At 64.5% G+C, this 55,081-nt stretch carries 58 protein-coding genes and 5 tRNA genes (1 of these 63 cut by a window edge); 57 read left to right on the top strand and 6 right to left on the bottom strand.

The genetic code is table 11. The features are described 5' to 3' along the window. A protein-coding gene (wrbA, locus tag N5D45_RS15920) for an NAD(P)H:quinone oxidoreductase (RefSeq protein WP_049453839.1) crosses the window boundary here: on the bottom strand, window positions 1-586 show its 5' portion. The gene continues 8 nt to the left of window position 1, outside the view; 586 of the gene's 594 nt are visible here — the first part of the coding sequence; its start codon is at window positions 584-586; its stop codon lies beyond the left edge, outside the window. A 77-nt stretch (window positions 587-663) separates the two neighbouring features. Here wrbA and N5D45_RS15915 point away from each other — a divergent pair, with 77 nt between their 5' ends. Continuing rightward, complete coding sequence (locus N5D45_RS15915; protein WP_032130426.1) at window positions 664-1,938, top strand: YihY family inner membrane protein; 1,275 nt, start codon at window positions 664-666, stop codon at window positions 1,936-1,938. Then, the gene (locus N5D45_RS15910) at window positions 1,935-2,504 is read left to right on the top strand and encodes a TlpA disulfide reductase family protein (RefSeq protein ID WP_010481760.1); all 570 of its coding nucleotides are present in this window, start codon (window positions 1,935-1,937) and stop codon (window positions 2,502-2,504) included. Before N5D45_RS15915 ends, N5D45_RS15910 begins: the two co-directional genes overlap by 4 nt. A 566-nt stretch (window positions 2,505-3,070) precedes the next feature. Here N5D45_RS15910 and ppk2 read toward each other — a convergent pair. Genes ppk2 through hemA form a run of 4 tightly spaced genes read right to left on the bottom strand, consistent with a single transcriptional unit; the run spans window position 3,071 to window position 7,955 of the window. Next, the gene (gene ppk2 / locus N5D45_RS15905; protein WP_019338137.1) at window positions 3,071-3,853 is read right to left on the bottom strand and encodes a polyphosphate kinase 2; all 783 of its coding nucleotides are present in this window, start codon (window positions 3,851-3,853) and stop codon (window positions 3,071-3,073) included. A 46-nt stretch (window positions 3,854-3,899) separates the two neighbouring features. Next, window positions 3,900-5,606, bottom strand: coding sequence for a tetratricopeptide repeat protein (locus tag N5D45_RS15900; RefSeq protein WP_279939269.1), 1,707 nt, complete (start codon window positions 5,604-5,606; stop codon window positions 3,900-3,902). A 5-nt stretch (window positions 5,607-5,611) separates the two neighbouring features. Continuing rightward, window positions 5,612-6,694, bottom strand: coding sequence for a peptide chain release factor 1 (gene prfA / locus N5D45_RS15895; protein ID WP_010481754.1), 1,083 nt, complete (start codon window positions 6,692-6,694; stop codon window positions 5,612-5,614). Then, window positions 6,672-7,955, bottom strand: a complete 1,284-nt coding sequence (gene hemA, locus N5D45_RS15890; protein WP_010481752.1) for a glutamyl-tRNA reductase — start codon at window positions 7,953-7,955, stop codon at window positions 6,672-6,674. The genes prfA and hemA overlap by 23 nt, the downstream gene beginning before the upstream one ends. Before the next feature lie 63 nt (window positions 7,956-8,018). Between hemA and N5D45_RS15885 the strand changes: the two genes are divergently transcribed. The 8 genes from N5D45_RS15885 (at window position 8,019) to ychF (ending at window position 15,003) form a co-directional block, all read left to right on the top strand. Beyond that, a complete protein-coding gene (locus N5D45_RS15885; RefSeq protein ID WP_279939267.1) occupies window positions 8,019-9,704 on the top strand; it encodes a tetratricopeptide repeat protein in 1,686 nt (561 codons plus the stop codon). After that, a complete protein-coding gene (lolB, locus tag N5D45_RS15880; protein ID WP_279939266.1) occupies window positions 9,701-10,360 on the top strand; it encodes a lipoprotein insertase outer membrane protein LolB in 660 nt (219 codons plus the stop codon). The genes N5D45_RS15885 and lolB overlap by 4 nt, the downstream gene beginning before the upstream one ends. Beyond that, window positions 10,357-11,226: a 4-(cytidine 5'-diphospho)-2-C-methyl-D-erythritol kinase gene (gene ispE, locus N5D45_RS15875; RefSeq protein ID WP_057502608.1), complete on the top strand. Its 870-nt coding sequence runs from the start codon at window positions 10,357-10,359 to the stop codon at window positions 11,224-11,226. The genes lolB and ispE overlap by 4 nt, the downstream gene beginning before the upstream one ends. Window positions 11,227-11,237: 11 nt before the next feature. Then, window positions 11,238-11,314 (top strand) — tRNA-Gln (locus N5D45_RS15870). 140 nt (window positions 11,315-11,454) lie between these two features. Continuing rightward, window positions 11,455-12,414, top strand: a complete 960-nt coding sequence (locus N5D45_RS15865) for a ribose-phosphate diphosphokinase (RefSeq protein ID WP_005415400.1) — start codon at window positions 11,455-11,457, stop codon at window positions 12,412-12,414. Between the two features lie 110 nt (window positions 12,415-12,524). Further along, complete coding sequence (locus N5D45_RS15860; RefSeq protein ID WP_010481743.1) at window positions 12,525-13,142, top strand: 50S ribosomal protein L25/general stress protein Ctc; 618 nt, start codon at window positions 12,525-12,527, stop codon at window positions 13,140-13,142. A gap of 48 nt (window positions 13,143-13,190) precedes the next feature. Then, window positions 13,191-13,769: an aminoacyl-tRNA hydrolase gene (gene pth, locus N5D45_RS15855; RefSeq protein WP_008268208.1), complete on the top strand. Its 579-nt coding sequence runs from the start codon at window positions 13,191-13,193 to the stop codon at window positions 13,767-13,769. 142 nt (window positions 13,770-13,911) lie between these two features. Next, window positions 13,912-15,003 (top strand): redox-regulated ATPase YchF, encoded by a 1,092-nt coding sequence (ychF, locus tag N5D45_RS15850; protein WP_043403185.1) that lies wholly within the window; start codon window positions 13,912-13,914, stop codon window positions 15,001-15,003. 630 nt (window positions 15,004-15,633) lie between these two features. Here ychF and N5D45_RS15845 read toward each other — a convergent pair. Further along, on the bottom strand, window positions 15,634-18,378 hold the full coding sequence (locus N5D45_RS15845) for a TonB-dependent receptor (protein WP_279939264.1): 2,745 nt from the start codon (window positions 18,376-18,378) through the stop codon (window positions 15,634-15,636). Between the two features lie 170 nt (window positions 18,379-18,548). Between N5D45_RS15845 and N5D45_RS15840 the strand changes: the two genes are divergently transcribed. From N5D45_RS15840 to N5D45_RS15610, 47 genes are all read left to right on the top strand, one after another. Beyond that, the gene (locus tag N5D45_RS15840) at window positions 18,549-19,568 is read left to right on the top strand and encodes a cyanophycinase (protein WP_100448534.1); all 1,020 of its coding nucleotides are present in this window, start codon (window positions 18,549-18,551) and stop codon (window positions 19,566-19,568) included. Window positions 19,569-19,706: 138 nt separating this feature from the next. After that, window positions 19,707-20,723 carry an isoaspartyl peptidase/L-asparaginase gene (locus tag N5D45_RS15835; RefSeq protein WP_279939262.1) on the top strand — a complete coding sequence of 339 codons (1,017 nt, stop codon included), beginning with the start codon at window positions 19,707-19,709 and terminating at the stop codon, window positions 20,721-20,723. A gap of 137 nt (window positions 20,724-20,860) precedes the next feature. Beyond that, window positions 20,861-20,946 (top strand) — tRNA-Tyr (locus N5D45_RS15830). A gap of 24 nt (window positions 20,947-20,970) precedes the next feature. Further along, a tRNA-Gly gene (locus N5D45_RS15825) sits at window positions 20,971-21,044 on the top strand. A gap of 49 nt (window positions 21,045-21,093) precedes the next feature. Next, window positions 21,094-21,169 (top strand) — tRNA-Thr (locus N5D45_RS15820). A gap of 41 nt (window positions 21,170-21,210) precedes the next feature. Beyond that, a complete protein-coding gene (gene tuf / locus N5D45_RS15815) occupies window positions 21,211-22,401 on the top strand; it encodes an elongation factor Tu (protein WP_014036096.1) in 1,191 nt (396 codons plus the stop codon). Between the two features lie 103 nt (window positions 22,402-22,504). Then, window positions 22,505-22,580: transfer RNA gene (locus tag N5D45_RS15810), tRNA-Trp, on the top strand. 49 nt (window positions 22,581-22,629) lie between these two features. After that, on the top strand, window positions 22,630-23,043 hold the full coding sequence (gene secE, locus N5D45_RS15805) for a preprotein translocase subunit SecE (RefSeq protein WP_010480389.1): 414 nt from the start codon (window positions 22,630-22,632) through the stop codon (window positions 23,041-23,043). Between the two features lie 10 nt (window positions 23,044-23,053). Beyond that, window positions 23,054-23,614 (top strand): transcription termination/antitermination protein NusG, encoded by a 561-nt coding sequence (nusG, locus tag N5D45_RS15800; RefSeq protein ID WP_004154362.1) that lies wholly within the window; start codon window positions 23,054-23,056, stop codon window positions 23,612-23,614. A 257-nt stretch (window positions 23,615-23,871) separates the two neighbouring features. Beyond that, complete coding sequence (rplK, locus tag N5D45_RS15795; protein ID WP_004145248.1) at window positions 23,872-24,300, top strand: 50S ribosomal protein L11; 429 nt, start codon at window positions 23,872-23,874, stop codon at window positions 24,298-24,300. Window positions 24,301-24,304: 4 nt separating this feature from the next. Further along, window positions 24,305-25,003 (top strand): 50S ribosomal protein L1, encoded by a 699-nt coding sequence (gene rplA, locus N5D45_RS15790; protein ID WP_004154350.1) that lies wholly within the window; start codon window positions 24,305-24,307, stop codon window positions 25,001-25,003. A 386-nt stretch (window positions 25,004-25,389) separates the two neighbouring features. Then, window positions 25,390-25,926: a 50S ribosomal protein L10 gene (rplJ, locus tag N5D45_RS15785; RefSeq protein WP_010480377.1), complete on the top strand. Its 537-nt coding sequence runs from the start codon at window positions 25,390-25,392 to the stop codon at window positions 25,924-25,926. 63 nt (window positions 25,927-25,989) lie between these two features. Next, complete coding sequence (rplL, locus tag N5D45_RS15780) at window positions 25,990-26,358, top strand: 50S ribosomal protein L7/L12 (RefSeq protein WP_010480374.1); 369 nt, start codon at window positions 25,990-25,992, stop codon at window positions 26,356-26,358. Window positions 26,359-26,684: 326 nt separating this feature from the next. Further along, window positions 26,685-30,839 (top strand): DNA-directed RNA polymerase subunit beta, encoded by a 4,155-nt coding sequence (gene rpoB / locus N5D45_RS15775; RefSeq protein ID WP_279939260.1) that lies wholly within the window; start codon window positions 26,685-26,687, stop codon window positions 30,837-30,839. An 87-nt stretch (window positions 30,840-30,926) separates the two neighbouring features. After that, window positions 30,927-35,150 (top strand): DNA-directed RNA polymerase subunit beta', encoded by a 4,224-nt coding sequence (gene rpoC, locus N5D45_RS15770; protein ID WP_010480372.1) that lies wholly within the window; start codon window positions 30,927-30,929, stop codon window positions 35,148-35,150. Window positions 35,151-35,433: 283 nt separating this feature from the next. Further along, on the top strand, window positions 35,434-35,808 hold the full coding sequence (gene rpsL / locus N5D45_RS15765; RefSeq protein WP_004145320.1) for a 30S ribosomal protein S12: 375 nt from the start codon (window positions 35,434-35,436) through the stop codon (window positions 35,806-35,808). Window positions 35,809-35,820: 12 nt separating this feature from the next. Further along, window positions 35,821-36,294 (top strand): 30S ribosomal protein S7, encoded by a 474-nt coding sequence (gene rpsG / locus N5D45_RS15760; protein WP_004145321.1) that lies wholly within the window; start codon window positions 35,821-35,823, stop codon window positions 36,292-36,294. A gap of 141 nt (window positions 36,295-36,435) precedes the next feature. Continuing rightward, window positions 36,436-38,577, top strand: coding sequence for an elongation factor G (fusA, locus tag N5D45_RS15755; RefSeq protein ID WP_010480354.1), 2,142 nt, complete (start codon window positions 36,436-36,438; stop codon window positions 38,575-38,577). A 52-nt stretch (window positions 38,578-38,629) separates the two neighbouring features. Further along, the gene (tuf, locus tag N5D45_RS15750; RefSeq protein ID WP_014036096.1) at window positions 38,630-39,820 is read left to right on the top strand and encodes an elongation factor Tu; all 1,191 of its coding nucleotides are present in this window, start codon (window positions 38,630-38,632) and stop codon (window positions 39,818-39,820) included. A 332-nt stretch (window positions 39,821-40,152) separates the two neighbouring features. Beyond that, window positions 40,153-40,464, top strand: coding sequence for a 30S ribosomal protein S10 (gene rpsJ / locus N5D45_RS15745; RefSeq protein ID WP_005408208.1), 312 nt, complete (start codon window positions 40,153-40,155; stop codon window positions 40,462-40,464). Window positions 40,465-40,475: 11 nt separating this feature from the next. Then, window positions 40,476-41,126: a 50S ribosomal protein L3 gene (gene rplC / locus N5D45_RS15740; protein ID WP_004145336.1), complete on the top strand. Its 651-nt coding sequence runs from the start codon at window positions 40,476-40,478 to the stop codon at window positions 41,124-41,126. Between the two features lie 12 nt (window positions 41,127-41,138). Further along, window positions 41,139-41,744 carry a 50S ribosomal protein L4 gene (gene rplD / locus N5D45_RS15735; protein WP_004145337.1) on the top strand — a complete coding sequence of 202 codons (606 nt, stop codon included), beginning with the start codon at window positions 41,139-41,141 and terminating at the stop codon, window positions 41,742-41,744. Beyond that, window positions 41,741-42,040, top strand: coding sequence for a 50S ribosomal protein L23 (rplW, locus tag N5D45_RS15730; RefSeq protein ID WP_004145338.1), 300 nt, complete (start codon window positions 41,741-41,743; stop codon window positions 42,038-42,040). The genes rplD and rplW overlap by 4 nt, the downstream gene beginning before the upstream one ends. A gap of 10 nt (window positions 42,041-42,050) precedes the next feature. Then, window positions 42,051-42,878, top strand: a complete 828-nt coding sequence (gene rplB, locus N5D45_RS15725; protein WP_004145339.1) for a 50S ribosomal protein L2 — start codon at window positions 42,051-42,053, stop codon at window positions 42,876-42,878. Window positions 42,879-42,884: 6 nt separating this feature from the next. Next, entirely contained in the window at window positions 42,885-43,154 is a 270-nt protein-coding gene (gene rpsS, locus N5D45_RS15720) for a 30S ribosomal protein S19 (protein ID WP_004154485.1), read from the top strand. A gap of 12 nt (window positions 43,155-43,166) precedes the next feature. Continuing rightward, window positions 43,167-43,502, top strand: a complete 336-nt coding sequence (gene rplV / locus N5D45_RS15715; RefSeq protein ID WP_004145348.1) for a 50S ribosomal protein L22 — start codon at window positions 43,167-43,169, stop codon at window positions 43,500-43,502. 18 nt (window positions 43,503-43,520) lie between these two features. Beyond that, window positions 43,521-44,255 (top strand): 30S ribosomal protein S3, encoded by a 735-nt coding sequence (gene rpsC / locus N5D45_RS15710; RefSeq protein ID WP_005415414.1) that lies wholly within the window; start codon window positions 43,521-43,523, stop codon window positions 44,253-44,255. A 5-nt stretch (window positions 44,256-44,260) separates the two neighbouring features. Beyond that, window positions 44,261-44,674 (top strand): 50S ribosomal protein L16, encoded by a 414-nt coding sequence (gene rplP, locus N5D45_RS15705; RefSeq protein WP_004154486.1) that lies wholly within the window; start codon window positions 44,261-44,263, stop codon window positions 44,672-44,674. Then, window positions 44,674-44,859, top strand: coding sequence for a 50S ribosomal protein L29 (gene rpmC, locus N5D45_RS15700; RefSeq protein ID WP_004154487.1), 186 nt, complete (start codon window positions 44,674-44,676; stop codon window positions 44,857-44,859). Before rplP ends, rpmC begins: the two co-directional genes overlap by 1 nt. Before the next feature lie 11 nt (window positions 44,860-44,870). Further along, window positions 44,871-45,140, top strand: a complete 270-nt coding sequence (gene rpsQ / locus N5D45_RS15695) for a 30S ribosomal protein S17 (RefSeq protein WP_004154489.1) — start codon at window positions 44,871-44,873, stop codon at window positions 45,138-45,140. 12 nt (window positions 45,141-45,152) lie between these two features. Continuing rightward, window positions 45,153-45,521 carry a 50S ribosomal protein L14 gene (gene rplN / locus N5D45_RS15690; protein WP_004145357.1) on the top strand — a complete coding sequence of 123 codons (369 nt, stop codon included), beginning with the start codon at window positions 45,153-45,155 and terminating at the stop codon, window positions 45,519-45,521. A gap of 16 nt (window positions 45,522-45,537) precedes the next feature. Continuing rightward, window positions 45,538-45,855: a 50S ribosomal protein L24 gene (rplX, locus tag N5D45_RS15685; protein WP_004154490.1), complete on the top strand. Its 318-nt coding sequence runs from the start codon at window positions 45,538-45,540 to the stop codon at window positions 45,853-45,855. 11 nt (window positions 45,856-45,866) lie between these two features. Then, entirely contained in the window at window positions 45,867-46,409 is a 543-nt protein-coding gene (rplE, locus tag N5D45_RS15680; protein WP_004154491.1) for a 50S ribosomal protein L5, read from the top strand. Between the two features lie 18 nt (window positions 46,410-46,427). Further along, window positions 46,428-46,733: a 30S ribosomal protein S14 gene (rpsN, locus tag N5D45_RS15675; RefSeq protein WP_005408209.1), complete on the top strand. Its 306-nt coding sequence runs from the start codon at window positions 46,428-46,430 to the stop codon at window positions 46,731-46,733. A 258-nt stretch (window positions 46,734-46,991) separates the two neighbouring features. After that, window positions 46,992-47,390, top strand: a complete 399-nt coding sequence (gene rpsH, locus N5D45_RS15670) for a 30S ribosomal protein S8 (protein WP_005408210.1) — start codon at window positions 46,992-46,994, stop codon at window positions 47,388-47,390. Between the two features lie 18 nt (window positions 47,391-47,408). Beyond that, the gene (gene rplF, locus N5D45_RS15665; protein ID WP_010483977.1) at window positions 47,409-47,933 is read left to right on the top strand and encodes a 50S ribosomal protein L6; all 525 of its coding nucleotides are present in this window, start codon (window positions 47,409-47,411) and stop codon (window positions 47,931-47,933) included. Window positions 47,934-47,965: 32 nt separating this feature from the next. Further along, window positions 47,966-48,319: a 50S ribosomal protein L18 gene (gene rplR, locus N5D45_RS15660; RefSeq protein WP_004154495.1), complete on the top strand. Its 354-nt coding sequence runs from the start codon at window positions 47,966-47,968 to the stop codon at window positions 48,317-48,319. A 161-nt stretch (window positions 48,320-48,480) separates the two neighbouring features. Further along, window positions 48,481-49,023 (top strand): 30S ribosomal protein S5, encoded by a 543-nt coding sequence (gene rpsE / locus N5D45_RS15655; protein ID WP_005408213.1) that lies wholly within the window; start codon window positions 48,481-48,483, stop codon window positions 49,021-49,023. Beyond that, entirely contained in the window at window positions 49,016-49,207 is a 192-nt protein-coding gene (gene rpmD / locus N5D45_RS15650) for a 50S ribosomal protein L30 (RefSeq protein WP_005408214.1), read from the top strand. The genes rpsE and rpmD overlap by 8 nt, the downstream gene beginning before the upstream one ends. A 6-nt stretch (window positions 49,208-49,213) precedes the next feature. Then, entirely contained in the window at window positions 49,214-49,657 is a 444-nt protein-coding gene (gene rplO / locus N5D45_RS15645) for a 50S ribosomal protein L15 (RefSeq protein WP_004154498.1), read from the top strand. Between the two features lie 7 nt (window positions 49,658-49,664). Further along, window positions 49,665-51,032 carry a preprotein translocase subunit SecY gene (gene secY, locus N5D45_RS15640; protein ID WP_005408215.1) on the top strand — a complete coding sequence of 456 codons (1,368 nt, stop codon included), beginning with the start codon at window positions 49,665-49,667 and terminating at the stop codon, window positions 51,030-51,032. 347 nt (window positions 51,033-51,379) lie between these two features. Further along, complete coding sequence (gene rpsM, locus N5D45_RS15635; RefSeq protein WP_004154500.1) at window positions 51,380-51,736, top strand: 30S ribosomal protein S13; 357 nt, start codon at window positions 51,380-51,382, stop codon at window positions 51,734-51,736. Window positions 51,737-51,747: 11 nt separating this feature from the next. Then, window positions 51,748-52,137 (top strand): 30S ribosomal protein S11, encoded by a 390-nt coding sequence (rpsK, locus tag N5D45_RS15630; protein ID WP_004145443.1) that lies wholly within the window; start codon window positions 51,748-51,750, stop codon window positions 52,135-52,137. A gap of 15 nt (window positions 52,138-52,152) precedes the next feature. After that, a complete protein-coding gene (rpsD, locus tag N5D45_RS15625) occupies window positions 52,153-52,782 on the top strand; it encodes a 30S ribosomal protein S4 (protein WP_004145446.1) in 630 nt (209 codons plus the stop codon). Between the two features lie 55 nt (window positions 52,783-52,837). Continuing rightward, window positions 52,838-53,836: a DNA-directed RNA polymerase subunit alpha gene (gene rpoA / locus N5D45_RS15620; protein WP_010483975.1), complete on the top strand. Its 999-nt coding sequence runs from the start codon at window positions 52,838-52,840 to the stop codon at window positions 53,834-53,836. Window positions 53,837-54,027: 191 nt separating this feature from the next. Beyond that, window positions 54,028-54,411 (top strand): 50S ribosomal protein L17, encoded by a 384-nt coding sequence (gene rplQ, locus N5D45_RS15615; protein ID WP_005408217.1) that lies wholly within the window; start codon window positions 54,028-54,030, stop codon window positions 54,409-54,411. A 186-nt stretch (window positions 54,412-54,597) separates the two neighbouring features. Beyond that, window positions 54,598-55,081, top strand: a 484-nt coding sequence (locus N5D45_RS15610; protein WP_279939257.1) for a disulfide bond formation protein B, incomplete at its 3' end; no start/stop codon positions are given.

Raw genomic sequence — 55,081 nt, 5'->3', positions numbered from 1 at the left:
CCAGCCGCTGCGCGATGTCGGCCACCCGGTGGCCCAGCGCGCGCGCCAGCACCGCCTCGTCGTCGGTCGGCTGCGGGTCGTCGGCGGCACCGGCGACGTGGCTGGCGCCATAGGGCGTGCCGCCACTGGTGGTGTGGCTCAGCGCCGGCTCGGTGAACGGGATGCCGACGATCACGCAGCCATGGTGCAGCAGCGGCACCTGCATCGACAGCAGGGTCGATTCCTGCCCGCCATGCATCGAGGCGGTGGAGGTGAACACGCCGGCTGGCTTGCCGGAGAGGGTGCCGTTGACCCATTCGGCGCCCAGCCCGTCGAGGAAGTGCTTCACCGGGGCTGCCATGTTGCCGAAGCGGGTCGGGCTGCCGAGCAGCAGGCCCTGGCACTCGATCAGGTCCTGCACGCTCACATAGGGGGCGCCATCGTCGGGTACCGGCGGCTGCGCGGTCTGGGTCACCGCGGCCACCGGCGGCACCGTGCGCAGGCGCGCGGTCATGCCCGGCACTTCGCCGATGCCCCGCGCGATCTGGCGCGCCAGCCGTGCCACCGAACCGCCCCGGCTGTAGTACAGCACCAGAATCTCGCCCATCGTGCCCGCTTCTCCTCGTCGTGTGGCCACCAGTATGGCTATCCTGCGAGCATTCCGCATCGGGTACCCTTTCGCCGATGGAACCTTTGGATACGCTCAACCTGTGGATGGAGCGCGCGCGGGATCGCGCACGGGCCATCAGTTTCGGCCGCTTCCTGTGGCATCGCTTCCTCGACGACCGCCTGTTCCAGGCAGCGGCGGCGCTGGCGTACACCACGGTGTTCGCGCTGGTGCCGCTGGCCATCGTGGTGTTCGGCGTGCTCTCGGCCTTCCCTGTCTTCGACCGCTGGAGCGACCAGCTCAGCGATTACGTCTTCTCCAACTTCGTGCCCAACGCCGCGCGTGCGGCGGAGGGCTACCTGCGGCAGTTCTCGGCCAGTGCCGGCCAGCTCACCGCCGCTGGCTTCATCGCGCTGGTGGTATCGCTGCTGATCACCCTCAACAGCGTTGAAGAGACCTTCAACCAGATCTGGCGGGTCGGTTCGACCCGGCCCAAGCTGACCCGCTTCCTGGTCTACTGGACCGTGCTGACGTTGGGCGCAATGCTCGCTGCCGCTTCGCTGGCGGTGTCGGCGCGTGTGTTCGCGATGCCATTGTTCGGGACCCAGGAAGGTCGTTGGCTGGCCGAGTTCGCGCTGCGGCTGGCGCCGATCCTGATCGAGTTCGTCTGCATCACGCTGATGTTCCGGGTGGTGCCGCACCACACGGTGAAATGGCGGCACGCGGTACCCGGCGCGATCCTGGCGGCGGTGATCCTGGAACTGGTGAAGTGGGGCATCGGCGCCTATCTGGGCAGCTTCCAGTCCTACCAGAAGCTCTACGGCACGGTGGCGTTCGTGCCGATCCTGCTGCTGTGGATCTACCTGTGCTGGGTGGCGGTGCTGCTGGGCGCGTCGCTGTCCTCGTCGATGGCGGCCTTCCGCTACCAGCCGGTGGAACTGCGCCTGCCGCAGGGCTACGAGTTCTATGGCCTGCTGCGCCTGCTCGGCCGCTTCCACCATGCACGTGCCAAGGGCAAGGGCCTGGCCGACGATGAAATCCTGCGTCTGGAGCCGATGCTGACCGACTCGCTGCTGCAGGACCTGGCCTGCAACCTGCAGGAAATCGGCCTGTTGCGCCGCGATGAACGCGGCGAATGGCTGCTCTCGCGCGACCTGGACCAGGTGAGCCTGGCCGATCTGTACGAATGCACCCAGCTGCGCATCCCGGTAGCCGAGCAGCATCTGCCCTACCGCGACGACACACTGGGCCGTGCTGCGCTGGCGGCACTGGACGATCTGCGGCTGCCCCTGCGCGAACGCCTCAAGCGCAAGGTCAGCGATATCTACACCGATTCCGGAGACATGCCATGACCCGCAAGACCCCGTTGCTGCTCCCGCTGGCCCTGCTGCTGGCGCTGTCGGCCTGCAAGCCGGCCCAGGAGCCGACCCCCGCCAGCAGCCAGCCACCGGCACAGACACCGACGCCGACCGCACCGGCGCCGGTCGAAGAGACCCCGGCCGAACGCACCACCGCCGAGTTCCCGACGCTGAAGATGAAGGCAGTGGATGGCAGCGACTACGACCTGGCTGCGCATCGCGGCAAGTGGGTGGTGGTGAATTTCTGGGCGACCTGGTGTGCACCGTGCCGCAAGGAGATGCCGGAGCTGTCGGCGCTGCACGCGATGCGCAGCAACATCGAGGTGGTCGGCCTGGCCTATGAAGACATCGAGGTGCCGGAGATGCAGTCGTTCCTGACCAAGCATCCGGTGACCTATCCGATCGTGATCGTGGACCCGTTCGACCCGCCGGCGGATTTCGCCACGCCGCGTGGTTTGCCGTTGACGCACCTGCTGGACCCGCAGGGCAAGCTGGCGCACAGCTTCCTCGGCCCGGTGACGGCCGCCGACATCGAAAAGCAGATCGCTGCTGCCAAGTAGTGGGTTGGTCGGCAGGGCCTGCGGCCCTGCACCCGCTACGAGCCAAGGCAACAGCAAGAGCAACAGCCGAAGCAACGGCGGGTCTCCTGAGGGATGGCGGGGTGGGTCCGGTGGCGGGGGCCGCTGCAAGTACGTCCATGTAAGCTCGGTCGCCGCATCCATGCGGCTCACGCCCCCGCCACCGGACCCACCCCGCCTTCGACAGTTCTCCGCGATCTGTCGGAATGCATGGCCTGCTCTTGGTGGGTGTCGACCCTGGTCGACACGTAGATCCACGCCATGCGTGGATGCTCTTCGTTCAATTGTCGAAATATTCGATTTCAATGGAGATTCATCCACGCATGGCGTGGATCTACCTCCGTCACCGGAAATCCGTCGGGGATGGGGTGGTGTGGGTTGGCAGGACCGTTGGCGCCATGGATGGCGCCATCGAGCCCCCATGGATGGGTTTACGGCGTGTCCTGCCAACCCACACCACCCCAGCCAACAAGCAAAACTCCCAGAGCCGGCTGTTGCCGTTGCTCTGGCTTCGGCAGGTGCAGGGCCGCAGGCCCTGCCGACCCCCCCTATTCCTCGACCGGGAAATCCTCGATCGGCTTCAGCACATCGTAGTGCTCGCGATGCAGCTTGCCCTTCAGCTTCGGCAGCTCCGGCAACGGCGCATCCACCCGCGTATCCGGCAGCCGGTCCAGCAGGTTGCGCACCAGGGTCAGCCGGCCCAGCCGCTGGTCGTTGAAATCCACCAGCGTCCACGGCGCCGCCTCACGATGCGTCGCGCGCAGCATTGCCTCGCGGGCCTCGGTGTAAGCGCTGTACTTGCTGCGCGATTTCAGGTCGACCGGGGAGAGCTTCCAGCCCTTCAGCGGATCGAGGTGGCGCTCGGCGAAGCGCTTTTCCTGCTGCTCCTGGTCCACGCACAGCCAGTACTTGAACAGCAGGATGCCGTCGTCCACCAGCAGCTGTTCGAACACCGGCGCCTGGTGCAGGAACTGCTGGTACTCGGTTTCGCTGCAATAGCCCATCACCCGCTCGACGCCTGCGCGGTTGTACCAGCTGCGGTCCATCAGCACGATCTCGCCGGCGGCCGGCAGGTGCGAGGCGTAGCGCTGGAAGTACCACTGCGTGGCTTCGCGGTCGGTGGGCTTGGGCAGCGCCACCACCCGGCATTGGCGCGGGTTGAGGTGCTGGCTGATGGCCTGGATCGCGCCGCCTTTGCCTGCGGTATCACGTCCCTCGAACAGCACCAGCAGGCGTTGCCCGCTGTGCTGCACCCAGCGCGCCATGGCGGTCAGTTCCAGCTGCAAAGGCAGCAGCAGTTCGTCGTAGTCCTTGCGCTTGAGCTTGGCCATCGTCACACCACGCGGGGAGGAATCCGGAGCGTAGCGCAGGGATCGCTCAAGCGATGTCGAGGCCCTGCCAGCCCTGTTCGCCCGCCAGATGCTGCAGCAGCGCCGAAAGGTCGTGGGCAAATCCGGCCATGTCGAACAGGCCGCTGTCTTCGTGTGCCTGTGCCAGTTCAGCGCGCAATGCCGCCAGTGCTGCCGGATCGTTGCCCAGCGCGCTGGCGGTGGCGATGAACCCGGCATCGTCGGCGACATTCATCCGTGCCAGCCCCAGATGGTGGTTGAGGCTGCCGGCCACGCGCGCGGCGAAGGTGTCGCCGGGGCAGGTCAGCACCGGGCAGCCGGCCCACAGTGCATCGGACGCGGTGGTGTGGGCGTTGTACGGATACGTGTCCAGGAACAGGTCGGCCAGCTGATATCGGGCCAGGTACAGCGGATGCGGCAGCTTGGCCATGAACACCAGGCGCGCCGGGTCCAGGCCTGCGGTCTGTGCGGCGGCACGCAGGCGCGCATCGGCCTGGCCGGGGCCGGACATCAGCCACAGCACGCTGCCGGGCACTGCCTGCAGAATGGCGAAGGCGCGGCCCATGCTGCGCGGGTTGAGCTTGTAGCTGTTGTTGAAGCAGCAGAACACCACGCCCTGTTCGGGCAGGCCGCAGTCGGCGCGGCTCGGCGCAGGCGCCAGCACGCGGGTGTTGTCCGACGGCTGGAAGGCGCGCGGCAGGCGCAGCACGCGTTCGCTGTAGTGCGGCTCCAGTGCGGGTGTCAGGGCGTAGGCATCGCCGATCACCGCATCCATCCACGGCGCGCCCGAGGTGCCCGGATAAGCCAGCCAGTTCAACTGCAGCGGGGCAGGGCGCATCGCCAGCACTTCCGGCGTGCCGCCGCCGCCCCAGCCGCGCAGGTCGAACAACAGGTCGATGCCCTGTGCGCGGATGCGTGCGGCAGTGTCTGCATGGCGCAGGCCAGCCACATCATGCAGCTGTGTGGCCGTCTGCAGGCGCTGGCGGATGCGGCTACCGTCGTCGCGGTTCAACGCGAACAGATGCAGCTGCAACGCCGGGTCATGACGCAGCTGCTCGAACAGGGCCACGGTCAGCAGCCCGGTGGGATGGGCGCCGAAACCATTGGAAAGGAAACCGACGCGCAGGGGGCCGTGCGCGCGCACCTTCACGGCAGGAAGGGGACGTACCCCCGAAGCAACCACTGCGGCGCGTGCACGCGCGCAGGCCAGCTGTTCGGCCGCGCTGGCATCCTCGCTGAGGAACGCGAACGGTTCGACCACGCCTTGCCCGGTGGCCAGGGCGCCACGCACCTGTGTGGCCAGCGCATCTACGTCCTGCCAGTCGCAGAGGCGACGCTGCCAGGCCAGGCGCTGCGCGGCGATATAGGGTTCGTCCGGCATCAGCGCATGTGCACGGCGATAGGCCGCCGCCGCGCCTTCTGCATCATCGGCATCTTCCAGCGCATGGCCCAGCCACAACGCGATGCCGGGGTGCTGCGGGGCCAGCGCCGAGGCCTGGCCGAGCAGCTTCGCCGCGTCGGCATGCGCGCCGGCCATCCAGGCCACGCGACCCAACCGTGCCAGTGCTTCAGGGTGATTCGGGCGCAGCTGCAGGGCACGTCGCGCGGCCTGTTCGCCGGCAGCGATGTCGCCGGCTTCCAGTTCCACATCGGCCAGCATGACCCAGGCGACGAAGTCGCCGGGCTGGCGTGCAATCGCCTGTTGCAGGTGCTGTCGCTGCTGCCAGGCCGTCATCGTGCTCAGCCCGCCGACAGCTGGGCCAGGGCGTCGACCTGGTGCTCGTGGCTGAGCCGCTGCAGCAGCGGATCGAGGTCGCCGGCCAGTACGTTGGGCAGGTCGTACAGCGTCAGGCCTTCCACACGGTGGTCGGTGATCCGGCCCTGCGGGAAGTTGTAGGTGCGGATGCGCTGGCTGCGGTCGCCGCTGCCGACCTGCAGGCGCCGCGATTCGGCCTGCGCCGCGTCCTGGCGCTGGCGCTCGGCGTCCAGTAGTTGTGCTTTCAGGCGTTTCATCGCCTTGTCGCGGTTGGCGTGCTGGCTGCGCTCGGTCTGGCATTCCACCACCACGCCGGTCGGCACGTGGGTAATGCGGATGGCCGATTCGGTCTTGTTCACGTGCTGGCCGCCGGCACCGGACGAGCGGAACGTATCCACCTTCAGGTCGGCCGGGTTGATGACGATGTCATCGACCTCATCGGCCTCGGGAATGATCGCTACGGTGGCCGCCGAGGTGTGGATGCGGCCCTGAGATTCGGTGGCTGGCACGCGCTGCACGCGATGCGTACCCGATTCGAACTTCAGGCGCGAGAACGCTCCACGGCCGACCACGCGCGCCACCACTTCCTTGTAGCCGCCGTGCTCGCCCGGACTGTCCGATTCGATCTCGACCTTCCAGCCCTGGCGTTCGGCGTAGCGGGCGTACATGCGGAACAGGTCGCCGGCAAAGATCGCTGCCTCGTCGCCGCCGGTACCCGCGCGCACTTCCAGGAACAGGTTGCCTTCGTCGCGCGGGTCGCGCGGCACCAGCAGCAGCGCCAGCTCCTGCTCCAGTTCCTGCAGGCGCGCCTGTGCAGCAGCGATTTCCTCGTCGGCCAGCTCGCGCAGGTCGGGGTCGGCGCGCATGCCTTCGGCGGCTGCCAGATCGGCCTTGGCACGGGCTTCATCAGCCAGGGCGATGGCGATCGGTTCAAGTTGGGCGAATTCGCGCGAAAGGTCGCGGAAACGAGTGTTGTCGGCGACCACATCGGGTTCGGCGAGCAGGCGTTCCAGTTCTTCGCGGCGCTCGGCCAGCGCTTCCAGCTTACGGCGCAGGGTCGGCGTCATCGGGTCTCACGGGTGGGTGGCGGTAACCCGGCGTGGCCGGGAACAGGCGCTCGGCGGCGCGGGTCAGGTCGGCATCGCCACTCAGCGCGGCCGCACGCAGGGCGGCGGTCGGCGGATGCAGCAGGCGGTTGGTCAGGCCGTGGGCAAGCAGCTCCAGCACTTCATCGGCCGGCTTGCCGTTGGCCAGTTGCTGGCGTGCGCGCTCCAGCAGCTCGGCGCGGGTGGCTTCGCCGAACGCGCGCAGCTGCCGCAGCGGCGCCTGGTGGGCGCTGGCCTGCTGGGTCTCGACGAAGCGCGACACCTGCAGGTCGATGATCGCCTCGGCTTCGGCGGCGGCCTCACGGCGGCCACGGCGGTTGTCTTCCACCGCACGCTCGAGATCGTCCACGGTGTAGAGGAAGGCATCGTTGAGCGTGCCGACCTCGGCCTCGATGTCGCGCGGTACGGCCAGGTCGAACAGCAGCATCGGCTTGTGCCGGCGCGCGCGCAGGGCCTTGGCCACCATCTCGCGATGGATCACCGGTTCGCGCGCAGCGGTGGCCGAGAACACCACGTCGGCCTCGCCCAGGTGGCGGTCCAGTTCGGTCAGCGGCAGGGCCACGCCGCCATGGCGGCTGGCAAGTTCCTGCGCGTGGGCGAGGGTGCGGTTGGCGATCAGCAGCCGGCGTACCTTGCCTTCGCTCAGGTGCCGTGCAGCCAGTTCGATGGTCTCGCCGGCACCGACCAGCAGCACGGTGGAATCGTCCAGCCGGGCGAACGCGTTCTGCGCCAGGCGCACTGCGGCCGACGCCACCGATACCGGGTTGGCGCCGACCTGGGTATCGGTGCGCGCACGCTTGGCCACCGAGAAGGTCTGCTGGAACAGGCGGTCCAGGCGCTGGCCGAGCAGGCCGTGGTCGCGCGCGGTCGACCAGGCATCCTTCACCTGGCCGAGGATCTGCGGTTCACCCAGCACCATCGAATCCAGGCCGGTGGCGACCCGGAACAGGTGGCGCACGGCTTCGGCATCGGCGTGCTGGTACAGGTAGCCCTGCAGGTCGCCGGCCTGGGTGTGCAGCCACTGGTCCAGCGCCTGTGCCGAATCGGCCACGGCATACAGCTCGGTGCGGTTGCAGGTGGACAGCAGCACCGCTTCGGCGATCTGCGGGGTATCGCGCAGCGAACCGAGCGCGCGCGGCAACGCCTCACCGGCGAAGGCCGCGCGCTCGCGCAGCTCCACCGGTGCGGTCTGGTGATTCAGTCCGAGCACCCACAGGGTCATTGTTCAGTTGCTTGCGATAAGCTGCTGGCCATTGGACGACATTTTAAGGCCCCGATGCCGACGATGCCCGCATTGATTCGCATCCCCAGTGTTCTGCTGCTGTCCCTGGCCTGCAGCCAGGCCCTGGCGGCGGTGCCGGCCAAGGCCCCTGTAAGGGCCCCGGCCACTGAGGAACTGGCGCTGGAGCCGGTGATGGCCGGTGAGTTCGCCCTGCAGGCCGGCAAGCTGGCTGAGGCCGCGCGCTGGTACCTGCAGGCGGCCCAGCAGACCGACGGCGACGCCGGCCTGGCCGAGCGTGCGACCCGCATTTCCATGCTCGCCAACGATGATGCCAGCGCCGCCAAGGGCCTGGCCCTGTGGCAACAGCGGGCCCCGCGCTCATTGACCATGCGCAGTGCGGCCGGTGCGCTGGCCATGCGCCAGGGCGATGTGAAGGCCGCCCGCACCGAACTGCAGGGCCTGCTGGCCGACTCCGACGAGCGCGGTTGGAAGTTTGCCCTGGCCGCCCTGATCGGTGGGGGTCGCGATCCGGCGGTGCCCGCGCAGGTGCTGGGTGAGCTGGTCGACGCCAACGCCATTCCACCGAAGATCGAAGCCTGGCAGGAGTTCGGCCGCCTCGCCCTGCGCATGGACAAGCCCGAACTGGCGCGGCGCATGATCGATGAAGTGGTCAAGCGCTTCCCTGAAGAACCGCGTGTGGCGTTGCTGCGTGCCAGCCAGCTGCAGCAGGCCGGGGAGACCGGCAAGGCGCTGTCGCTGCTGCACGATGTGGAGCCTAGGACCCGCCAGGACCCGGAACTGCGCAATGCGGTGGCCATTGCCTACGACAGCCTCGGCCAGCCGTCCGCGGCCGAGCGCGTGCTGGCCTTTGGCCCGCAGGACGTGCAGACCTGGGGCATGCGCGCTTCGCTGCTGGCCAAGCAGGGCGACAAGGCGGCGCTGTCCAACCTCTACAACGAACTGTCGCGGCAGGCGGCCAAGCCGGACCCGGCGCAGCGCCTGCTGCTGGGCAAGATCGCCGAGTACCTGAAGCGTTATCCCGAGGCGGTGCAGTGGTATCACAGCGTGCCCGGCGGCGATGAGCTGAGCGAAGCGCGCCTGCGTGCGGCCAACGCCCAGGCCCTGGCCGGGCGCCTGCCGCTGGCACTGGATGAGGTGCACGCGATCCAGTCCGATGCGGTGGTTGACGACGACGTGCGCCGCGACGCCTACCTGCTGGAAGCGGAACTGCGCCAGCGCGCCGACGACAGCGCCGGTGAACTGGATGCGCTGGCCCGCGGCCTGGCCGCTTACCCGGATGACAACGGCCTGCTGTACGCCCGTGCGCTCACCTGGGAACGCCGCGATGACATTCCGCGCGCCGAGGCCGATCTGCGCAAGATCCTGGTGACCGACCCGGAGAACGTGCCGGCTTTGAACGCGCTGGGCTACACCCTGGCCGATCGCACCGGCCGCCTGCAGGAAGCACTGGAGCTGATCGACCGCGCCCGTGTGGCCGAACCGGACAACGCCGCCATCGTCGACAGCTATGGCTGGGTGTTGTATCGCCTGGGCCGCAAGGAAGAAGCACTGGTGCAGCTGCGCCGGGCCTGGACCCTGGCCAAGGACCCCGAGATCGCCGCCCATGTCGGCGAAGTGTTGTGGGTGCTGGGCAAGCATGACGAGGCGCGCCACTTCTTCGAGGAAGCGGCCAAGCTCGATCCTGAAAACCGCGCGCTGCTGCGCGCCCGCGAGAAATTCAATCCATGAGTGTTTCCCTGATCCGGCCGCTGCTGTTGGCGGCCGCGACCCTGGCGGTGACCGCCTGCACCAGCGTGGGCACGCAGAAGACCCCGGCGCCGGCCGTGGTCGAGACCGTGTCTGCCGAAGCGGCACAGACCGAGGCCGCACGCGTGGCTGCGTTGCAGGCACAGTCGGACTGGGCCTTCCAGGGCCGGGTCGCGGTCAGCAAGGGCAAGGACGGCGGCAGCGGTCGCATCGACTGGAAGCAGGAGGGGCGCCGCTATGTGGTCGAGCTGAGCGCGCCGGTGACCCGGCAGAGCTGGAAGCTGACCGGCGATACCCATTCCGAAGCCGGTCGCCTTGAGGGACTGGCCGGCGGGCCGCGTGACGGCGAGGACGCCCAGCAGCTGCTGCTGGAGGCCACTGGCTGGGACATCCCGGTCAACCAGCTGCCGCAGTGGATCCGTGGCCTGGTGGCTGGCGATGCTGCCGGTCCGGAGAAGGTCGAGCGCGACGGTGAAGGCCGGCCGCGTCGTATGCAGCAGATGGGCTGGCAGGTGCAGTACCTGGACTGGTACCCGGCCGAGGCCGGGCGTCCGGCGCTGCCACGCCGGATAGAAGCCAGCCATGGTGACGCCAAGGTGCGCCTGCTGGTGGATCAGTGGGGGCAGGGCGCCCCATGAGTGCCGGGTGCGATGACGCGGGCTGGTCCTGGTGGCCGGCCCCGGCCAAGCTGAACCTGTTCCTGCATATCACCGGTCGCCGCGCCGATGGCTACCACGAGCTGCAGACCGTGTTCCGGCTGCTGGACTGGGGCGACCGCATTGGTCTGCGCCTGCGTGAAGACGGGCAGGTGCGTCGTGAGGGCGAGGGGCTGGCCGGCGTTGCCGAGGCGGATGATCTGGCGGTACGCGCCGCACGGATTCTGAAAGACGCGGCCAATATCGCGCAAGGCGCCGACATCATCGTCGAAAAGCGCGTTTCTGCCGGCGGTGGCTTTGGCGGCGGTTCCTCCGATGCCGCCACCGTGCTGGTGGTGCTGAACCGGCTCTGGCGGGCCGGTCTGGATGAGGACGCGCTTGCTGCGTTGGGCCTGCGCCTGGGCGCGGACGTGCCGGTGTTCGTGCGCGGGCGCAATGCCTGGGCCGAAGGGGTGGGCGAACGCCTGCAGCCCATCGTGCTGGAACCGGCCTGGTATGTGGTGGTTGAACCGGGCGTTCATGTTCCCACCCCGGCCCTGTTCGCAGACCCGGATTTGACGCGCGACAGCCCAGTGGCGAAAATAGAGGACTTCGCTTCCGGGACCCTGGTCGGGAACGCGTTCGAACCGGTGCTGCGCCGCCGTGAGCCTGCCGTCGAGGCAGCGTTCGCCGCGTTGAGCGATATCGGCACGGCGCGGCTGACCGGTTCGGGAAGTGGTTGTTTCGTCGAGTTCGCATCGCAGTCTGCCGCAGAGCAGGGACGGTCGAAGTTGCCGAAGGAGTTGCGGGCAAGGGTGGCAGCGGGCGTTGCGCGTTCGCCACTGCTGGATGCACTCGAGCAACACTGATTTATCAATGCAGGGGCGTCGCCAAGAGGCCCAAGGCACCAGGTTTTGATCCTGGCATTCGTAGGTTCGAATCCTACCGCCCCTGCCAATAGCGGCTGTGTCCGCGCCTTCCAGCGCATCGCCCGCGCGGGACGTGGAAACAACCGCGGTGTTGTCAGCAGCAAGGGTCCATCAGGGTCCTTGCCGACTCCGGATACCCGCCACTCGTCCCCGCCCGAGACAATCATGATGCAAGAGTCCCCGAACCTGCTGGTCTTTTCCGGCAACGCCAACAAACGTCTGGCGCAGAATATCTGCAAGGAACTGGGGGTTCGCCCGGGCAAGGCGCTGGTCTCGCACTTCTCTGATGGCGAAGTGCAGGTGGAGATCGAAGAGAACGTCCGCAAGCAGGACGTGTTCGTGATCCAGCCGACCTGCGCGCCGAGCGCGGAAAACCTGATGGAACTGCTGGTGCTGATCGACGCGCTCAAGCGCGCATCGGTGGCCAGCGTGACCGCCGTGGTGCCGTACTTCGGCTACTCGCGCCAGGATCGCCGCATGCGTTCCTCGCGCGTGCCGATCACCGCCAAGCTGGCGGCGAAGATGTTCAGCACCGCTGGCGCTGATCGCGTGCTGACCGTCGACCTGCACGCCGACCAGATCCAGGGCTTCTTCGATATTCCGGTGGACAACGTGTATGCGTCCCCGCTGCTGCTGGCCGACATCTGGCGCGCCTACGGCACCGAGAACCTGATCGTTGTGTCGCCGGACGTGGGCGGCGTGGTCCGCGCCCGTGCGGTGGCCAAGCGCCTGGATGACGCCGACCTGGCGATCATCGACAAGCGCCGCCCGCGCGCCAACGTCTCCACCGTGATGAACATCATCGGTGACGTCGAAGGCAAGACCTGCGTGATGGTCGATGACATCGTCGACACCGCCGGCACCCTGTGCGCCGCTGCCGCTGCCCTGAAGGCGCGCGGTGCGCTCAAGGTCGCTGCCTACTGCACCCACGCGGTGCTGTCGGGCCCGGCAGTGGACAACATCACCAATTCCCAGCTCGACGAGCTGGTGGTGACCGACACCATCCCGCTGAAGGACGCCGCGCGGGTGTGCAGCAAGATCCGCCAGCTGAGCGTGGCGGAAATGCTGGCCGAAACGATGCGCCGCATCGCCTTCGGTGAGTCGGTCAGCTCGCTGTACGTCGACTGAGTTTTTCGTCCCTGCCGGCAACGGCAGGGACATACCCCGGGTGCTTCTGGTCGCGGAAGCATCTTCAACCGCCACGCCGCAGGGCGCGGCAACAACCTGAGTAGTCGAAAATGTCGAAGACCCATGAAATCAAGGTCACCAAGCGTGAACTGCAGCGTAAGGGTGCGAGCCGCCGCCTGCGTCACGCCGGTGTGATCCCGGCCATCGTGTACGGCGGCAACGCCGAGCCGGTCGCCATCAGCCTGGACCACAACGAAATCTGGCTGGCCCAGCAGAACGAGTGGTTCTATGCCTCGATCCTGGACCTGAACCTGGACGGCCAGGTGCAGAAGGTCCTGCTGCGTGACATGCAGCGCCACCCGTACAAGCAGCTGATCATGCACCTGGACTTCCAGCGCGTGAACGAGAACGAAGCCCTGACCGCTTCGGTCCCGCTGCACTTCGTCAACGAAGACACCTCGCCGGCCGGCAAGGCTGCCGACGTCGTGGTCACCCACGAACTGAAGGAAGTGACCATCACCTGCCTGCCGAAGGACCTGCCGGAGTCGATCGAAGTCGACCTGGGCGAGCTGAAGGCCGGTGACGTGGTGTACCTGTCCAACATCAAGCTGCCGAAGGGCGTGGAAATCCCGGCCCTGGCGCTGGGCAAGGACCACGACGACGCCATCGTCACCGCCAAGGCCGGCAAGGCCGACGAGGCTGACGAAGAAGCGGCTGCCGCCGAGTAATACCGTTACGGTGCCTGCCTCCGGGCAGGCACCGTACTGGAAGGAACCATGGCAGGACTGCGACTGATCGTCGGTCTGGGCAACCCCGGATCGGAACACGCCCGGACCCGGCACAATGCCGGGTTTCATTTCGTTGAGGCCCTGGCGGAAAAAGCCGGTGCGCGATGGAATGTGGACAGCAAGCTGTTCGGCGAGACCGCCAAGGTCGAGATCGCCGGGCAGACGGTGTGGCTGCTCAAGCCCGCCACCTTCATGAACCTCAGTGGCAAGTCGGTCACCGCCGCGCAGCGGTTCTGGAAGATCGAGCCGGAAGAGACCCTGCTGGCCCATGACGAACTGGACCTGGCGCCCGGTGTGGCGCGGCTGAAGTTCGACGGTGGCCACGGTGGCCAGAACGGCCTGCGTGACACCATCCGCCTGCTCGGTCACGGCAAGTTCCATCGCCTGCGCGTGGGCATCGGCCATCCCGGCCACAAGGACCGCGTGGTGGGTTGGGTGCTCGGCCGCCCGTCCAAGGACGACGACGTGCTGATCGCGCGCGCCATCGACGATGCGATCGACGTCATGCCGCTGGCGGTACAGGGCGATTTCAGCGAAGCGATGAAGCGCCTGCACACTCCGAAGTAACCCGCTTTGGGTAGGTGCCAACCTTCCCGATTCCGGTGCGTGCCAACCTTGGTTGGCACACAATGATCGACACCGAGATGGATTGGCCAAGCAGCGCGCGCGCTGTTTCACCAATCACTTTCACCCCAGAGAGCTGTCACCCATGGGTATCAAATGCGGCATCGTCGGCCTGCCCAACGTCGGCAAGTCGACCCTGTTCAATGCGCTGACCAAGGCGGGTATCGCCGCGGCGAACTTCCCGTTCTGCACCATCGAGCCGAACGTCGGCATCGTGCCGGTGCCGGATCCGCGCCTGAACGAGCTGGCAGCGATCATCAACCCGCAGAAGGTCATCCCGACCGCGGTCGAGTTCGTCGACATCGCCGGCCTGGTGGCCGGTGCCGCCAGCGGTGAGGGCCTGGGCAACAAGTTCCTGGCGCACATCCGCGAAGTCGATGCGATCACCCACGTGGTGCGCTGCTTCGAGCACGGCGACATCGTGCACGTGGCCGGCAAGGTCGATCCGATCTCGGACATCGAAACCATCGACACCGAGCTGGCGCTGGCCGACCTGGACAGTGTCGAGAAGGCGCTGAACCGTGCCGAGCGTGCGGCCAAGGGCGGCGACAAGGACGCAGCGGCGCGCAAGCCGGTGCTGGCCAAGCTGCAGGCGGCGCTGTCGGATGGCAAGGCTGGCCGTTCGGTGGGCCTGGACGACGAAGAGAAGGCGCTGGTCCGTGACCTGTTCCTGCTGACCCTGAAGCCGGTGATGTACATCGCCAACGTGCTGGAAGACGGTTTCGAGAACAACCCGCACCTGGAAGCCGTGCGCGCGCATGCCGCCGCCGAAGGCGCGCAGGTGGTGCCGGTGTCGGCCGCGATCGAAGAAGAGCTGTCCCAGCTCGACGACGAAGACCGCGATACCTTCCTGGCGGACCTGGGCCTGAGCGAGCCGGGCCTGAACCGCGTGATCAACGCAGCCTACAGCCTGCTGGGCCTGCAGACCTACTTCACCGCAGGCGTGAAGGAAGTCCGCGCGTGGACCGTGCGCAAGGGCGCCACCGCTCCGCAGGCTGCCGCGGTCATCCACACCGACTTCGAGAAGGGCTTCATCCGCGCCGAAACCATCGCGTATGACGACTTCATCAAGTACAAGGGCGAAGCCGGTGCCAAGGAAGCCGGTCGCCTGCGCCTGGAAGGCAAGGAGTACCGCGTGCAGGAAGGCGACATCCTGCACTTCCGCTTCAACGTCTGATCCAGCGGCATCGGATCGCCCCCGGGCGCCCCGCCTTGTGCGGGGCGTTCGCGTTTCTGGCACCGCCGCCGGTGGCTGGCGAAAAAATGACCATGCATTGAAACGCTTGCGCGGCAAGACTCGCGCTCACTTGTCCACACCAAACCCCCACCACTTTCCACGCGCGGTGTGGAAAACCCGGTATGCCGCTATAGGGCGGAGCCCATGCTCGGCTGATGCCGGCCGGAGCCGAGCATGGACTCGGTTCTGCAGGGCTTGTCCGCGGAGCGTGGATAAATATTCGCCATGCTTCCAAACGCCTGCGTGGCAACACTCACAGCCACTTGTCCACACCTAGTTCCCATTGCTCTCCACGTCCGGTGTGGAAAACGATCGAAGGGCATGGACAAAAAATCACCACGTCCGGAAATGCCTGTGAGACAAGGATCGCGCCCACTTGTCCACACCAAGTTCCCATCGCTTTCCACGTGCGGTGTGGAAAACCCGCGTGGCCCGCTCTGGTAGTCGCCCACCTTGGTGGGCGCGTGGCATATCAGTGTCCACCAAGGTGGGCATCTACCAGAGCCAGGTTCCCAAACAACAAGGCCCGCCAATGGCGGGCCCCGTCGTCCACGTCCTGCGTAACCGCGCTTACAATGCGCTGCCACCGAACTTGTGGGTGTACTGCAGGTTGATGGTGCGGCCGACGCTGTCGAACCAGGACACGTCGTAATACGGATACGCGGTGTAGGTGGCGTCCTTCGGCGGCATCTTGTTGAAGACGTTCACCACCGACAGCGACAGGCGCGAGTGGTCGTCGAAGCGGTACTGCACCGATGCGTTGTAGCGGTAGGTTGCCTTGATGTACGGGCTGTCACCGCTGTCCCAGTCGAAGGTCTGGGCGTAGCTGTCATAGGTCGGCAGCTTGCCCAGGCGCGAGCCATAGACCGTGGCCGACCACGCCTCCTTCTCCCAGGTCACGCTCAGGCTGGTCTTGGTGCGCGGAATATCGAAACCGCTGTTGACCGCGAACTGATCTTCGACGGGGTCACCGGGGTAGCGCTGGAAATCGTGCTTCTTCACCCAGGTGTGGGTGCCGTTGAGGATGAAATCACCGATGCCGGTCTGCAGGCGGTAGCGCAGGCCGACATCGATGCCGGAGGTGGACTCGCGGGCAACGTTGATTGGGGCCACGCGCACGCCATACAGGCGGCCGTCGCTGGTGCGGGTGATGCGGTCGAGTGCATCCACGCAGGTCGGCGAATTGATGTCGGCGCTGCCGAGGCGGCAGTTCGCTTCACTGGCCAGTATCGTGCGCACGTCCATGTCCTGCACCTGCTTGCGCATGTCGATGTCGAACCAGTCCACCGAGAGGTCCAGGCCAATCGCGGGCGACCAGACGAAGCCGGCACTCCACGAGATGCTGGTTTCCGGATCGAGCTGGCGATTGCCGGTGCGGCTGCGGATGATGCTGACGTCTTCGTCGCATTCGGTGCCATTGGCGCGACAGTCGTACAGATCGACTACGTCAGTCTCGTCGTTGCCCGGGCCGGCGAACACGTAGTGCAGGTCCGGTGCGCGGAACGCGGTGCCATACGAACCGCGTACCAGCAGGGTGTCGATCGGGCGCCATTCCAGGCCACCGCTCCAGGTCGCCTTGCCGATGGTGTGGCCGGAATAGCGGTACTGGTCGTAGCGGCCTGCCACGCTCAGGTTGACCGTCTCGTGCAGCGGCATGCGCAGCTCGGCCGCCGTGGCCCAGCGGTTGCGCGAACCGTTGCCGTCCGAATCCTTCCAGCTGTAGTAGTAGTACTGGGTCGCCAGCGGATCGGGATTGAGCGAGTACGCCTGCTGGCCCACTTCCACGGTCGCGGCGAAGCCGGCGTCACCGCCCGGCAGGCCGAACAGCGCGGAATTGGTCAGCGTGAACGCAGCGGTCTCGGTGCGCGACTTCGGGGTGTAGGTGGTACGCGCCGCGATCGAGTCGTACTCGGCGCGGGTCAGTGGCCGGTACAGGCGTGACGGATCGGCGTTGTAGATCGGGTAGCCGTCGTCGTCCACGCCCAGTTGCGGACCCAGGAACAGGTCATTGGCCTTGGCGGCGATGATCTTCGCCCAGCTGATCCGTGACTGGTACTGCGAGTGGCTCAGCGCAGCCTCGTAGTCCCAGTTGCCGGTCAGGTTGCCCTTGAAACCGGTGGTCACGCTGAAGGTCTTCTGCGTGCTGCGCACCATGCCGTTGCGCAGGCCGCCCATCTCCTCGGGCGAAAACTGGCGGCTCCAGGATTCGATCTGTTGATCAGGGTCTCCGATGGCCATGTTCCTGAAGTAGCCCGCCTCATTGCCGTCGGCGCCCATGTGGCCCCAGTTGGTGACGTCGCGCATCAGCGACATCGTGTGATAGCCCAGCTGCACATCGGCAAACCACTGCTGGCCGTTGTCGAAGTCGTAGCTGAGCGAAGCGTACCCGTTGGCGCCACGGCGCTTGCTGAGGATGGTGCCGTAGCCGATCGACGTGTCACTGCCGCAGTACCAGCCTGAGCGTGGACGGTAGGCGTGATAGGTACTGCCCTGGTTCTGCCCGGCCAGTGCTTCGCAGGTCGCTGCGCCTGGGTCCAGGTAGGCGTCGTTGTAGTCCGTGCGCAGATAGGCGCGGCGAGCGGCACGCGTACGTTCAGTCGGTGCGTCCTGGGTCGAATCCTGGATGTCGCGCTCGTACGCCCACAGCGGGCTCTGCGACTGCAGCTCGACGCTGTACACCGCGTTGAAATTGCCGCGGCTGAAACCGCTGGCCAGGCTCATGTCGAACGAGTCGCCACCGCCTTCGCTGGTGGTGCCCATGCGCATGTCGATCGTGGTGCCGTCGGCCTTCTTCTTCAGGATGAAGTTGACCACGCCGGCGATCGCGTCCGAGCCGTAGATGGCCGAGGCGCTGCCGGTCAGCACTTCGATGCGCTCGATCATCCCCAACGGGATGTTGGAGACATCGGTGAAGTTGCTGCGGCCCTTGAACGGCATCGGGAAGTCGGCGATGCGGCGGCCATTGACCAGCACCAGCGTGTGATTCGGGCCCAGGCCGCGCAGGTCCACCTGCTGGGCGCCCGGCGAGAAGTCAGCGCCACTGGAGGACTGCTGGCTCTGGGTCTCCCCCCCGTTCTGGGTCATCGCGCGCAGCACGTCCGGCACGGTGGTAAAGCCGCTGGAGCGGATCTGCTCGGCGCTGATCACCGTGATCGGGGCGGGGCCTTCGACCTGGGCGCGCGGAATGCGCGAACCGGTGACCTGCACCGCGTCCAGTTGTTGAACCGAAGAGGAAGCCGGTGCCTGGGCCGCCGCGGAAGCAGCCACGCCCATCAACGCCAGCTGGATCGACCACGCCATCGCCTTTCTACGCATGAGGAATTCTCGGAAATGAAGCCGGCCCGCAGAGGAGGGGCCCTGTCTCCCATTCAGATTTCCGGAATGGGCGCGCGCATTTAACGCCTTTTTCATGCCCTTGACTACCGGACCCCTATCTGGCAAAGAGTGAAAACGCTTGCAAGTCGATTTTGTTCAGGGAGATCAAGATGCGACGCCTCCATCGGACCCTGCGTGCCCCCTTCGCCTGGCTGGCGCTGCTGGTGTTGGCCGTGCCGTTGGCCGCCCTTGCGCAGGACCTGCAGGGCCCGGGTTTCGCCTACTACGAAGCCGGGGATCTCGACGCACCCCGGCCCGGTCCGCGCGCGCCGGCCATGATGCTGATGGGCGGTGGCGAATGGGTGCCGGAAGCCTTCCATTGGTGGCTGAAGCAGGCTGGCAATGGCCGCGTGCTGATCCTGCGCGCTTCTGGCAGTGACGAACTGCAGGACCGCCTGTATCGCGAGATCGGCGGGGCCACCGCAGTGCAGACGCTGGTGTTCGACAATCGCCGTGGCGCCGATGATCCCGCGGTGCTGCGCGTGGTGGCTGCAGCCGATGCCATCTTCATCGCCGGCGGCGACCAGTCCCGCTACATCCGCTTCTGGAAGGGCACCGCGCTCAACCGCGCGCTCAACGCCCATGTGCGCGCCGGCAAGCCGATTGCCGGTACCAGCGCTGGGCTCGCCATCCTCGGTGGCTATGCCTACGGCGCGATGGACGGCGGCAGCATCACCTCCGCCGGTGCGCTGGCCGACCCGATGGGCAGTGCGGTGACCATGGACAGTGGCTTCCTGCAGATGCCCTACCTGCAGCGCGTGGTCACCGACACCCACTTCGACAAGCGCGATCGGCTTGGCCGCCTGATCGTGTTCGTGGCGCGCGCTGCCCAGGACAGTGGCAACCCCGACATCGTCGGCATCGGCGTCGACGAAGACACTGCCCTGTGCGTGGAGCCCGATGGCCAGGCACAGGTCTACAGTGCTGACGGCGAGGGCAAGGTCTGGGTGGTCAGCCCCGGCCGCGATGCCGACCGCCTGGTCGAAGGCGAGCCGCTGCGCTTCCACGCGGTGCCGGTAACGGTGGTCGCCAGCGGCAGCCGCATGCGCCTGGATGACTTCCAGGCCGAGGCCGACTACCAGGCCGTGGCCGACGTCAGCGACGGCGAGATCGAAGTCATCCGCCAGTGACCCGGCGATCCTGTGGCCACGCATGGGATGCTGTAGAGCCGAGCCCGCGCTCGGCTGCCTTTCAACCGAGGCATCAGCCGAGCATGGGCTCGGCTCTACGATGATGCCTCCCTTGCCCGCCTGCTGGAGACGTACCCGATGAAACTGCGCCTGGCGCTGTCCGCACTGTTGTCCCTGCCCACGCTTGTCCAGGCTGCACCGGCGGCTTCGCCGCTGCTGGTCATCCACGGCGGCGCTGGCGTCGAGCGCAAGGACCTGTCGCCGGCCGAGGAGAAGGCCGCACGTGACGCGCTGCGGGCGGCCCTGTTGAAGGGGCATGCGGAGCTGGCAGCGGGTCGCCCCGCGCTGGCCGCTGTCACCGCCGCGATCACCGTGCTGGAGGACGATCCCACCTTCAACGCCGGCAAGGGCGCGGTGTTCACCCACGACGGCCACAACGAGCTGGATGCGGCCGTCATGGACGGCGCGAGCCAGGCGGCGGGCGCGGTGGCGGGCGTGCAGCGGGTGCGCAACCCGATCCTGCTGGCGCAGACCGTGATGCAGAAGTCCAGGCATGTGATGATGGTCGGGCAGGGCGCCGAAGCCTTCGCGGTCGAGCAGGGCATTTCTCTGGTCGATCCCTCCTACTTCCGTACGGAAAAGCGCTGGCAGCAGCTGCAGCGTGCACTGAAGGAAGAAGCCGACGGCCAGGCGCATGCCGATCTGGAGACCGCAAAGCACTTCGGGACCGTCGGTGCAGTCGCATTGGATGCACAGGGGCACCTGGCCGCTGGTACTTCCACTGGCGGCATGACCAACAAGCGCTATGGGCGCGTGGGTGATTCGCCGATCATCGGCGCCGGTACCTGGGCTGACGCGCGATGTGCGGTGTCTGGCACCGGCTGGGGCGAGTACTACATCCGTACTGCCGCCGCGCACGAGATCTGCGCGCGCATGCGTTACCAGGGGCAGAGCCCGGAGCAGGCCGGCAAGGGCGTGATCAACGAGACGATTCCGCAGATGGGCGGCGATGGCGGTGCGATCGTGCTCGGCGCAGATGGAAAAATGGCCACGCCGTTCAACACCCAGGGCATGTATCGGGGCTGGATTGGCGGCGACGGTGTCCCTCATGTCGCAATTTTCGCCAGCGAGACCCTGCCGGTCCCCGGGCAATAACCTTGCGTATCAATGGGTTTGCGACAGTGTGTGAAAAAAGTGGAAAAAAGCGTTGACAGCCCCCCGTCCCATCAGCAGAATAAGCGGCTCACCACCACACACCGCAACGCTTCGGCGGCAACGGAATGGGGTGGTAAGGAGGGATACCCAAGCGGCCAACGGGGGCAGACTGTAAATCTGCTGGCTTACGCCTTCGGTGGTTCGAATCCACCTCCCTCCACCAGTTTCACGTTGTGACATTCCCGGCGCGGGAGTAGTTCAATGGTAGAACCTCAGCCTTCCAAGCTGATGGTGCGGGTTCGATTCCCGTCTCCCGCTCCATTGAATGAACTTTGAATATTATCGAGTTCATGTCATAATGCAAAACTCGGCTCACGTAGCTCAGTCGGTAGAGCACTTCCTTGGTAAGGAAGAGGTCGAAGGTTCGATTCCTTTCGTGAGCACCATCTTAAGCATCACCTCTCAGACGAATTCGAGATAAGCAGCCATGGCCAAGGGTAAGTTCGAGCGCACCAAGCCGCACGTCAATGTCGGCACCATCGGTCACGTCGACCACGGCAAGACCACGCTGACCGCTGCACTGACCAAGATCGGTGCCGAGCGCTTCGGTGGCGAGTTCAAGGACTACTCCTCGATCGACGCCGCGCCGGAAGAAAAGGCTCGTGGTATCACGATCTCGACCGCGCACGTCGAATACGAATCCCCGATCCGTCACTACGCCCACGTTGACTGCCCGGGCCACGCTGACTACGTCAAGAACATGATCACCGGTGCCGCCCAGATGGATGGCGCGATCCTGGTGTGCTCGGCCGCTGACGGCCCGATGCCGCAGACCCGCGAGCACATCCTGCTGTCGCGTCAGGTCGGCGTGCCGTACATCGTCGTGTTCCTGAACAAGGCCGACATGGTTGACGACGCCGAGCTGCTCGAGCTGGTCGAGATGGAAGTGCGTGAACTGCTGAGCAAGTACGAGTTCCCGGGCGACGACACCCCGATCATCGCCGGTTCGGCCCGCCTGGCGCTGGAAGGCGACCAGAGCGACATCGGCGTGCCGGCCATCCTGAAGCTGGTCGACGCCCTGGACAGCTGGATCCCGGAGCCGGAGCGCGCGATCGACAAGCCGTTCCTGATGCCGGTGGAAGACGTGTTCTCGATCTCGGGCCGCGGCACCGTGGTGACCGGTCGTATCGAGCGCGGCGTGATCAAGGTTGGCGACGAAATCGAAATCGTCGGCATCCGTCCGGTGCAGAAGACCACCGTGACCGGCGTTGAAATGTTCCGCAAGCTGCTGGACCAGGGTCAGGCAGGCGACAACGCTGGCCTGCTGCTGCGCGGCACCAAGCGTGACGACGTCGAGCGTGGCCAGGTCCTGGCCAAGCCGGGCACGATCAAGCCGCACACCAAGTTCGAAGGCGAAGTCTACGTCCTGTCGAAGGACGAAGGTGGCCGTCACACCCCGTTCTTCAACGGCTACCGTCCGCAGTTCTACTTCCGCACCACCGACATCACCGGCGCAGCTGCACTGCCGGAAGGCGTCGAAATGGTGATGCCGGGTGACAACGTCAAGATGGTCGTCACCCTGATCAACCCGGTGGCAATGGACGAAGGCCTGCGCTTCGCCATCCGCGAAGGCGGCCGTACTGTCGGCGCCGGCGTGGTCTCGAAGATCATCGAGTAAGCCTGCAGTACCGGTGGTTGCATAGCGCCGCCGGTTACGCGAATGGCGGGCCGGGAACCTCGGTCCGCCTTCGCCGTCTAAGGGAAGGCAAGTTTCAATACGTACGCCAGTAGCTCAATTGGCAGAGCAGCGGTCTCCAAAACCGCAGGTTGGGGGTTCGAGTCCCTCCTGGCGTGCCATCTGCCCACCTTATCCAGCGGCCTGGGCCGCTAAAGCAGACACAGCCGGATGAATAGCAAGATCGAACACTCCAAGGACAACTCCGCCAATGGCGGGGATATCGTCAAGTACGTCGCCGCATCGCTGCTGGTGCTGGCTGGTCTGTTCGTCTGGTTCTGGTTCTCCGCCGACTCCGGTCGCGCCACCCAGCTGGGTGCGTGGGCGGGTCAGCTGCGTGCGTTGGCGGTTGTAGTCGGTCTGGTTGGCGGTATCGGCGTATTCATGCTGACCGGCAAGGGGCGCGACACCCGCGAATTCCTCTCCGAGTCGCGCTTCGAACTGCGCAAGGTGGTCTGGCCGACGCGCCAGGAAGCCATCCGCATGACCTGGGTCGTGATGGTGGTGGTAACCATTCTCAGCCTGCTGCTGGGTGGGTTCGATTACGTCATTCAGTGGCTGATTCAGCTGTTCCTGAGCCGCTAAGGAGAATTGCATGAAGCGTTGGTACGTCGTTCACGCCTATTCGGGCTTCGAGAAGTCGGTGGCGCAGGCTCTGCGCGATCGCATCGTCCGTGACGGCATGGAAGAGCGCTTCGGCGATGTCCTGGTCCCGACCGAAGAAGTGGTGGAGATGCGCGCTGGCCAGAAGCGCCGCTCCGAGCGCAAGTTCTTCCCGGGTTACGTGCTGGTCCAGATCGAGACCCACGAAGAAGCCGGTATTCCGCGCATCGACAACGAAAGCTGGCACCTGGTCAAGGAAACCCCGCGCGTCATGGGCTTCATCGGCGGCACGGCCGACCGTCCGCTGCCGATCGCCGATTCCGAGGCCGAAGCCATCCTGAACCGCGTTCAGGAAGGCGTCGAGAAGCCGCGTCCGAAGGTGCTGTTCGAGCCGGGCCAGATGGTCCGCGTCACCGACGGCCCGTTCAACGATTTCAATGGCGTCGTCGAAGAGGTCAACTACGAGAAGAGCCGTCTGCGCGTCTCGGTGCTGATCTTCGGCCGTGCCACTCCGGTCGAACTCGAGTTCGGCCAGGTCGAAAAGGCCGTCTGATCCAGTTGTAGAGTCGAGCCATGCTCGACTCCGGACAAGAAACCGGGCTTGGCCCGGTTTCTCTCGTTTACGTGCCGCTTCAGGCATGTGAAGAAAAAACCTGATATAGTGCGCGGCTCCCCGCTGGGAAGCCAGCAGGACGAGGCCGCCGCAAGGTGGCCTTCAGCATGATTTCAAAACGCGATGCCGGGACGCGTGATTCCCGGTCCGATGGGGAGCCTGTTGTCGAAAGGCGCTAGCACCCGGAGAGTACTCACATGGCAAAGAAAGTTGTCGGTTACATCAAGCTGCAGGTGAAGGCCGGTCAGGCCAACCCCTCGCCGCCGGTCGGTCCTGCGCTGGGTCAGCGCGGTCTGAACATCATGGAATTCTGCAAGGCGTTCAACGCTGCCACGCAGAAGCTCGAGCCGGGCCTGCCGGTTCCGGTGATCATCACGGCCTACTCGGACCGTACGTTCACCTTCATCACCAAGAGCACCCCGGCCACCACCCTGCTGAAGAAGGCCGCTGGCATCTCGTCGGGCTCCAAGCGCCCGAACACCGAGAAGGTCGGCAAGGTCACCCGTAAGCAGCTGGAAGAGATCGCCAAGGCGAAGGAACCGGATCTGACTGCCGCCGATCTGGACGCCGCCGTGCGTACCATCGCTGGCTCTGCCCGTTCCATGGGCCTCGTGGTGGAGGGTTAATAAGATGGCACAGACCAAGCGTGAGAAGGCCATCAAGGCCGCCGTCGTTCCGGGTAAGGCATACGCCTTCGAGGACGCGATCAACATCCTGAAGAGCGCCACCAAGGCCAAGTTCGTCGAGTCGATCGACGTCGCTGTGCGCCTGGGCGTCGATGCGAAGAAGTCCGACCAGCAGGTCCGTGGCTCCACCGTGCTGCCGGCCGGTACCGGCAAGTCGGTCCGCGTCGCCGTGTTCGCTCCGGCCGGTGCCAAGGCTGACGAAGCCCTGGCCGCTGGCGCCGAAGCCGTCGGTATGGATGACCTGGCCGAGAAGATGCAGGCCGGCGATCTGAACTACGACGTCGTCATCGCGACCCCGGACGCCATGCGCGTCGTCGGTAAGCTGGGCACCGTGCTGGGCCCGCGCGGCCTGATGCCGAACCCGAAGGTCGGCACCGTTTCCCCGAACCCGGGTGAAGCCGTGAAGAACGCCAAGTCGGGTCAGGTCCGTTACCGCACCGACAAGGCCGGCATCATCCACTGCACCATCGGCAAGGCCGACTTCGCCGAAGACGCGCTGAAGTCGAACCTGACCGCGCTGCTGCTGGACCTGATCAAGGCCAAGCCGGCCACCTCGAAGGGCACCTACCTGCAGAAGGTTTCGGTCAGCTCGACGATGGGCCCGGGCGTCACCGTCGACCAGTCGTCGCTGACCCTGAAGTAATTGTTTCAAGCGGTCACGGTACCTTCGGTGCCGTGACCGTGACATTTGAAGGCATCGCTGGCAGTGCATCGCCCGCGGTAGCCGTCAAAGACCGCAGGCGCGGTCGTGGCAATACCGGCGACGGGCACGGAAGCTCGATCTGGCAAGGAGTCGCCGCCGGAGCAGTCATGAGCGCTTAATCGATTCCCCGGAATCACCCTGCGTAGATGGTGCCCTTCTGGAGTTTTTCTGGTTCACGCACGTCTGGGTTTCCCAGGTTGGCCCACTCCAGGTCTAGAACGGCCCCCCCCCGGAACATCATCCCGATGTTCCCGGCGTCCAGGACGGATGCCGCACAGGACCGCACACGGCAGGAGCCGTAAGCGGAGTTCAATAGGAGGAGTGCAATGGCTCTCAATCTGTCCCAGAAGCAAGAAGTAGTCGCCGAGCTGGCAGACGTCGCCGCCAAGGCCCACTCCTTGATCGCAGCCGAATACGCTGGCACCACGGTCGCCCAGATGACCGCGATGCGCAAGCAGGCTCGTGAAACCGGTGTTTTCTTGAAGGTTGTCAAGAACACCCTGGCTTCGCGCGCCGTTGAAGGCACCGAGTTCGCAGTCGCCCAGGACCAGATGGTTGGTCCGCTGCTGTACGCGTTCTCGCTCGAGGAGCCCGGCGCTGCCGGTCGCCTGATCAAGGAAGCCGCCAAGGGCAACGACAAGCTGAAGGCTAAGGTCGTCGCCATCGGTGGCGAAGTGTTCCCGGCAAGCCACGTCGAAGTGCTGGCCTCGCTGCCGACCCGCGACCAGGCCCTGGCCATGCTGGCCCGCGTCCTGACCGAGCCGGTCACGATGTTTGCCCGCGCCATCAAGGCCGTTGGCGAGAAGCAGGGTGGTGGCGACGTCGCCGCCGACGCTGCCGAGCCGGCCGCCGAGACCGCCTGAGTTTCGACTTACCGTGGTTCCTGACGGAACCTCAACCCAGAAAATCATCCAAAGGTATTAATCATGTCCCTTACCAACGAACAGATCGTCGACGCCATCGCCGAGAAGTCCCTGATGGAAGTGATGGAGCTGGTCAAGGCCATCGAAGAGAAGTTCGGCGTCTCCGCCGCTGCTCCGGTTGCCGTGGCTGCTGCCGCTGGCCCGGCTGCTGCTGTTGAAGAGCAGACCGAGTTCACCGTCACCCTGAAGTCGGCCGGCGACAAGAAGGTCGAAGTCATCAAGGCCGTCCGCGCCATCACCGGCCTGGGCCTGAAGGAAGCGAAGGACCTGGCCGAAGCCGGTGGCGTCCTGAAGGAAGGCGCTTCGAAGGACGACGCCGAGAAGATGAAGAAGGACCTGGAAGCTGCTGGCGCGACTGTCGAAGTCAAGTAAGCAGTTACCTTGCATCGTCACCGATTCACGGCGATGCAGCCAAGGCTGGGGGCGTAAGCCCCCGGCCTTTGGTCGTTGTTGCAGTGTTGTAGATCCACGCCACGCGTGGATGTAACGAGCGGCAAAAAGCCCAACACGGGCTGCGGTCAGACCCCGGCCGGCCAGCGCAGCGCGCGGCAGCGGGGGAGTGGATGCAGACGAGTTGGCAGTTGGAAGTAGCGGGAGAAGGCGTGCTGGTGCCGGCAATACCAGCGACTTCCAACTGACAATTTCAAGTTCCCTTCGGATCGTGGGCGCACGATCCGCACAACAAGGTGGAAGACCTCATGACGTCCTATTCGTTCACCGAAAAAAAGCGTATCCGCAAGGATTTCGGCAAGCAGCGCTCGATTCTCGAAGTGCCGTTCCTGCTCGCCATCCAGGTGGATTCCTATCGTGAATTCCTGCAGGAAAACGTCGATCCGGCCAAGCGCACGGACCACGGCCTGCACGCTGCGCTGAAGTCGGTCTTCCCGATCGCCAGCTACAGCGGCAATGCTGCCCTGGAATACGTCGGCTACAAGCTGGGCGAACCGGTCTTCGACGAGCGTGAGTGCCGCCAGCGTGGCATGAGCTACGGCGCCCCGCTGCGCGTGACCGTGCGCCTGGTGATCTACGACCGTGAGTCGTCGACCAAGGCCATCAAGTACGTGAAGGAGCAGGAGGTCTATCTGGGCGAAATCCCGCTGATGACCGAGAACGGCACCTTCATCGTCAACGGCACCGAGCGCGTCATCGTCTCGCAGCTGCACCGCTCGCCGGGTGTGTTCTTCGACCACGACCGTGGCAAGACCCACAGCTCGGGCAAGCTGCTGTACAGCGCCCGCATCATTCCTTACCGCGGTTCCTGGCTGGACTTCGAGTTCGACCCGAAGGACGCGCTGTTCACCCGTATCGACCGCCGCCGCAAGCTGCCGGTGTCGATCCTGCTGCGCGCGCTTGGCTACAGCAACGAAGAGATGCTGGCCGAGTTCTTCGAGATCAACACCTTCCACATCAACCCGGATGAAGGCGTCCAGCTGGAGCTGGTGCCGGAACGCCTGCGTGGCGAAACCCTGGGCTTTGACCTCGCCGACGGCGACAAGGTCATCGTGGAAGCCGGCAAGCGCATCACCGCGCGCCACATCAAGCAGCTGGAAGCCTCGGGCATCGCCGCCCTGGCCGTGCCGGACGACTACATCGTCGGCCGCATCCTGTCGCACGACGTGGTCGACGCCTCGACCGGCGAACTGCTGGCCCAGGCCAATGACGAGATCACCGACGAGCAGCTGCAGGCCTTCCGCAAGGCTGGCGTGGATGCCGTGGGCACCCTGTGGGTGAACGATCTGGATCGTGGCCCGTACCTGTCCAACACCCTGCGCATCGACCCGACCAAGACCCAGCTGGAAGCCCTGGTCGAGATCTACCGCATGATGCGTCCGGGCGAGCCGCCGACCAAGGACGCCGCGCAGAACCTGTTCCACAACCTGTTCTTCACCTTCGAGCGCTACGACCTGTCCGCGGTCGGCCGCATGAAGTTCAACCGTCGCGTGGGCCGCAAGGAAACCACCGGCGAAGCCGTGCTGTACGACAGCAAGTACTTCGGTGAGCGCAACGACGAAGAGTCCAAGCGCCTGGTTGCCGCCCATGGCGACAGCTCCGACATCCTGGACGTGATCAAGGTCCTGACCGAGATCCGCAACGGTCGCGGCGTGGTCGACGACATCGATCACCTGGGCAACCGTCGCGTGCGTTCGGTCGGCGAAATGGCCGAGAACGTGTTCCGCGTCGGCCTGGTCCGCGTCGAGCGCGCGGTCAAGGAGCGCCTGTCGATGGCCGAGTCCGAAGGCCTGACCCCGCAGGAGCTGATCAACGCCAAGCCGGTCGCCGCTGCCATCAAGGAGTTCTTCGGCTCCTCGCAGCTGTCGCAGTTCATGGACCAGAACAACCCGCTGTCGGAAGTGACCCACAAGCGTCGCGTCTCGGCCCTGGGCCCGGGCGGCCTGACCCGTGAGCGCGCCGGCTTCGAAGTGCGCGACGTGCACCCGACCCATTACGGCCGCGTCTGCACCATCGAAACCCCGGAAGGCCCGAACATCGGCCTGATCAACTCGCTGGCCGTGTACGCCCGCACCAACCAGTACGGTTTCCTTGAGACCCCGTACCGCAAGGTCGTGGACGGCAAGGTCTATGACGAAGTCGAGTTCCTGTCGGCGATCGAAGAAAACGAGTACGTCATTGCGCAGGCCAACGCCCTGACCAATGCCGACAGCATGCTGACCGAGCAGTTCGTTCCGTGCCGCTTCCAGGGCGAATCGCTGCTGAAGCCGCCGGCGGAAGTCCACTTCATGGACGTCTCGCCGATGCAGACCGTGTCGATCGCGGCCGCGCTGGTTCCGTTCCTGGAGCACGATGACGCGAACCGCGCACTGATGGGCGCCAACATGCAGCGTCAGGCCGTGCCGACCCTGCGTGCGCAGAAGCCGCTGGTCGGTACCGGCATCGAGCGCGCCGTGGCCCGTGACTCCGGTGTGACCGTGAACGCTCGTCGTGGTGGCGAGATCGTGCAGATCGACGCCGCCCGCATCGTGGTCAAGGTCAACGAGGAAGAGATCGTTGGCGCCACCGACGCAGGCGTGGACATCTACAACCTGGTCAAGTACACCCGTTCGAACCAGAACACCTGCATCAATCAGCGTCCGCTGGTCCAGGTGGGTGACGTCATCGCCCGCGGCGACGTGCTGGCCGACGGTCCGTCCACCGACATCGGCGAACTGGCCCTGGGCCAGAACATGCTGATCGCGTTCATGCCGTGGAACGGCTACAACTTCGAAGACTCCATCCTGCTCTCCGAGCGCGTGGTGGAAGAGGATCGTTACACCACGATCCACATCGAAGAGCTGACCTGCGTTGCGCGTGACACCAAGCTGGGGCCGGAGGAAATCTCCGCCGACATCCCGAACGTCTCCGAGCAGGCGCTGAACCGCCTGGACGAGAGCGGCGTGGTGTACATCGGTGCCGAAGTCCGCGCCGGCGACATCATGGTCGGCAAGGTCACCCCGAAGGGCGAAAGCCAGCTGACCCCGGAAGAGAAGCTGCTGCGCGCGATCTTCGGCGAGAAGGCTTCGGACGTTAAGGACAGCTCGCTGCGCGTTCCGCCGGGCATGGACGGCACCGTCATCGACGTGCAGGTCTTCACCCGCGACGGCATCGAGAAGGACAAGCGCGCCCGCCAGATCGAAGAGTCTGAAATCAAGCGCGTCAAGAAGGACTTCGACGACCAGTTCCGCATTCTGGAAGCCGCCATCTACATGCGTCTGCGTTCGCAGATCGTGGGCAAGGTGGTCAACGGTGGCGCTGGCCTGAAGAAGGGGGACGTGATCAGCGACGCCTTCCTGGACGGCCTGAAGAAGGCTGACTGGTTCGCCCTGCGCATGAAGGACGAGGACGCTTCGGAAGCCATCGAGCGCGCGCAGAAGCAGATCCAGGCGCACGAGAGGGAGTTCGAGCGTCGCTTCGCCGACAAGCGCGGCAAGATCACCGCCGGTGACGACCTCGCCCCGGGCGTGCTGAAGATGGTCAAGGTATTCCTGGCCGTGAAGCGCCGCATCCAGCCGGGTGACAAGATGGCAGGCCGCCACGGCAACAAGGGTGTGGTCTCCAACGTGGTGCCGGTCGAGGACATGCCGTACATGGCCTCGGGCGAAACCGTGGACATCGTGCTGAACCCGCTGGGCGTGCCGTCGCGTATGAACATCGGCCAGATCCTGGAAGTGCACCTGGGCTGGGCCGCCAAGGGGCTGGGCCGCAAGATCCAGGCGATGATGGAGGCCCAGGCCGCCGTTGCCGACCTGCGCAAGTTCCTGGACGACATCTACAACCACGACGACACCAACGTGGCCAACCGTGTCGACCTGTCGCAGTTCAGCGACGAGGAACTGCTGCGTCTGGCCCGCAACCTGACCGACGGCGTGCCGATGGCCACTCCGGTGTTCGACGGCGCCACCGAAGCGGAAATCAAGCGCATGCTGGAACTGGCCGACCTGCCGAGCAGTGGCCAGACCCAGCTGTACGACGGCCGCACCGGTGAAGCGTTCGATCGCCACACCACCGTGGGTTACATGCACTACCTGAAGCTGAACCACCTGGTCGACGACAAGATGCACGCCCGTTCGACCGGTCCGTACTCGCTCGTCACCCAGCAGCCGCTGGGCGGCAAGGCGCAGTTCGGCGGCCAGCGCTTCGGTGAAATGGAAGTCTGGGCGCTGGAAGCCTACGGCGCGGCCTACACCCTGCAGGAAATGCTGACGGTGAAGTCCGATGACGTGCAGGGCCGCAACCAGATGTACAAGAACATCGTCGACGGTGAGCACGAGATGGTCGCGGGCATGCCGGAATCCTTCAACGTGCTCGTGAAGGAAATCCGCTCGCTGGCCATCAACATGGAACTGGAAGACAACTGATCCATGCCGGCGCGGCGGTCCGCCGCCGCGCCGCTGGCAGTGAACTGAAAGCCCATCGACACAGCATTCCTCCTTCTGGAGAACACCATGAAAGACCTGCTCAACCTCTTCAACCAGCAGCGCCAGACGCTGGACTTCGACGCGATCAAGATCGCGCTGGCTTCGCCGGACCTGATCCGTTCGTGGTCCTTCGGCGAAGTGAAGAAGCCGGAAACCATCAACTACCGTACCTTCAAGCCGGAACGCGACGGCCTGTTCTGCGCCGCCATCTTCGGCCCGGTGAAGGACTACGAGTGCCTGTGCGGCAAGTACAAGCGCATGAAGCACCGCGGCGTGGTCTGCGAAAAGTGCGGCACCGAAGTGACCCTGGCCAAGGTGCGCCGCGAGCGCATGGGCCACATCGACCTGGCCTCGCCGGTCGCGCACATCTGGTTCCTGAAGTCGCTGCCGTCGCGCATCGGCCTGATGCTGGACATGACCCTGCGCGACATCGAGCGCGTGCTGTACTTCGAAGCCTACGTGGTGACCGAGCCGGGCCTGACCGCCCTGGAACGCCGCCAGCTGCTGACCGAAGAACAGTACCTGCAGGCCCGCCAGGAGCACGGTGACGACTTCGACGCCGCCATGGGCGCCGAGGCCGTGTACGAACTGCTGCGCACCATCGACCTGCAGTCGGAAATGACCCGCCTGCGCGAGGAAATCGCCGCTACCGGTTCGGAAACCAAGCTCAAGCGCCTCACCAAGCGCATCAAGCTGATCGAAGCCTTCCTGGAATCGGGCAACCGTCCGGAATGGATGGTCATGACCGTGCTGCCGGTGCTGCCGCCGGACCTGCGTCCGCTGGTCCCGCTGGATGGCGGCCGCTTCGCGACCTCCGACCTGAACGACCTGTACCGCCGCGTCATCAACCGCAACAACCGCCTGCGCCGCCTGCTCGAACTGAGCGCGCCGGACATCATCGTGCGCAATGAAAAGCGCATGCTGCAGGAATCGGTCGATGCGCTGCTGGACAACGGCCGTCGTGGCCGTGCCATCACCGGCACCAACAAGCGCCCGCTGAAGTCGCTGGCCGACATGATCAAGGGCAAGCAGGGTCGCTTCCGCCAGAACCTGCTCGGCAAGCGCGTCGACTACTCGGGCCGTTCGGTCATCGTGGTCGGTCCGTACCTGCGCCTGCACCAGTGCGGCCTGCCGAAGAAGATGGCGCTCGAGCTGTTCAAGCCGTTCGTCTTCGCCAAGCTGCAGCGTCGTGGCCTGGCCACCACCATCAAGGCTGCCAAGAAGCTGGTCGAGCGCGAAGAAGCCGAAGTCTGGGACATCCTGGAAGAGGTCATCCGCGAGCATCCGGTGATGCTGAACCGTGCGCCGACCCTGCACCGTCTGGGCATCCAGGCGTTCGAGCCGGTGCTGATCGAAGGCAAGGCCATCCAGCTGCATCCGCTGGTCTGCACCGCGTTCAACGCCGACTTCGACGGTGACCAGATGGCCGTCCACGTGCCGCTCTCGCTGGAAGCCCAGCTGGAAGCGCGTGCGCTGATGATGTCCACCAACAACATCCTGTCGCCGGCCAACGGCGAGCCGATCATCGTGCCGTCGCAGGACGTCGTGCTGGGTCTGTACTACATGACCCGCTCGCTGGAAAACAAGAAGGGCGAGGGCATGGCCTTCGCCAACATCGCCGAAGTCAAGCGTGCCTATGACAACCGCGTGGTGGAACTGCACGCCAAGGTCAAGGTCCGCATCACCGAGGTGGTGACCGACGAAGACGGCAACAAGCAGAACAAGACCTCGATCGTGGACACCACGATCGGTCGTGCCCTGCTGGCTGAAATCCTGCCGGAAGGCCTGCCGTTCGCGCTGGCCAATGTCGAGCTGACCAAGAAGAACATCAGCCGCCTGATCAACTCCAGCTACCGCCAGCTGGGCCTGAAGGACACGGTCGTGTTCGCCGACAAGCTGATGTACACCGGCTTCGCCTATGCGACCCGCGCCGGCGTCTCCATCGGCATCGACGACATGCTGATCCCGGACGAGAAGAAGGGCATCCTCACCGAGGCCGAAGCCGAAGTGCTGGAAATCCAGGAGCAGTACCAGTCGGGCCTGGTTACCGCCGGCGAGCGCTACAACAAGGTGGTCGACATCTGGTCGCGCACCAACGAGCGCATCGCCAAGGCGATGATGGACACCATCGGTACCGAGAAGGTGGTCAACGCCAAGGGTGAGACCATCGACCAGAAGTCGATGAACTCGCTGTACATCATGGCCGACTCCGGTGCGCGTGGTTCGCAGGCGCAGATCCGTCAGCTGGCCGGCATGCGCGGCCTGATGGCCCGTCCGGACGGCTCGATCATCGAGACGCCCATCAAGGCGAACTTCCGCGAAGGCCTGAACGTGCAGGAGTACTTCAACTCCACCCACGGTGCCCGTAAGGGTCTGGCCGATACCGCGCTGAAGACCGCGAACTCGGGTTACCTGACCCGTCGTCTGGTCGACGTCGCGCAGGACGTGGTGATCACCGAGGTGGATTGCGGTACCACCGAAGGCCTGATCATGACCCCGATCGTGGAAGGCGGCGACGTGGTCGAGCCGCTGAAGGACCGCGTGCTGGGTCGCGTGGTGGCCGAGGACGTGTTCCTGCCGGGCAACGACGAAGATCCGATCGTCACCCGCAACACCCTGCTGGACGAAGCCTGGGTTGCCAAGCTGGAAGATGCCGGCGTGCAGACCATCAAGGTCCGCTCGACCATCTCCTGCGAATCGGCCTTCGGTGTCTGCTCGCGCTGCTACGGCCGCGATCTGGCCCGTGGTCACCTGGTCAACATCGGTGAAGCGGTCGGCGTCATCGCCGCCCAGTCCATCGGTGAGCCGGGTACCCAGCTGACCATGCGTACGTTCCACATCGGTGGTGCGGCGTCGCGAGCTGCTGCGGTCGACAACATCACCGTCAAGACCACCGGCTCGGTCAAGTTCAGCAACCTCAAGTCCGTCGAGCATGCCAACGGCTCGCTGGTGGCAGTGTCGCGCTCGGGCGAAATCTCGGTGCTCGATGCCCACGGCCGTGAGCGTGAGCGTTACAAGCTGCCGTACGGTGCGACCATCACGTCCAAGGACGGTGATGCGATCAAGGCGGGCCAGACCGTGGCCAACTGGGATCCGCATAACCACCCGATCGTGTCGGAAGTGGCCGGCTTCATCCGCTTCATCGACTTCGTCGACGGCATCACCGTCATCGAGAAGACCGACGAGCTGACCGGCCTTGCTTCGCGCGAAATCACCGATCCGAAGCGTCGTGGTACCCAGGCCAAGGATCTGCGCCCGATCGTGCGCATCGTCGACGCCAAGGGCAACGACCTGTCGATTCCGGGCACCGACCTGCCGGCGCAGTACCTGCTGCCGCCGCGCTCGATCGTCAACCTGCAGGACGGCGCTGCCGTCGGCGTGGGTGACGTGGTCGCCAAGATTCCGCAGGAAGCGTCGAAGACCCGCGACATCACCGGTGGTCTGCCGCGCGTGGCCGATCTGTTCGAAGCGCGCAAGCCGAAGGATCCGGCGGTGCTGGCCGAGCGTTCGGGCATCATCAGCTTCGGCAAGGACACCAAGGGCAAGCAGCGCCTGATCATCAAGGACACCGATGGTTCGGAGCACGAAGAGCTGATTCCGAAGTACCGCCAGGTCATCGTGTTCGAAGGCGAGCATGTCACCAAGGGTGAAACCATCGTGGACGGCGAGCCGAGCCCGCAGGACATCCTGCGCCTGCTGGGTGTCGAACCGTTGGCGGCCTACCTGGTGAAGGAAATCCAGGACGTGTACCGCCTGCAGGGCGTGAAGATCAACGACAAGCACATCGAGGTGATCACCCGCCAGATGCTGCGCAAGGTCGAGATCACCGACCAGGGCAGCAGCAAGTTCCTGAACGGCGAGCAGGTGGAGCGTCAGCGCGTTATCGAGGAGAATGCGCGCCTGTCGACCCGCAACGAGCTGCCGGCGCACTTCGATCCGGTCCTGCTGGGTATCACCAAGGCCTCGCTGGCGACCGAATCGTTCATCTCGGCCGCGTCGTTCCAGGAAACCACCCGCGTGCTGACCGAAGCGGCCGTCCGCGGTACCAAGGACAACCTGCGCGGTCTGAAGGAAAACGTGATCGTGGGCCGCCTGATCCCGGCCGGTACCGGTCTGTCGTACCACAGCAGCCGCCGCCGCGGCGCTTCGGGTCTGACCGACTCGGAGATGCAGGCCCTGACCGGCACCCCGGCTGCAGTCGAGGCTCCGGCCGTTGAAGCTGAAGCTGAACAGGCGTCCGGCGAAGAATGAGGTATCCGGTCCGGCCGCAAGGCCGGACCACCCCGTCGGTTCATCGACGGGTAGGGAAAGGGCAGGGGAGGTCGTCCGCGATCGCCCCGGCCAACCTGAACGGGGTACATGGAGGCCCCCCAGTAACGTTCCAGGATCAGGAACGGGCTTGACAGGAGGCGTTTGACTGCTTTCCTGACGGGTTGCTACAATCGTCTGTCTCAGCAGGCCAGAATTTTGGCCTGCTTTAACATTTCCGCATCTCTGGTCGGATTTTCCGGCCACCAATCAGAAGAACCTACTGATGGCGACGATCAACCAGCTGGTCCGCAAGCCGCGGCAAGCGACCACCTACAAGAGTGCCTCGCCGGCGCTCGACAAGTGCCCGCAGCGCCGTGGCGTCTGCACCCGTGTCTACACCACCACTCCGAAGAAGCCGAACTCGGCTCTGCGCAAGGTTGCCAAGGTCCGCCTGACCAACCAGGAAGAAGTGATTTCCTACATCGGTGGTGAAGGCCACAACCTGCAGGAGCACTCCGTGGTCCTGATCCGCGGCGGTCGCGTCAAGGACCTGCCGGGTGTGCGTTACCACACCGTTCGTGGCTCGCTCGACGCCGCCGGCGTTGCCAAGCGTCGCCAGGCCCGTTCCAAGTACGGCGCCAAGCGTCCGAAGGCATAAGGAGAGAGCACTATGTCGCGTAAGGGTAATACTCCGCAGCGTTCCGTCCTGCCCGATCCGAAGCACGGAAGCGAAACCATCGCCCGCTTCATCAACATGGTCATGCAGAGCGGCAAGAAGTCCGTCGCCGAAAAGATCGTGTACGGCGCCATGGACGTGATCACCGAGAAGAACAGCAGCGCCAACGCCATTGAGCTGGTGCAGAAGGCTCTGGACAACGTCGCTCCGGCGGTCGAAGTCAAGTCGCGCCGCGTCGGTGGTGCCACCTACCAGGTGCCGGTCGAAGTGCGTTCGTCGCGCAAGATGGCTCTGGCCATGCGCTGGCTGATCGACTCCGCGCGCAAGCGTGGTGAGAACACCATGCCGAAGAAGCTGGCTGCTGAACTGATCGACGCCTCGGAAAACCGTGGCGGCGCCATCAAGAAGCGCGAAGAAACCCACCGCATGGCCGAAGCCAACAAGGCATTCGCCCACTACCGCTGGTGAGTTTGACGGCCTTGTAAAACAGGCAGGGCAGCACCACTTCGGTGCGTGCTGCCTCGCGGTCCCAGAAGGGCTGCGCCAATCCGAAGGCCGCCGAAAGGCGGCGTTCGGCCATCCGAAATCCAAGAAATCTGAGAGGCTCCCGTGGCCCGTTCCACTCCCATCGAGCGTTACCGTAACTTCGGCATCATGGCTCACATCGATGCCGGCAAGACCACCACGTCCGAGCGCATCCTGTTCTACACCGGCAAGAGCCACAAGATCGGTGAAGTGCACGACGGCGCCGCCACCATGGACTGGATGGAGCAGGAGCAGGAGCGTGGCATCACGATCCAGTCCGCTGCCACCACCGCGTTCTGGAAGGGCATGGACAAGTCCCTGCCGGAGCACCGCTTCAACATCATCGACACCCCCGGGCACGTCGACTTCACCATCGAAGTGGAGCGCTCGCTGCGCGTGCTCGACGGTGCCGTCTTCGTCCTGTGCGCCGTCGGTGGCGTGCAGCCGCAGTCGGAAACCGTGTGGCGCCAGGCCAACAAGTACCACGTGCCGCGCATCGCGTTCGTCAACAAGATGGACCGCACCGGTGCCAACTTCCAGAAGGTCGTCGGCCAGCTGAAGGCCAAGCTGGGCGCGGTTGCCGTGCCGATGCAGCTGCCGATCGGCGCTGAAGACAACTTCAAGGGCGTTGTCGACCTGCTGAAGATGAAGGCCATCCATTGGGATGAGGCTTCGCAGGGCATGAAGTTCGAGTACGGTGAAATCCCGGCCGAACTGCAGGGCCCGGCTGAAGAGGCTCGCCAGTTCATGGTCGAGACCGCTGCCGAAGCCAGCGAAGAGCTGATGGAAAAGTACCTGGGCGGCGAAGAGCTGGCCGAGGCTGAAATTATCAATGCGCTGCGTACCCGCACCCTGGCCACCGAGATCGTGCCGATGTACTGCGGCTCGGCCTTCAAGAACAAGGGCGTGCAGGCCATGCTGGACGGCGTGATCCAGCTGCTGCCGTCGCCGGTCGACGTGCCGGACGTGAAGGGCGTGGACGTTGACGACGACACCGTCGAAATGACCCGCAAGTCGGACGACAAGGCTCCGTTCTCGTCGCTGGCCTTCAAGATCATCACCGACCCGTTCGTCGGCGCGCTGACCTTCTTCCGTGTCTACTCGGGCACCCTGAACGGTGGCGACACCGTGCTGAACTCGGTGAAGGGCAAGAAGGAGCGCATCGGCCGCATCCTGCAGATGCACTCGAACAACCGCGAGGAAATCAAGGAAGTTCTGGCCGGTGACATCGCCGCTGCCGTGGGCCTGAAGGACACCACCACCGGTGACACCCTGTGCGCCGTGGACGCCCCGATCATCCTGGAGCGCATGACGTTCCCGGAGCCGGTGATCTCGATGGCCGTCGAGCCGAAGACCAAGTCGGACCAGGAAAAGATGGGTCTGGCCCTGGGCCGTCTGGCGCAGGAAGATCCGTCGTTCCGCGTCAAGACCGACGAAGAATCCGGCCAGACCATCATCTCGGGCATGGGCGAGCTGCACCTGGACATCATCGTCGACCGCCTGAAGCGCGAGTTCAACGTTGAAGCCAACGTCGGCGCGCCGCAGGTGGCCTACCGCGAAACCATCACCCTGGCCGACGTCAAGTCGGACTACAAGCACGCCAAGCAGTCCGGTGGTAAGGGTCAGTACGGTCACGTCGTGATCGAGCTGTCGCCGATCACCGCTGAAGATCGTGCCGATCCGAAGATCGCTCCGATGATCAAGGACGACTTCCTGTTCATCAACGACATCACCGGCGGCGTGATCCCGAAGGAATTCATTCCGTCGGTTGAAAAGGGCCTGCGCGAAACCATCACCAGCGGCCCGCTGGCTGGCTTCCCGGTCGTGGACGTCAAGGTGAAGCTGGTGTTCGGTTCGTACCACGACGTCGACTCCTCGGAAATGGCGTTCAAGCTGGCTTCGTCGATGGCCTTCAAGCAGGGCTTCGCCAAGGCCAAGCCGGTGCTGCTGGAGCCGATCATGAAGGTCGAGATCGTGACCCCGGAGGATTACCAGGGTGACGTGATGGGCGACGTCAGCCGTCGTCGCGGCGTGCTGCAGGGTTCCGACACCACCGGTGACGGTTCGGCCAGCATCATCAACGCGATGATCCCGCTGGGTGAAATGTTCGGCTACGCCACTGCGCTGCGTTCGCAGACCCAGGGCCGCGCCACCTTCACCATGGAATTCGATCACTACGAGCCGGCGCCGACCAACATCGCCGAAGCCGTCATGAAGAAGGGCTGAGCCTCGCTCAGCCTCTCTTGAAACCACTTACGAACAATCAAGGTATAGAACAATGGCAAAGGGTAAGTTCGAGCGCACCAAGCCGCACGTCAACGTCGGCACCATCGGTCACGTCGATCACGGCAAGACCACGCTGACCGCCGCACTGACCAAGATCGGTGCCGAGCGCTTCGGTGGCGAGTTCAAGGATTACTCCTCGATCGACGCCGCTCCGGAAGAAAAGGCGCGTGGTATCACGATCTCGACCGCGCACGTCGAATACGAATCCCCGATCCGTCACTACGCCCACGTCGATTGCCCGGGCCACGCTGACTACGTCAAGAACATGATCACCGGTGCCGCCCAGATGGACGGCGCGATCCTGGTGTGCTCGGCCGCTGACGGCCCGATGCCGCAGACCCGCGAGCACATCCTGCTGTCGCGTCAGGTCGGCGTGCCGTACATCGTCGTGTTCCTGAACAAGGCCGACATGGTTGACGACGCCGAGCTGCTCGAGCTGGTCGAGATGGAAGTGCGTGAACTGCTGAGCAAGTACGAGTTCCCGGGTGACGACACCCCGATCATCGCCGGTTCGGCCCGTCTGGCGCTGGAAGGCGACCAGAGCGACATCGGCGTGCCGGCCATCCTGAAGCTGGTCGATGCCCTGGACAGCTGGATTCCGGAGCCGGAGCGTGCGATCGACAAGCCGTTCCTGATGCCGGTGGAAGACGTGTTCTCGATCTCGGGCCGCGGCACCGTGGTGACCGGTCGTATCGAGCGCGGCGTGATCAAGGTCGGCGACGAAATCGAAATCGTCGGCATCCGTCCGGTGCAGAAGACCACCGTGACCGGCGTTGAAATGTTCCGCAAGCTGCTGGACCAGGGTCAGGCAGGCGACAACGCTGGCCTGCTGCTGCGCGGCACCAAGCGTGACGACGTCGAGCGTGGCCAGGTCCTGGCCAAGCCGGGCACGATCAAGCCGCACACCAAGTTCGAAGGCGAGGTCTACGTCCTGTCGAAGGACGAAGGCGGCCGTCACACCCCGTTCTTCAACGGCTACCGTCCGCAGTTCTACTTCCGCACCACCGACATCACCGGCGCAGCTGCACTGCCGGAAGGCGTCGAAATGGTGATGCCGGGTGACAACGTCAAGATGGTCGTCACCCTGATCAACCCGGTGGCAATGGACGAAGGCCTGCGCTTCGCCATCCGCGAAGGCGGCCGTACCGTCGGCGCCGGCGTGGTCTCGAAGATCATCGAGTAATCTGGTAGTATCTGCGCCCCGATGTTGCCTGGGTAGGGCATCGGGGCGTATCAAATGGGAAAGCAGGCACAGGATGTGCCTTGTGTTCCCCGGACCAGGAAGGGTCAATGCCATTCAGGCGGCGTCAACAGGCGACTGTTGACAGCTGCCTTGCGTGCCATTATGCTTCTACGTCTGGGCAGGCCTGGGAACGGGTCTGCCTACGTTTTTGAGGTCTATGGAGTGACCTTGTCGGCCTGCAGGAGTGTGGGCCGTCCGTATTCAGGAATTTCATGGGACAAAGCAACCCAGAGGCTTTGTCTGTCGCTCTTTTAACGAAGGAACCTACCGCCATGGCGGACCAAAAGATCCGGATCCGGCTGAAAGCGTTCGATCATCGTCTGATCGACCGTTCGGCCAGCGAGATCGTTGAAACGGCAAAGCGGACCGGCGCGCAAGTGCGTGGCCCGATCCCGCTGCCGACCAAGATCGAGCGTTACACCGTTCTCGTTTCCCCGCACGTCGACAAGGACGCGCGTGACCAGTACGAGACCCGCACGCACAAGCGCGTGCTCGATATCGTTGACCCGAATGACAAGACCGTGGACGCGCTGATGAAGCTCGAACTGGCTGCCGGCGTCGACGTTCAGATCAAGCTGACCTGAGGACTACGACCATGACGAAGAAGTATTCGTTGGGCTTCGTGGGCCGCAAGGCCGGCATGAGCCGCGTGTTCACTGAAGATGGCCGTTCCATCCCAGTGACCCTGATCGAAGCAACCCCGAACCGCATCGCGCAGATCAAGACCGTCGAAACCGACGGCTACAGCGCCGTGCAGGTGACCGTCGGCGCGCGTCGCGCTGCCCTGGTCAACAAGCCGGAAGCCGGCCACTTCGCCAAGGCGAAGGTGGAAGCGGGTCGTGGCCTGTGGGAATTCCGCGTTGAAGACGCGCAGCTCGGCGATTTCGCCGTTGGCGGCGAAGTCAAGGCGGACATCTTCGAAGTCGGCCAGATCGTCGACGTCCAGGGTGTCACCAAGGGTAAGGGCTTCCAAGGCACCATCAAGCGCCACAACTTCCGTATGGGCGATGCAACCCACGGTAACTCGCTGTCGCATCGCGCGCCGGGTTCGCTGGGTCAGCGCCAGACCCCGGGTCGCGTTTTCCCGGGCAAGAAGATGTCGGGCCACATGGGCGCGGTGCAGCAGAGCACCCAGAACCTGGAAGTGGTCAAGGTCGACGTCGAGCGCGGTCTGATCGCCGTTCGCGGCGCCGTTCCGGGCGCGGCGGGTGGCGACGTGATCGTCCGTCCGGCGAGCAAGGCATAAGGAGAGATGACGATGGAACTCGTTATCACGGGTAGCAACAACAAGGTCTCGGTCTCCGACGCCGTGTTCGGTCGCGATTTCAGCGAAGATCTGGTCCACCAGGTCGTCGTTGCCTACCGCAACGCCGGTCGCGCCGGCACCAAGGCACAGAAGACTCGCTCCGAAGTGGCTGGTACCACCAAGAAGTCGAAGAAGCAGAAGGGCGGCGGCGCGCGTCATGGCGCACTGACAGCTCCGATCTTCGTCGGCGGCGGTGTCACCTTCGCGGCCAAGCCGCGCAGCTTCGAGCAGAAGGTCAATCGTAAGCAGTACCGTGCCGCCATGTGCGCGATCCTGTCCGAGCTGAACCGTCAGGGCCGTCTGACCATCGTGGAGTCCTTCGACGTCGAAGTGACCAACACGAAGGGTCTGATCGCCAAGCTGGCCGGCCTGGAAGTGGGCAAGCGCCCGCTGATCGTCACCGAAGAAGCGTCCGAGCACCTGTACCTGTCCGCCCGCAATCTGCCGTACGTGCAGGTGCGTGACGTCCAGGGTCTGGATCCGGTCTCGCTGGTGGGTGCCGACACGGTCGTCATCACCGCTGACGCGGTCAAGAAGGTCGAGGAGTGGCTGGCATGAACAGCAACGAAAAAATCTTCAGCGTGCTGCGTGCCCCGCGTGTCTCCGAAAAGACCGCGCGCCTGCAGGAACTCTCCAACCAGTATGTCTTCGAAGTTTCGAACGAAGCCACCAAGGCCGATGTAAAGGCCGCGGTTGAGCAGCTGTTCGACGTCAAGGTCGAAGCCGTCAACGTGGTCAACGTCAAGGGCAAGAACAAGTCCTTCCGTAACCGTGCTGGCCGCCGCGGCGATTGGCGCAAGGCGTACGTTCGCCTGGCCGATGGCCAGTCGATCGATGTAACGGCCAAGGCCTGAGGTACATCCCATGCCATTGATGAAATTCAAGCCCACTTCCCCCGGCCGCCGTTCGGCCGTGCGCGTGGTCACTCCCGACCTGCACAAGGGTGCTCCGCACGCTGCGCTGGTCGAGTCGCAGAGCCGCTCGGGTGGTCGTAACCACCATGGCCGCATCACCGTGCGTCACGTCGGTGGTGGTGCCAAGCAGCACTACCGCATCATCGACTTCAAGCGCAACAAGCTGGGCATCCCGGCGCGCGTGGAACGCATCGAATACGATCCGAACCGCACCGCGCACATCGCTCTGCTGTGCTACGTCGACGGTGAGCGTCGCTACATCATCGCCCCGAAGGGCCTGAAGGCTGGTGATCAGGTGATCGCTGGTTCGGATGCCCCGATCAAGGCCGGCAACACCCTGCCGCTGCGCAACATCCCGGTCGGCACCACCATCCACTGCATCGAACTGAAGCCGGGCAAGGGCGCTCAGATCGCTCGCGCCGCGGGTGCGGCCGTGCAGCTGGTGGCTCGTGAAGGCATCTACGCCACCCTGCGCCTGCGCTCGGGTGAAATGCGTAAGGTTCCGGTCGAGTGCTGCGCCACCATCGGCGAAGTCGGCAACGACGAGCACAGCCTGGAAAAGCTGGGCAAGGCCGGTGCCAAGCGTTGGCGCGGCGTCCGCCCGACCGTTCGTGGTGCTGCCATGAACCCGGTTGACCACCCGCACGGTGGTGGTGAGGCGAAGGCCGGCCAGGGTAATCCGCATCCGGTCACCCCGTGGGGTGTCCCGACCAAGGGTTACAAGACGCGCCATAACAAGCGCACTCAGCAGTTCATCGTCCGCGATCGTAGGGGCTAATCGACCATGGCACGTTCACTCAAGAAGGGCCCGTTCGTCGATCACCACCTCGTCAAGAAGGTGGAGGCCGCTGCGGGCAGCAAGAAGCCGATCAAGACCTGGTCGCGCCGTTCGATGATCCTGCCTGACATGGTAGGCGTCACCATTGCCGTGCATAACGGCAAGAACCACATCCCGGTTCTCGTCAACGAGAACATGGTCGGCCACAAGCTCGGCGAATTTGCCATCACCCGGACCTTCAAGGGTCACGGTGGTGACAAGAAGTCGGGCAAGTAAGGAGAGATGACAATGGAAGCGAAAGCCATCCTGCGCACTGCGCGCATCTCCCCGCAGAAGGCTCGTCTGGTCGCTGACCAGGTGCGCGGTCTGCCGGCCGAGCGTGCGGTCAACCTGCTGAAGTTCTCGGACAAGAAGGCTGCCCACCTGATCAAGAAGGTGGTGGAGTCGGCTATTGCAAATGCCGAAAACAACCAGGGCGCCGACGTCGACGAGCTGAAGGTTCAGACCATCATGGTTGATGAAGGTCCGACCCTGAAGCGTTTCATGGCGCGGGCGAAAGGCCGCGGTACCCGCATCCTCAAGCGCACCAGCCACATCACTGTGGTTGTGGGCGCCGCCAAGTAAGCGGATAAGGAAAAGACCATGGGTCATAAAGTTCATCCGATTGGTATCCGCCTCGGCATTTCCAAGGACTGGAACTCCAAGTGGTACGCCAACAAGGCCGAGTTCGCTGGTTACCTGGCAGCCGACCTGAAAGTGCGCGACATGCTGCGCAAGAAGCTGGCTCAGGCCGGCATCAGCAAGATCCTGATCGAGCGTCCGGCCAAGACCGCTCGCGTGACGATCCACACCGCCCGTCCGGGCGTGGTGATCGGCAAGCGCGGTGAGGACATCGAGAAGCTGCGCAAGGAAGTGAGCGAAATGATGGGCGTCCCGGCGCACATCAACGTCACCGAAGTGCGCAAGCCGGAACTGGACGCGCAGCTCGTTGCCGAGTCGATCGCCCAGCAGCTGGAGCGTCGCATCATGTTCCGCCGTGCAATGAAGCGCTCGGTCGGCAACGCGATGCGCCTGGGTGCCCTGGGCATCAAGGTCAACGTTGGTGGCCGCCTCAACGGTGCAGAAATCGCCCGTTCGGAGTGGTACCGCGAAGGCCGCGTGCCGCTGCACACCCTGCGTGCCGACATCGACTATGGCTTCGCTGAAGCCAAGACGACCTACGGCATCATCGGCATCAAGGTCTGGATCTACAAGGGCGAGGTCTTCGATTTCTCCCAGGTTGGCCAGGAAAAGCAGGACGACACCCCGTCGCGCAACGATCGTCACGATCGCGGCGACCGTGGTGACCGTCAGCGCCCGGCCCGTGAAGCGAGGTAACGACAATGTTGCAACCCAAGCGAACCAAGTACCGCAAGGTACACAAGGGCCGTAACGATGGCCTGAGCTGGAGCGCCAACGCTGTCAGCTTCGGCGAATACGGCCTGAAGGCAACCGCACACGGTCAGCTGACCGCGCGTCAGATCGAAGCGGCCCGCCGCTCGATCAGCCGCTACGTCAAGCGCGGCGGCAAGATGTGGATCCGCGTGTTCCCCGACAAGCCCATCACCAAGAAGCCCATCGAAGTCCGAATGGGTTCTGGTAAGGGTAACGTGGAATACTGGGTGGCCCAGATCCAGCCCGGCCGCATGATCTATGAAATCGAGGGTGTTTCCGAGGAAGTGGCTCGCGAGGCGTTCCGCCTGGCCGCCGCCAAGCTCTCGGTCACCACCACTTTCGTGACCCGTACGGTGCGCTGATGGATATCAAAACTCTCCGTGAAAAGTCGGCTGACGAACTCAAGGCCCACCTGATCGACCTGCGTAAGGAACAGTTCTCTGTCCGTATGCAGCAGGTCACCGGCCAGCTGCCGAAGACCCACGACATTCGCCGGGTCCGTCGCGAGATTGCTCGCGTCAAGACCCTGCTCGGCAGCACGAAGTAAGGATGGCCGCTATGAGCGACAATACTGAAAAGAAGACGCTGCGCACGGTCGAAGGCCGTGTCGTCAGCAACAAGATGGACAAGACGGTTACCGTCCTGGTTGAGCGTCAGGTCAAGCACGCGTTGTACGGCAAGTACATCAAGCGCTCGACGAAGCTGCACGCCCACGATGCCGACAACGCCTGCAAGGAAGGCGATGTCGTCCGCGTGACCGAGATTGCTCCGATGTCCAAGACCAAGAACTGGCGCGTGGTGGAAGTCATCACGCGTGCGGCTGAATAAGGAGTCTGAATCATGATCCAGATGCAGAGCTACCTTGACGTCGCGGACAATTCGGGTGCCAAGCAGGTGATGTGCTTCAAGGTGCTGGGTGGTTCCAAGCGCCGTTACGCCGGCATCGGCGACATCATCAAGGTCACCGTGAAGGATGCGATTCCGCGCGGCAAGGTCAAGAAGGGTGAAGTGTATGACGCCGTCGTGGTGCGTACCCGCAAGGGTGTGCGTCGCGCCGACGGCTCGCTGATCCGCTTCGACGGCAACGCTGCCGTTCTGCTGAACAGCAAGCAGGAGCCGATCGGTACCCGTATCTTCGGGCCGGTGACCCGTGAACTTCGTTCGGAGAAGTTCATGAAGATCGTCTCGCTCGCTCCCGAAGTGCTGTGAGCGACAGGAGATAATCATGGCTAACCGTATCAAGAAGGGCGACCAGGTTGTCGTCAACGCTGGCAAGGACAAGGGCAAGCAGGGCGAAGTCGTCCGCGTCGACGGCGACCGTGTGGTCGTCGCCAACGTGAACATCGTCAAGCGCCACACCAAGCCGAACCCGCAGGCAGGTGTTGCCGGCGGCGTGGTCGAGCGCGAAGCTTCGATCCATATCTCCAACGTGAATGTTCTGAACCCGGCTTCGGGCAAGGGCGAACGCGTTGGCTTCAAGGTGCTGGAGGATGGACGCAAACTGCGTGTGTTCCGCTCCAGCGGTGAGGCGCTCGACGCCTGAGGAATGAGAAGATGAGTTCCCGTCTCGAAAAGTTCTACAAGGACGAAGTGGTGCCGGCGCTGATGAAGCAGTTCGGCTACACCAATCCGATGGAAGTGCCGAAGCTGGTCAAGGTCACCCTGAACATGGGTGTCGGCGAAGCGGCCACCAACAAGAAGATCCTGGAAAACGCCGTCGGCGACATGACCAAGATTTCCGGCCAGAAGCCGGTTGTCACCAAGTCGCGTGTGTCGGTTGCGTCGTTCAAGATCCGTGATGGTTGGCCGATCGGCTGCAAGACCACGCTGCGTCGCCACAAGATGTACGAGTTCCTGGATCGCCTGATCAACATCTCGCTGCCGCGCGTGCGCGACTTCCGTGGTGTTTCCGGTCGTTCCTTCGACGGCCGCGGCAACTTCAACATGGGTGTGAAGGAGCAGATCATCTTCCCGGAAATCGACTTCGACGCCGTCGACGCGATCCGCGGTATGGATATCGCCATCACCACCACTGCGAAGACCGATGCGGAAGCGAAGGCGCTGCTGGCAGCGTTCAAGTTCCCGTTCCGTAACTGATCTGTCGAGGAAACCGAAATGGCAAAGACCTCCATGGTCAACCGCGACATCAAGCGGGAAAAGCTGGCAAAGAAGTACGCTGAAAAGCGTGCGGCTCTGAAGAAGATCGTGTCCTCCGTGGACGCGACCTACGAAGAGAAGATCGACGCCGCAACCAAGCTGGCCAAGCTGCCGCGCGATTCGTCGCCGAGCCGCCAGCGCAACCGTTGCGAGCTGTCGGGTCGTCCGCGTGGCGTCTACAGCAAGTTCGGCCTCGGCCGTAACAAGCTGCGTGAAGCCACCATGCGTGGCGACGTCCCGGGTCTGCGCAAGGCCAGCTGGTAATCCCAGCCGGCCCTGCGATCGGGAGCCCCTTCGGGGGTTCCTGAACCGGGCAGGGGAGGCATTCAGCTTTCCCGACGCAAAAAAACCGAAGAGCCCGGCGCAAGCCGGGCTCTTTTGGCGTATACTCCCGCGTCTTGCCCTGCGCAAACGGGGTCGTAGGAGTGGGCTTCCGGCCCGCTGCATCAAGGGACCTGGCCCGTTTCCAGGAGACAACAGATTTTCGCGAAAGCGGATATCGGTGCACTCAAAGGTACTCATATGAGCATGACTGATCCCATCGCCGACCTGCTGGTCCGCATCAAGAATGCGGCCGCGGTTGGCAAGCAGACGGTGAAAGCCCCGTCGTCCAAGATCAAGGTTGCGATCGCCCAGGTCCTGAAGGACGAGGGTTACATCACCGACCTGCGCGTGACCCAGCTGGAGAACAACAAGTCCGAGCTGGAAATCGTGCTGAAGTATTTCGAAGGCAAGCCGGTCATCGCGACCCTGAAGCGCTTCTCGCGTTCGGGCCTGCGCCAGTACCGCGGCAAGAGCGAGCTGCCGAAGGTCATGAACGGCCTGGGTATCTCCATCATTTCCACCTCCAAGGGCATCATGACTGATGCGCAGGCGCGCCAGCTGGGCGTCGGCGGCGAAGTCCTGTGCTTCGTGGCCTAAGGCGAAAGGAGTAGAACTATGTCCCGCGTAGCCAAGAAGCCGATCGACCTGGGTAAGGTTGAACTGAACGTCCAGTCGGACAGCGTCACCGCCAAGGGCCCGAAGGGCTCCCTGTCGCTGGCCAAGCCGGCCGGTATTGCCATCAACGTCGACAACGGCGTTGCCACCCTGAGCACCGAGAACGCCGAGCTGGTCGCACTGACCGGTACCGTGCGTGCGATCCTGGCCAACATGGTCAAGGGCGTGTCCGAAGGCTTCGAGCGCAAGCTGGAGCTGGTCGGCGTGGGTTACCGTGCTGCCATGCAGGGCAAGGACCTGAGCCTGTCGCTCGGTTTCTCGCACCCGGTCGTGTTCGTGGCGCCGGAAGGCATCACCATCACCACCCCGACCCAGACCGAGATCCTGGTCCAGGGCGCTGACAAGCAGGTCGTCGGTGAAGTTGCCGCCAAGATCCGTGCGTTCCGCAAGCCGGAGCCGTACAAGGGCAAGGGCGTGAAGTACTCCGACGAAGTCATCATCCGTAAGGAAGCCAAGAAGGCCTAATTAGGCGCTTCCGCTTTCAAAGGAAAAACATCATGAACAAGAACATCGCCCGCCTGCGTCGCGCCAAGTCGACCCGCGCCCACATCCGTGAGCTCGGCGTCGCCCGCCTGTCGGTGCTGCGCACCGGCCAGCACCTGTACGCCCAGGTCTTCACCGCCGACGGTTCCAAGGTGCTGGCTGCCGCCAACACCACCCAGACCGACGTCAAGGAAGGCCTGAAGAACGGCAAGAACGCCGATGCCGCCGCCAAGGTCGGCCGCATCGTTGCCGAGCGCGCCAAGGCCGCCGGCATCGAGAAGGTTGCCTTCGATCGTTCGGGCTACCGCTACCACGGCCGCATCAAGGCCCTGGCAGAAGCCGCCCGCGAAGCCGGCCTGCAGTTCTAAGGGATAAGGGCAGGGGACCTGTGGTCTCCTGCCCGCCTGCTCGCCCGCCTGAGTGAGGCGGGACGGCGCCACTCTTCTGCAGTGGTCCACCGGAACAACGCGACATTCCACAACCATAAGCGGCCTCGAGCCGTACATACCCAAACAACCAAGGAATCAACATGGCAGAAGAGCGTCAGCAGCGGGGTCGCGATCGCGACCGTAACCGCGAAGAGAAGATCGACGACGGCATGATCGAAAAGCTGGTCGCGGTCAACCGCGTCAGCAAGACCGTCAAGGGTGGCCGCCAGTTCACCTTCACCGCCCTGACCGTGGTCGGCGACGGCGAAGGCAAGGTCGGTTTCGGTTATGGCAAGGCCCGCGAAGTGCCGGTCGCCATCCAGAAGTCGATGGAGCAGGCCCGCAAGAACCTGGTCAGCGTTGACCTGAACAACGGCACCCTGTGGCACACCATCAAGGATGGTCACGGCGCAGCCCGCGTGTTCATGCAGCCGGCTTCGGAAGGTACCGGCGTCATCGCCGGCGGTGCCATGCGCGCCGTGCTGGAAGCCGTTGGCGTGAAGAACGTGCTGGCCAAGGCCACCGGTTCGCGCAACCCGATCAACCTGGTGCGTGCCACCGTGAAGGGCCTGTCTGCTGCGCAGTCGCCGGCCCGCATCGCGGCCAAGCGCGGCAAGAAGGTGGAGGAACTCAACCATGGCTAATGAGTCCAACAAGACTGTCAAGGTCCGCCTGGTGCGTGGCCTGCGTGGCACCCAGTCGCGTCACCGCCTGTCGGTGCGTGCCCTGGGCCTGAACAAGCTCAACGATGTGCGTGAACTGAAGGACAGCCCGCAGGTGCGCGGCCTGATCAACAAGGTTCAGTACCTCGTCCAGGTTGAGGAGTAATCGACCATGACTCTGCGTCTCAATGAACTGAGCCCGGCACCGGGCGCCCGCACCGAGCGCACCCGCGTCGGTCGCGGTATCGGCTCGGGCCTGGGCAAGACTGCCGGCCGCGGCCACAAGGGTTCGTTCGCCCGTAAGGGTGGCGGCAAGATCAAGGCTGGCTTCGAAGGCGGCCAGACCCCCATGCAGCGTCGTCTGCCGAAGATCGGCTTCCGTTCGCCGATCGCCAAGGACACCGCTGAAGTGCTGCTGTACGCGCTGGACAAGCTGCCGGCCGGTGAGATCGACTTCGCCGCCCTGCGTGCTGCCAAGCTGGTCCCGAGCACTGCGAAGAAGGCCAAGGTCGTCGTCAAGGGCGAAGTGACCAAGGCGTTCACCCTGAAGGGTATCGCTGCCACGGCGGGTGCCAAGGCCGCGATCGAAGCTGCCGGCGGCAGCGTAACGGAGTAAGAAAATCATGGCGCAAGCTGGCATCGGTAACCTCGCGGGCGGAATGGGCAAGTTCACTGAACTTCGCCAACGTTTGCTGTTCGTCGTCGGGGCTTTGATCGTCTATCGCATCGGCTGCTACGTGCCGGTGCCGGGCGTCAATCCCGATGCCATGCTTGCCATGATGCAACAGCAGGGCGGCGGCATCGTGGACATGTTCAACATGTTCTCGGGCGGCGCCCTGCACCGTTTCAGCATCTTCGCGCTGAACGTGATGCCGTACATCTCGGCATCGATCGTGATGCAGCTCGCCGTGCACATCTTCCCCGCCCTGAAGGCGATGCAGAAGGAAGGTGAGTCCGGCCGCCGCAAGATCACCCAGTATTCGCGCATCGGCGCCGTGCTGCTGGCAGTGGTGCAGGGCGGTTCGATCGCGCTGGCCCTGCAGGGCCAGGTCTCGCCGTCGGGCGCTCCGGTCGTGTACGCGCCGGGCATGGGCTTTGTGCTCACCGCCGTGGTCGCGCTGACCGCCGGCACCATGTTCCTGATGTGGGTTGGTGAGCAGGTCACCGAGCGCGGCATCGGCAACGGTGTGTCGCTGATCATCTTCGCCGGTATCGTCGCTGGCCTGCCGGGTGCGATCATCCACACCTTCGACGCCTACCGCGACGGCAACATCCAGTTCATCCAGCTGCTGCTGATCGCCATCGTCGTGCTCGCCTTCACCTTCTTCGTGGTGTTCGTCGAGCGTGGCCAGCGCCGGATCACGGTCAACTACGCGCGCCGCCAGGGCGGTCGCAATGCGTACATGAACCAGACCTCGTTCCTGCCGCTGAAGCTCAACATGGCCGGCGTCATCCCGGCGATCTTCGCCTCGAGCCTGCTGGCCTTCCCGGCCACCCTGGCCATGTGGTCCGGCCAGGCCGCCAACCAGAGCAGCTTCGGCCAGGTCCTGCAGAAGGTCGCCAACGCGCTGGGTCCGGGCGAGCCGCTGCACATGATCGTCTTCGCCGCGCTGATCACCGGTTTCGCGTTCTTCTACACCGCGCTGGTGTTCAACTCGCAGGAAACCGCCGACAACCTGAAGAAGTCGGGCGCGCTGATTCCGGGCATCCGTCCGGGCAAGGCCACTGCCGACTACATCGACGGCGTGCTGACCCGCCTGACCGCGGCCGGCTCGGCCTACCTGGTGATCGTCTGCCTGCTGCCGGAACTGATGCGCACGCAGCTGAACGCCTCGTTCTACTTCGGCGGTACTTCGCTGCTGATCGTGGTGGTGGTGGTGATGGACTTCATCGCCCAGGTGCAGGCGCACCTGATGTCCCACCAGTACGAGAGCCTGCTGAAGAAGGCCAACCTGAAGGGCGGCAACCGCGGCGGTTTTGCCCGCGGCTGATTGGCCTGTTATACTTTCGTCTTCCTGACGTGATGGTCCCTCCGCTTCGCGGACTCCGGCCACACAAACGAAGGGCGGCCCCCGCAGCGGTTCCGGGTGGGGGTGTGATGAGGTGGTCCCGCGCTGGAGTAGCGCGGGCGGCTCCGGGGGAAACCCCAGGTCCAACCCCATCCGGCGCCGGAGCCTGGGCACACTCCCCAGGCCGGGTTCATGAAACCAATGGTTTCACGGGCTTCCATGTAAACCGGAACCTTGTTAGTATCGCTAGTTCACTTTTTTGATCCATCCTGCCGGATTGGCGTGCCCGAGGCGCGCTGTCGGCCATCACTCAGCTGGAGAACCGCGTCATGGCGCGTATTGCAGGCGTCAACCTGCCAGCCCAGAAGCACGTCTGGGTCGGGTTGCAAAGCATTTACGGCATCGGCCGTACCCGTTCGAAGAAGGTCTGCGAAGTCGCAGGCGTTGCTTCGACCACCAAGATCCGCGATCTGTCGGAGCCGGAAATCGAGCGCCTGCGCGCCGAAGTCGGCAAGTACATCGTGGAAGGCGATCTGCGCCGTGAGATCGGCATCGCGATCAAGCGCCTGATGGACCTGGGCTGCTACCGCGGCCTGCGTCACCGTCGTGGCCTCCCGCTGCGTGGCCAGCGCACCCGTACCAACGCCCGCACCCGCAAGGGTCCGCGCAAGGCGATCAAGAAGTAAGGGACTGAGAAATGGCTAAGCCCGCTGCTAAGACCAAGAAGAAGATCAAGCGCGTCGTCACCGACGGCGTTGCCCACGTCCACGCTTCGTTCAACAACACCATCGTCACCATCACCGACCGCCAGGGCAACGCTCTGTCGTGGGCGACCTCCGGTGGCGCTGGCTTCCGCGGTTCGCGCAAGTCGACCCCGTTCGCTGCCCAGGTGGCTGCTGAAAAGGCCGGTCGTGCTGCGCTGGACTACGGTGTGAAGTCGCTGGAAGTCCGCATCAAGGGCCCGGGTCCGGGCCGTGAGTCGGCCGTGCGTTCGTTGAACAACGTCGGCTACAAGATCACCAACATCATCGACGTGACGCCTATCCCGCACAACGGGTGCCGTCCGCCGAAGAAGCGTCGCGTCTAAAGGGAGCGATAAGAAATGGCTCGTTATATCGGTCCTACCTGTAAGCTCGCCCGTCGCGAAGGCGCCGACCTGTCCCTGAAGAGCCCGGCGCGTGCGCTGGACTCGAAGTGCAAGCTGGAGCAGAAGCCCGGCCAGCACGGCGCCACTGCCCGCAAGGGCAAGCTGTCCGACTACGCCACCCAGCTGCGTGAAAAGCAGAAGGTCAAGCGTATCTACGGCCTGCTGGAGCGTCAGTTCCGCAACTACTACAAGAAGGCCTCGACCAAGAAGGGCAACACCGGCGAGAACCTGCTGCAGCTGCTGGAAACCCGCCTGGACAACGTCGTCTACCGCATGGGCTTCGCCGTGACCCGTCCGGCTGCCCGTCAGCTGGTGTCGCACCGCGGCGTCACCGTGAATGGCAAGTCGGTCAACCTGGCTTCGTACCAGGTCAAGGCTGGCGACGCCATCGCCCTGTCTGAAAAGGCTGCCAAGCAGCTGCGCGTCCAGGAAGCCCTGACCGTCGCCGCCCAGCATGACCTGAGCCCGTCGTGGGTTGAAGTGGATTCCGGCAAGTTCACCGGCATCTTCAAGGCTGTTCCGGATCGTTCGGATCTGCCTGCGGACATCAACGAAGCGCTGATCGTCGAGCTGTATTCGAAGTAATTCACATTGGAGAGCCCCCGGCGACGGCCGGGGGTTCACTAGGAGAACCCGCAACATGACGGTTACCGCCAACCAGGTTCTGCGTCCTCGCGGTCCGCAGATCGAACGCCTTACCGACACCCGTGCAAAGGTCGTTATCGAACCTTTGGAGCGGGGTTACGGGCATACGCTGGGTAATGCCCTGCGTCGCGTGCTGCTGTCGTCCATCCCGGGCTTCGCCATCACGGAAGTCGAAATCGACGGCGTGTTGCATGAGTACACCACGGTCGAAGGTCTGCAGGAGGACGTGCTCGAAGTCCTGCTGAACCTGAAGGACGTGGCCATCCGTATGCACTCCGGCGACAGCGCCACCCTGTCCCTGTCCAAGCAGGGCCCGGGCGTTGTCACCGCTGCCGATATCAAGGTCGACCACAATGTGGAGATCCTGAACGGCGAACACGTGATCTGCCACCTGACCAAGGATACGGCGATCAACATGCGTCTGAAGATCGAACGTGGTTTCGGCTACCAGCCGGCTGCCGCGCGTCGTCGTCCGGACGAAGAAACCCGTGCCATCGGCCGCCTGGTCCTGGATGCCTCGTTCTCGCCGGTCCGCCGCGTCGCCTATGCCGTTGAAGCGGCCCGCGTCGAACAGCGTACCGACCTGGACAAGCTGGTCATCGATATCGAGACCAACGGCACCATCGACGCCGAGGAAGCCGTGCGCACCGCCGCCGACATCCTCAGCGACCAGCTGTCGGTGTTCGGTGACTTCACCCACCGCGACCGCGGTGCGGCGAAGCCGGCCAACAACGGCGTGGATCCGGTGCTGCTGCGCCCGATCGACGATCTGGAGCTGACCGTGCGTTCGGCCAACTGCCTGAAGGCTGAAAGCATCTACTACATCGGCGATCTGATCCAGAAGACCGAAGTGGAGCTGCTGAAGACCCCGAACCTGGGCAAGAAGTCGCTCACCGAGATCAAGGAAGTGCTGGCTCAGCGCGGCCTGTCGCTCGGCATGAAGCTGGAGAACTGGCCGCCGGCCGGTGTCGCCAGCCACGGCATGCTGGGCTGATATCGGTAATGCCTGAAGGCTCCACCGTTCGCGGTGGGGCCTTCAACGCAACACAACATGCCACGACGAACCGCAGGTTCGCGGGGCAGGTCGTCCAGGACGGGCGGCCAGGACCAACCGCAGTCCGCGCAGCAACGCCAGGAAGGCGACAACGATCCGCACAGCCTCATCATTAACCAAGGAATATCACCATGCGTCACCAGAAGTCTGGCCGTAAGTTCAGCCGCACCAGCGCCCACCGCGAAGCGATGTTCAAGAACATGGCCGCCTCGCTGTTCAAGCACGAGCTGATCAAGACCACCCTGCCGAAGGCCAAGGAACTGCGCCGCGTTGCCGAGCCGCTGATCACCCTGGCCAAGGTCGACTCCGTCGCCAACCGCCGTCTGGCCTTCGCCCGCCTGCGCGACAACGAAGCCGTGGGCAACCTGTTCACCATCCTGGGCCCGCGCTACGCGAACCGTCCGGGCGGCTACCTGCGTCTGCTGAAGTGCGGTTTCCGCGCCGGCGACAACGCGCCGATGGCCTACGTCGAGCTGGTCGACCGTCCGGTCGTGGCCGAGGAAGTGGCCGAGTAATCGGACTGCTCCAACGCGACACAGCGAAAGCCCGGCCTCTGCCGGGCTTTTGCGTTTGAGGGGGCCGGATTCCGTTTCTGCGGAACGGGCTCTGACCCACACCGTTCCGACAGGCGTCACCTGTGGTGGTTCAGACGGCGCGCACTCTCGGTTACGCTTGGCGCCTGATCCATTCGAGCGTTGACGATGAATCCACTGCGCTGGCCCTTCCGCGCCCAGTTCTTCCTGGGCTTCCTGATCTGCGCGGGCCTGCTCGGCTACGCGATCTTCCTGCAGCTGAAGATGGGCCTGGAGCCGTGTCCGTTGTGCATCTTCCAGCGCCTGGCATTTGCCGCGCTGGGGCTGCTGTTCCTGATCGGTGCACTGCACGGGCCTTCCAACCGTCCCGGCCGCGCGACCTATGGCGTGCTGGCCTTCATTGCCGCCGCAGTGGGTGTCGGCATCGCCGCGCGCCACGTCTACGTGCAGATGCTGCCGCCGGAAATGGGTTCCACCTGTGGCCCGCCGCTGGCCTTCCTGAGCGAGACCATGGGCCCGCTGGAAGTGTTCCGCACCGTGCTGACCGGTACCGGCAACTGCGGCAACATCGACTGGACGTTCCTGGGCCTGACCATGCCGATGTGGTCGGCCGTGTGGTTCGTGCTGCTGGCGCTGTGGGCGCTGGTGGTGT

This window comes from Stenotrophomonas sp. GD03819, from assembly GCF_029841665.1.
Taxonomy (GTDB): Bacteria; Pseudomonadota; Gammaproteobacteria; order Xanthomonadales; family Xanthomonadaceae; genus Stenotrophomonas; species Stenotrophomonas geniculata.
The sequence above is the reverse complement of the archived record's forward strand: the minus strand, read 5'-3'. Positions and strand labels throughout refer to the sequence as shown.

Coding starts and splice junctions, on each gene's coding strand:
- N5D45_RS15915 (WP_032130426.1), top strand. CDS start 664: ATGGAACCTTTGGATACGCTCAACCTGTGGATGGAGCGCGCGCGGGAT.
- N5D45_RS15910 (WP_010481760.1), top strand. CDS start 1,935: ATGACCCGCAAGACCCCGTTGCTGCTCCCGCTGGCCCTGCTGCTGGCG.
- ppk2 (WP_019338137.1), bottom strand. CDS start 3,853: ATGGCCAAGCTCAAGCGCAAGGACTACGACGAACTGCTGCTGCCTTTG.
- N5D45_RS15900 (WP_279939269.1), bottom strand. CDS start 5,606: ATGACGGCCTGGCAGCAGCGACAGCACCTGCAACAGGCGATTGCACGC.
- prfA (WP_010481754.1), bottom strand. CDS start 6,694: ATGACGCCGACCCTGCGCCGTAAGCTGGAAGCGCTGGCCGAGCGCCGC.
- hemA (WP_010481752.1), bottom strand. CDS start 7,955: ATGACCCTGTGGGTGCTCGGACTGAATCACCAGACCGCACCGGTGGAG.
- N5D45_RS15885 (WP_279939267.1), top strand. CDS start 8,019: ATGCCCGCATTGATTCGCATCCCCAGTGTTCTGCTGCTGTCCCTGGCC.
- lolB (WP_279939266.1), top strand. CDS start 9,701: ATGAGTGTTTCCCTGATCCGGCCGCTGCTGTTGGCGGCCGCGACCCTG.
- ispE (WP_057502608.1), top strand. CDS start 10,357: ATGAGTGCCGGGTGCGATGACGCGGGCTGGTCCTGGTGGCCGGCCCCG.
- N5D45_RS15865 (WP_005415400.1), top strand. CDS start 11,455: ATGCAAGAGTCCCCGAACCTGCTGGTCTTTTCCGGCAACGCCAACAAA.
- N5D45_RS15860 (WP_010481743.1), top strand. CDS start 12,525: ATGTCGAAGACCCATGAAATCAAGGTCACCAAGCGTGAACTGCAGCGT.
- pth (WP_008268208.1), top strand. CDS start 13,191: ATGGCAGGACTGCGACTGATCGTCGGTCTGGGCAACCCCGGATCGGAA.
- ychF (WP_043403185.1), top strand. CDS start 13,912: ATGGGTATCAAATGCGGCATCGTCGGCCTGCCCAACGTCGGCAAGTCG.
- N5D45_RS15845 (WP_279939264.1), bottom strand. CDS start 18,378: ATGCGTAGAAAGGCGATGGCGTGGTCGATCCAGCTGGCGTTGATGGGC.
- N5D45_RS15840 (WP_100448534.1), top strand. CDS start 18,549: ATGCGACGCCTCCATCGGACCCTGCGTGCCCCCTTCGCCTGGCTGGCG.
- N5D45_RS15835 (WP_279939262.1), top strand. CDS start 19,707: ATGAAACTGCGCCTGGCGCTGTCCGCACTGTTGTCCCTGCCCACGCTT.
- tuf (WP_014036096.1), top strand. CDS start 21,211: ATGGCCAAGGGTAAGTTCGAGCGCACCAAGCCGCACGTCAATGTCGGC.
- secE (WP_010480389.1), top strand. CDS start 22,630: ATGAATAGCAAGATCGAACACTCCAAGGACAACTCCGCCAATGGCGGG.
- nusG (WP_004154362.1), top strand. CDS start 23,054: ATGAAGCGTTGGTACGTCGTTCACGCCTATTCGGGCTTCGAGAAGTCG.
- rplK (WP_004145248.1), top strand. CDS start 23,872: ATGGCAAAGAAAGTTGTCGGTTACATCAAGCTGCAGGTGAAGGCCGGT.
- rplA (WP_004154350.1), top strand. CDS start 24,305: ATGGCACAGACCAAGCGTGAGAAGGCCATCAAGGCCGCCGTCGTTCCG.
- rplJ (WP_010480377.1), top strand. CDS start 25,390: ATGGCTCTCAATCTGTCCCAGAAGCAAGAAGTAGTCGCCGAGCTGGCA.
- rplL (WP_010480374.1), top strand. CDS start 25,990: ATGTCCCTTACCAACGAACAGATCGTCGACGCCATCGCCGAGAAGTCC.
- rpoB (WP_279939260.1), top strand. CDS start 26,685: ATGACGTCCTATTCGTTCACCGAAAAAAAGCGTATCCGCAAGGATTTC.
- rpoC (WP_010480372.1), top strand. CDS start 30,927: ATGAAAGACCTGCTCAACCTCTTCAACCAGCAGCGCCAGACGCTGGAC.
- rpsL (WP_004145320.1), top strand. CDS start 35,434: ATGGCGACGATCAACCAGCTGGTCCGCAAGCCGCGGCAAGCGACCACC.
- rpsG (WP_004145321.1), top strand. CDS start 35,821: ATGTCGCGTAAGGGTAATACTCCGCAGCGTTCCGTCCTGCCCGATCCG.
- tuf (WP_014036096.1), top strand. CDS start 38,630: ATGGCAAAGGGTAAGTTCGAGCGCACCAAGCCGCACGTCAACGTCGGC.
- rpsJ (WP_005408208.1), top strand. CDS start 40,153: ATGGCGGACCAAAAGATCCGGATCCGGCTGAAAGCGTTCGATCATCGT.
- rplC (WP_004145336.1), top strand. CDS start 40,476: ATGACGAAGAAGTATTCGTTGGGCTTCGTGGGCCGCAAGGCCGGCATG.
- rplD (WP_004145337.1), top strand. CDS start 41,139: ATGGAACTCGTTATCACGGGTAGCAACAACAAGGTCTCGGTCTCCGAC.
- rplW (WP_004145338.1), top strand. CDS start 41,741: ATGAACAGCAACGAAAAAATCTTCAGCGTGCTGCGTGCCCCGCGTGTC.
- rplB (WP_004145339.1), top strand. CDS start 42,051: ATGCCATTGATGAAATTCAAGCCCACTTCCCCCGGCCGCCGTTCGGCC.
- rpsS (WP_004154485.1), top strand. CDS start 42,885: ATGGCACGTTCACTCAAGAAGGGCCCGTTCGTCGATCACCACCTCGTC.
- rplV (WP_004145348.1), top strand. CDS start 43,167: ATGGAAGCGAAAGCCATCCTGCGCACTGCGCGCATCTCCCCGCAGAAG.
- rpsC (WP_005415414.1), top strand. CDS start 43,521: ATGGGTCATAAAGTTCATCCGATTGGTATCCGCCTCGGCATTTCCAAG.
- rplP (WP_004154486.1), top strand. CDS start 44,261: ATGTTGCAACCCAAGCGAACCAAGTACCGCAAGGTACACAAGGGCCGT.
- rpmC (WP_004154487.1), top strand. CDS start 44,674: ATGGATATCAAAACTCTCCGTGAAAAGTCGGCTGACGAACTCAAGGCC.
- rpsQ (WP_004154489.1), top strand. CDS start 44,871: ATGAGCGACAATACTGAAAAGAAGACGCTGCGCACGGTCGAAGGCCGT.
- rplN (WP_004145357.1), top strand. CDS start 45,153: ATGATCCAGATGCAGAGCTACCTTGACGTCGCGGACAATTCGGGTGCC.
- rplX (WP_004154490.1), top strand. CDS start 45,538: ATGGCTAACCGTATCAAGAAGGGCGACCAGGTTGTCGTCAACGCTGGC.
- rplE (WP_004154491.1), top strand. CDS start 45,867: ATGAGTTCCCGTCTCGAAAAGTTCTACAAGGACGAAGTGGTGCCGGCG.
- rpsN (WP_005408209.1), top strand. CDS start 46,428: ATGGCAAAGACCTCCATGGTCAACCGCGACATCAAGCGGGAAAAGCTG.
- rpsH (WP_005408210.1), top strand. CDS start 46,992: ATGAGCATGACTGATCCCATCGCCGACCTGCTGGTCCGCATCAAGAAT.
- rplF (WP_010483977.1), top strand. CDS start 47,409: ATGTCCCGCGTAGCCAAGAAGCCGATCGACCTGGGTAAGGTTGAACTG.
- rplR (WP_004154495.1), top strand. CDS start 47,966: ATGAACAAGAACATCGCCCGCCTGCGTCGCGCCAAGTCGACCCGCGCC.
- rpsE (WP_005408213.1), top strand. CDS start 48,481: ATGGCAGAAGAGCGTCAGCAGCGGGGTCGCGATCGCGACCGTAACCGC.
- rpmD (WP_005408214.1), top strand. CDS start 49,016: ATGGCTAATGAGTCCAACAAGACTGTCAAGGTCCGCCTGGTGCGTGGC.
- rplO (WP_004154498.1), top strand. CDS start 49,214: ATGACTCTGCGTCTCAATGAACTGAGCCCGGCACCGGGCGCCCGCACC.
- secY (WP_005408215.1), top strand. CDS start 49,665: ATGGCGCAAGCTGGCATCGGTAACCTCGCGGGCGGAATGGGCAAGTTC.
- rpsM (WP_004154500.1), top strand. CDS start 51,380: ATGGCGCGTATTGCAGGCGTCAACCTGCCAGCCCAGAAGCACGTCTGG.
- rpsK (WP_004145443.1), top strand. CDS start 51,748: ATGGCTAAGCCCGCTGCTAAGACCAAGAAGAAGATCAAGCGCGTCGTC.
- rpsD (WP_004145446.1), top strand. CDS start 52,153: ATGGCTCGTTATATCGGTCCTACCTGTAAGCTCGCCCGTCGCGAAGGC.
- rpoA (WP_010483975.1), top strand. CDS start 52,838: ATGACGGTTACCGCCAACCAGGTTCTGCGTCCTCGCGGTCCGCAGATC.
- rplQ (WP_005408217.1), top strand. CDS start 54,028: ATGCGTCACCAGAAGTCTGGCCGTAAGTTCAGCCGCACCAGCGCCCAC.